Origin of the sequence: Mycobacterium asiaticum, from assembly GCF_001673635.1 — a bacterium.
GTDB lineage: Bacteria > Actinomycetota > Actinomycetes > Mycobacteriales > Mycobacteriaceae > Mycobacterium > Mycobacterium asiaticum_C.
Genome location: NZ_LZMH01000007.1, coordinates 1 through 46,607, shown reverse-complemented (window position 1 = coordinate 46,607; position 46,607 = coordinate 1). Strand labels below are relative to the sequence as shown.

The 46,607-nt window shown below is 67.4% G+C and carries 45 protein-coding genes and 3 pseudogenes; 32 read left to right on the top strand and 16 right to left on the bottom strand.

The window, feature by feature from the left end; translation table 11 throughout:
- Together A5645_RS01895 and A5645_RS01890 are read right to left on the bottom strand one after the other, a co-directional pair.
- The coding region (locus tag A5645_RS01895; protein WP_081288107.1) for a TetR/AcrR family transcriptional regulator at positions 1 to 668 on the bottom strand (668 nt) is incomplete at its 3' end.
- A gap of 70 nt (positions 669 to 738) precedes the next feature.
- A complete protein-coding gene (locus A5645_RS01890; RefSeq protein ID WP_081288105.1) occupies positions 739 to 1,512 on the bottom strand; it encodes a YoaK family protein in 774 nt (257 codons plus the stop codon).
- 290 nt (positions 1,513 to 1,802) lie between these two features.
- Here A5645_RS01890 and dnaK point away from each other — a divergent pair, with 290 nt between their 5' ends.
- From dnaK to A5645_RS01865, 5 genes and pseudogenes are all read left to right on the top strand, one after another.
- On the top strand, positions 1,803 to 3,674 hold the full coding sequence (gene dnaK / locus A5645_RS01885; RefSeq protein WP_065036097.1) for a molecular chaperone DnaK: 1,872 nt from the start codon (positions 1,803 to 1,805) through the stop codon (positions 3,672 to 3,674).
- Positions 3,671 to 4,321: a nucleotide exchange factor GrpE gene (gene grpE / locus A5645_RS01880; protein ID WP_065128310.1), complete on the top strand. Its 651-nt coding sequence runs from the start codon at positions 3,671 to 3,673 to the stop codon at positions 4,319 to 4,321. The genes dnaK and grpE overlap by 4 nt, the downstream gene beginning before the upstream one ends.
- A gap of 38 nt (positions 4,322 to 4,359) precedes the next feature.
- The gene (gene dnaJ / locus A5645_RS01875; RefSeq protein ID WP_065128309.1) at positions 4,360 to 5,532 is read left to right on the top strand and encodes a molecular chaperone DnaJ; all 1,173 of its coding nucleotides are present in this window, start codon (positions 4,360 to 4,362) and stop codon (positions 5,530 to 5,532) included.
- A gap of 5 nt (positions 5,533 to 5,537) precedes the next feature.
- Positions 5,538 to 5,921: a heat shock protein transcriptional repressor HspR gene (locus A5645_RS01870; protein WP_155767807.1), complete on the top strand. Its 384-nt coding sequence runs from the start codon at positions 5,538 to 5,540 to the stop codon at positions 5,919 to 5,921.
- Positions 5,922 to 6,014: 93 nt separating this feature from the next.
- Positions 6,015 to 7,163, top strand: a pseudogene (locus A5645_RS01865) (PE family protein); the annotation flags it as partial.
- 11 nt (positions 7,164 to 7,174) lie between these two features.
- Here A5645_RS01865 and A5645_RS01860 read toward each other — a convergent pair.
- Positions 7,175 to 8,065 (bottom strand): aldose 1-epimerase, encoded by an 891-nt coding sequence (locus A5645_RS01860; RefSeq protein ID WP_065128307.1) that lies wholly within the window; start codon positions 8,063 to 8,065, stop codon positions 7,175 to 7,177.
- A 9-nt stretch (positions 8,066 to 8,074) separates the two neighbouring features.
- Positions 8,075 to 9,247, bottom strand: coding sequence for an FAD-binding oxidoreductase (locus A5645_RS01855; RefSeq protein ID WP_065128306.1), 1,173 nt, complete (start codon positions 9,245 to 9,247; stop codon positions 8,075 to 8,077).
- Positions 9,248 to 9,433: 186 nt separating this feature from the next.
- Between A5645_RS01855 and clpB the strand changes: the two genes are divergently transcribed.
- Positions 9,434 to 11,980: an ATP-dependent chaperone ClpB gene (gene clpB, locus A5645_RS01850; protein WP_065035906.1), complete on the top strand. Its 2,547-nt coding sequence runs from the start codon at positions 9,434 to 9,436 to the stop codon at positions 11,978 to 11,980.
- 68 nt (positions 11,981 to 12,048) lie between these two features.
- Here clpB and A5645_RS01845 read toward each other — a convergent pair whose 3' ends face one another.
- Positions 12,049 to 12,852, bottom strand: coding sequence for an enoyl-CoA hydratase/isomerase family protein (locus A5645_RS01845; protein ID WP_065128305.1), 804 nt, complete (start codon positions 12,850 to 12,852; stop codon positions 12,049 to 12,051).
- A 106-nt stretch (positions 12,853 to 12,958) separates the two neighbouring features.
- Between A5645_RS01845 and ttfA the strand changes: the two genes are divergently transcribed.
- From ttfA to A5645_RS01820, 5 genes are read left to right on the top strand one after another with little or no spacing between them, the layout of a single operon-like run.
- The gene (gene ttfA / locus A5645_RS01840) at positions 12,959 to 13,789 is read left to right on the top strand and encodes a trehalose monomycolate transport factor TtfA (RefSeq protein WP_065035904.1); all 831 of its coding nucleotides are present in this window, start codon (positions 12,959 to 12,961) and stop codon (positions 13,787 to 13,789) included.
- Between the two features lie 6 nt (positions 13,790 to 13,795).
- A complete protein-coding gene (locus A5645_RS01835; RefSeq protein WP_065035903.1) occupies positions 13,796 to 14,569 on the top strand; it encodes an SDR family NAD(P)-dependent oxidoreductase in 774 nt (257 codons plus the stop codon).
- Positions 14,556 to 15,104 (top strand): orotate phosphoribosyltransferase, encoded by a 549-nt coding sequence (gene pyrE, locus A5645_RS01830; RefSeq protein WP_065128304.1) that lies wholly within the window; start codon positions 14,556 to 14,558, stop codon positions 15,102 to 15,104. The genes A5645_RS01835 and pyrE overlap by 14 nt, the downstream gene beginning before the upstream one ends.
- A 10-nt stretch (positions 15,105 to 15,114) precedes the next feature.
- Entirely contained in the window at positions 15,115 to 16,011 is an 897-nt protein-coding gene (locus tag A5645_RS01825) for a hypothetical protein (protein WP_065035901.1), read from the top strand.
- A complete protein-coding gene (locus tag A5645_RS01820; protein WP_065035900.1) occupies positions 16,008 to 16,652 on the top strand; it encodes a TrmH family RNA methyltransferase in 645 nt (214 codons plus the stop codon). Before A5645_RS01825 ends, A5645_RS01820 begins: the two co-directional genes overlap by 4 nt.
- 3 nt (positions 16,653 to 16,655) lie before the next feature.
- On the opposite strand, the gene A5645_RS01815 is transcribed toward A5645_RS01820, so the two are convergent.
- Positions 16,656 to 17,621, bottom strand: coding sequence for a LysR family transcriptional regulator (locus A5645_RS01815; protein ID WP_065035899.1), 966 nt, complete (start codon positions 17,619 to 17,621; stop codon positions 16,656 to 16,658).
- 50 nt (positions 17,622 to 17,671) lie between these two features.
- On the opposite strand from A5645_RS01815, the gene A5645_RS01810 reads away from it, so the two are divergent.
- From A5645_RS01810 to A5645_RS01770, 9 genes and pseudogenes are all read left to right on the top strand, one after another.
- The gene (locus A5645_RS01810) at positions 17,672 to 18,826 is read left to right on the top strand and encodes an XdhC family protein (protein ID WP_172830441.1); all 1,155 of its coding nucleotides are present in this window, start codon (positions 17,672 to 17,674) and stop codon (positions 18,824 to 18,826) included.
- A 58-nt stretch (positions 18,827 to 18,884) separates the two neighbouring features.
- On the top strand, positions 18,885 to 19,775 hold the full coding sequence (locus A5645_RS01805) for an FAD binding domain-containing protein (RefSeq protein ID WP_065035898.1): 891 nt from the start codon (positions 18,885 to 18,887) through the stop codon (positions 19,773 to 19,775).
- 2 nt (positions 19,776 to 19,777) lie between these two features.
- Positions 19,778 to 20,260 (top strand): (2Fe-2S)-binding protein, encoded by a 483-nt coding sequence (locus A5645_RS01800; RefSeq protein WP_065128303.1) that lies wholly within the window; start codon positions 19,778 to 19,780, stop codon positions 20,258 to 20,260.
- The gene (locus tag A5645_RS01795) at positions 20,257 to 22,665 is read left to right on the top strand and encodes an aerobic carbon-monoxide dehydrogenase large subunit (RefSeq protein WP_065128302.1); all 2,409 of its coding nucleotides are present in this window, start codon (positions 20,257 to 20,259) and stop codon (positions 22,663 to 22,665) included. The genes A5645_RS01800 and A5645_RS01795 overlap by 4 nt, the downstream gene beginning before the upstream one ends.
- 11 nt (positions 22,666 to 22,676) lie before the next feature.
- Positions 22,677 to 23,384: pseudogene (locus tag A5645_RS01790) on the top strand (XdhC family protein); the annotation flags it as partial.
- Between the two features lie 170 nt (positions 23,385 to 23,554).
- Complete coding sequence (locus tag A5645_RS01785) at positions 23,555 to 24,148, top strand: nucleotidyltransferase family protein (protein WP_065128301.1); 594 nt, start codon at positions 23,555 to 23,557, stop codon at positions 24,146 to 24,148.
- Complete coding sequence (locus A5645_RS01780) at positions 24,145 to 25,014, top strand: AAA family ATPase (RefSeq protein ID WP_065128300.1); 870 nt, start codon at positions 24,145 to 24,147, stop codon at positions 25,012 to 25,014. The genes A5645_RS01785 and A5645_RS01780 overlap by 4 nt, the downstream gene beginning before the upstream one ends.
- A 10-nt stretch (positions 25,015 to 25,024) precedes the next feature.
- Positions 25,025 to 25,666 (top strand): SRPBCC family protein, encoded by a 642-nt coding sequence (locus A5645_RS01775; RefSeq protein ID WP_065128299.1) that lies wholly within the window; start codon positions 25,025 to 25,027, stop codon positions 25,664 to 25,666.
- 5 nt (positions 25,667 to 25,671) lie between these two features.
- Positions 25,672 to 26,946, top strand: a complete 1,275-nt coding sequence (locus A5645_RS01770; protein WP_081288106.1) for a vWA domain-containing protein — start codon at positions 25,672 to 25,674, stop codon at positions 26,944 to 26,946.
- Here the strand turns inward: A5645_RS01770 and eat are convergent.
- Positions 26,859 to 28,265 carry an ethanolamine permease gene (eat, locus tag A5645_RS01765; protein ID WP_065128297.1) on the bottom strand — a complete coding sequence of 469 codons (1,407 nt, stop codon included), beginning with the start codon at positions 28,263 to 28,265 and terminating at the stop codon, positions 26,859 to 26,861. The two genes, A5645_RS01770 and eat, sit on opposite strands and share 88 nt — an antisense overlap.
- 32 nt (positions 28,266 to 28,297) lie before the next feature.
- Here eat and A5645_RS01760 point away from each other — a divergent pair, with 32 nt between their 5' ends.
- Complete coding sequence (locus A5645_RS01760) at positions 28,298 to 29,416, top strand: glycoside hydrolase family 76 protein (protein WP_065128296.1); 1,119 nt, start codon at positions 28,298 to 28,300, stop codon at positions 29,414 to 29,416.
- On the opposite strand, the gene A5645_RS01755 is transcribed toward A5645_RS01760, so the two are convergent.
- Positions 29,413 to 30,090: a DedA family protein gene (locus A5645_RS01755; RefSeq protein WP_065035889.1), complete on the bottom strand. Its 678-nt coding sequence runs from the start codon at positions 30,088 to 30,090 to the stop codon at positions 29,413 to 29,415. The genes A5645_RS01760 and A5645_RS01755 overlap by 4 nt on opposite strands.
- Positions 30,091 to 30,152: 62 nt before the next feature.
- Between A5645_RS01755 and fbaA the strand changes: the two genes are divergently transcribed.
- Positions 30,153 to 31,187, top strand: coding sequence for a class II fructose-bisphosphate aldolase (gene fbaA, locus A5645_RS01750; RefSeq protein WP_065035888.1), 1,035 nt, complete (start codon positions 30,153 to 30,155; stop codon positions 31,185 to 31,187).
- Between the two features lie 77 nt (positions 31,188 to 31,264).
- On the opposite strand, the gene A5645_RS01745 is transcribed toward fbaA, so the two are convergent.
- Complete coding sequence (locus A5645_RS01745) at positions 31,265 to 32,110, bottom strand: Rv0361 family membrane protein (protein ID WP_065035887.1); 846 nt, start codon at positions 32,108 to 32,110, stop codon at positions 31,265 to 31,267.
- 37 nt (positions 32,111 to 32,147) lie between these two features.
- On the opposite strand from A5645_RS01745, the gene A5645_RS01740 reads away from it, so the two are divergent.
- Positions 32,148 to 32,561 (top strand): DUF3151 domain-containing protein, encoded by a 414-nt coding sequence (locus A5645_RS01740; protein ID WP_065035886.1) that lies wholly within the window; start codon positions 32,148 to 32,150, stop codon positions 32,559 to 32,561.
- Positions 32,562 to 32,567: 6 nt separating this feature from the next.
- On the opposite strand, the gene A5645_RS01735 is transcribed toward A5645_RS01740, so the two are convergent.
- From A5645_RS01735 to A5645_RS01725, 3 genes are read right to left on the bottom strand one after another with little or no spacing between them, the layout of a single operon-like run.
- A complete protein-coding gene (locus A5645_RS01735; protein WP_065128295.1) occupies positions 32,568 to 33,461 on the bottom strand; it encodes a cation diffusion facilitator family transporter in 894 nt (297 codons plus the stop codon).
- 40 nt (positions 33,462 to 33,501) lie between these two features.
- On the bottom strand, positions 33,502 to 34,254 hold the full coding sequence (locus tag A5645_RS01730) for a site-2 protease family protein (RefSeq protein ID WP_065035884.1): 753 nt from the start codon (positions 34,252 to 34,254) through the stop codon (positions 33,502 to 33,504).
- 9 nt (positions 34,255 to 34,263) lie between these two features.
- Positions 34,264 to 34,917: a peptidase M50 gene (locus A5645_RS01725; RefSeq protein WP_065128294.1), complete on the bottom strand. Its 654-nt coding sequence runs from the start codon at positions 34,915 to 34,917 to the stop codon at positions 34,264 to 34,266.
- 88 nt (positions 34,918 to 35,005) lie between these two features.
- On the opposite strand from A5645_RS01725, the gene A5645_RS01720 reads away from it, so the two are divergent.
- A complete protein-coding gene (locus A5645_RS01720; protein WP_065035882.1) occupies positions 35,006 to 36,304 on the top strand; it encodes an adenylosuccinate synthase in 1,299 nt (432 codons plus the stop codon).
- The gene (locus A5645_RS01715; protein ID WP_065128293.1) at positions 36,301 to 36,939 is read left to right on the top strand and encodes a PaaI family thioesterase; all 639 of its coding nucleotides are present in this window, start codon (positions 36,301 to 36,303) and stop codon (positions 36,937 to 36,939) included. The genes A5645_RS01720 and A5645_RS01715 overlap by 4 nt, the downstream gene beginning before the upstream one ends.
- On the opposite strand, the gene A5645_RS01710 is transcribed toward A5645_RS01715, so the two are convergent.
- Positions 36,940 to 38,190 (bottom strand): PPE family protein, encoded by a 1,251-nt coding sequence (locus A5645_RS01710; RefSeq protein WP_065035880.1) that lies wholly within the window; start codon positions 38,188 to 38,190, stop codon positions 36,940 to 36,942.
- Positions 38,191 to 38,357: 167 nt separating this feature from the next.
- Here A5645_RS01710 and purT point away from each other — a divergent pair, with 167 nt between their 5' ends.
- From purT to A5645_RS01695, 3 genes are read left to right on the top strand one after another with little or no spacing between them, the layout of a single operon-like run.
- Positions 38,358 to 39,596 (top strand): formate-dependent phosphoribosylglycinamide formyltransferase, encoded by a 1,239-nt coding sequence (gene purT / locus A5645_RS01705; protein ID WP_065035879.1) that lies wholly within the window; start codon positions 38,358 to 38,360, stop codon positions 39,594 to 39,596.
- Positions 39,593 to 40,009 carry a rhodanese-like domain-containing protein gene (locus tag A5645_RS01700; protein WP_036351897.1) on the top strand — a complete coding sequence of 139 codons (417 nt, stop codon included), beginning with the start codon at positions 39,593 to 39,595 and terminating at the stop codon, positions 40,007 to 40,009. The genes purT and A5645_RS01700 overlap by 4 nt, the downstream gene beginning before the upstream one ends.
- 43 nt (positions 40,010 to 40,052) lie before the next feature.
- Positions 40,053 to 41,273, top strand: coding sequence for an O-succinylhomoserine sulfhydrylase (locus tag A5645_RS01695; RefSeq protein WP_065128292.1), 1,221 nt, complete (start codon positions 40,053 to 40,055; stop codon positions 41,271 to 41,273).
- Positions 41,274 to 41,279: 6 nt separating this feature from the next.
- Here the strand turns inward: A5645_RS01695 and A5645_RS01690 are convergent, their stop codons facing one another.
- Positions 41,280 to 42,710 carry an NAD(P)/FAD-dependent oxidoreductase gene (locus A5645_RS01690; protein WP_065035877.1) on the bottom strand — a complete coding sequence of 477 codons (1,431 nt, stop codon included), beginning with the start codon at positions 42,708 to 42,710 and terminating at the stop codon, positions 41,280 to 41,282.
- 124 nt (positions 42,711 to 42,834) lie between these two features.
- The gene (locus A5645_RS28285) at positions 42,835 to 43,533 is read right to left on the bottom strand and encodes an Mtp family mycobacterial-type pilin (RefSeq protein ID WP_155767805.1); all 699 of its coding nucleotides are present in this window, start codon (positions 43,531 to 43,533) and stop codon (positions 42,835 to 42,837) included.
- A 136-nt stretch (positions 43,534 to 43,669) separates the two neighbouring features.
- Here A5645_RS28285 and lpqS point away from each other — a divergent pair, with 136 nt between their 5' ends.
- The 3 genes from lpqS to A5645_RS01675 all read left to right on the top strand — a co-directional run bounded on the left by lpqS (position 43,670) and on the right by A5645_RS01675 (position 46,056).
- Positions 43,670 to 44,068 carry a putative copper homeostasis (lipo)protein LpqS gene (gene lpqS / locus A5645_RS29525; protein WP_065128291.1) on the top strand — a complete coding sequence of 133 codons (399 nt, stop codon included), beginning with the start codon at positions 43,670 to 43,672 and terminating at the stop codon, positions 44,066 to 44,068.
- Positions 44,069 to 44,178: 110 nt separating this feature from the next.
- Positions 44,179 to 45,213 (top strand): PPE family protein, encoded by a 1,035-nt coding sequence (locus tag A5645_RS01680; RefSeq protein ID WP_065128290.1) that lies wholly within the window; start codon positions 44,179 to 44,181, stop codon positions 45,211 to 45,213.
- A 57-nt stretch (positions 45,214 to 45,270) separates the two neighbouring features.
- Complete coding sequence (locus A5645_RS01675) at positions 45,271 to 46,056, top strand: alpha/beta hydrolase (protein ID WP_065128289.1); 786 nt, start codon at positions 45,271 to 45,273, stop codon at positions 46,054 to 46,056.
- A gap of 19 nt (positions 46,057 to 46,075) precedes the next feature.
- On the opposite strand, the gene A5645_RS29355 is transcribed toward A5645_RS01675, so the two are convergent.
- Positions 46,076 to 46,267 carry a DUF3024 domain-containing protein gene (locus A5645_RS29355; RefSeq protein ID WP_436405456.1) on the bottom strand — a complete coding sequence of 64 codons (192 nt, stop codon included), beginning with the start codon at positions 46,265 to 46,267 and terminating at the stop codon, positions 46,076 to 46,078.
- Between the two features lie 138 nt (positions 46,268 to 46,405).
- Here A5645_RS29355 and A5645_RS01670 point away from each other — a divergent pair.
- Positions 46,406 to 46,607 (top strand): annotated as a pseudogene (locus tag A5645_RS01670) (hypothetical protein); the annotation flags it as partial.

Genomic DNA, 46,607 nt, shown 5'->3' with positions numbered 1-46,607 from the left:
GACGTGAAAGCACCCGACACGCCGGGCGTGCGGGTGCTTTCACGTCTGCTCGCGCAACCTAACTGGGGCTCGATCTCCAGGACGGCGCGCACTGCGGCGCGGAGTTGCTGGCGGGCCGTGTTGCTGCGCAGGCGGTTGCGTCGCAGCAGGATCGCGGTCGGCAGATCGACGATGCACACGGTGATGGCGTCCACCGCGGCCGCGTCCTTGCGGTTCCACACCCGCTGCGCGAGGCGGATCATCAGCTCGATCAACATCGACTCGAGTTTTCTGATCTCCGTATGAAGGTCATCGGGTAGTCCGGGGTCGAGCAGCTCGTCGCGAGGCACTGTCAACAGCAGCCGGCACGAATCCGGGTGCCCCTCGGCGAACGCGGCGGGGATGTCGGCCGCGGCCGCCACGGCCTCGATCGCCGCCGGTCGGCCCGGCGCGGCCAGCGCGGCGTCGACCACCGCCGTCTGCGCCTCCAAGAACCGCCGGCCCGCCCGCAGCCAGGCGTGAGCGAGCACGCCCGCTCGCGAACCGAAGCTGTGGTAGAGCGCGCCGTTGGACACGCCAACTTCCGCACTGATCGCCCGGATGGTCACGGCGGCCGGGCCAGACCTTACCGCCAGCGATTCCACAACATCCAGTACCCGGTCGGTGTCGTGGACGCGGGGGCGAGGCACACGTAGCAGAGTAACAGAGCATCTGCTCTATTACATGGACCGCTGGTGACCGGATTTGATCGGGACGAATTCAGGCGGTGGCCGGGACTACTGGGACTACTTCAGCGGTGGCGATCGCGCCCTCGATACGGCGTTTGCGGCTCCGGACTACGCCGGCAGCGGCCAGGGCCAGGCAGATCGAGGCCGGCACGATCAGGGCATGCCCACCGATGCGGGCCCCGGCCATCAGGCCGGCCACCGCACCGGTCAGGAACAGCAGCAGCGTCGCGCTGAGGATCGCCGCCTTCCATTTGTCGATGCCCTCTTGGCGGCTGCGGCCTAGCATCAACCCGAGGTCGGTGACGGTTCCGGTGAAGTGCGTGGTGCGGACCGGCATGCCGCGGAAACTCGAGGTCAGGCCGTTCTGCAGGCCCAGCGCCGAGGCGGCCAGCAGCGCTTGGACCGCGGTCTCCTCGATGCCCGAGCCCAGGATCAGGGATTTGATGTCCGATTCTTCGATGCCTGCGGCTGCGAGTAGGAGCAACGACGCTTGGATGGCTAACACGGCGGCGTGCCGGGAGCCGATATGAACACGTTTGGAAGCGAGCAGCGCCCCGGCGGTGGCCGCCCCGATCAAAAAGCCCAGGAGAATGGCGAACAACACGTGGCTCTCGTAGCGCCAGGGATGTGCCCGGTCCATGCCGATCTGGGTGGTGATGCCGGTGAGATTGCCGACGGGAACGGCCATGATGAGGATTGCGACCGCGTTTACCCAGCCCGCGTTCAGTGCCAGCAGCGAGCTGTAGCCGAGCATGCGGCCCTGCGAGGACATACCCCGCCTGGGTTCCGAACGCCGCAGCACCATGGCCTCGTCTACTCGCTTCCCCCGCTGAAACTTTCGGCAAGCCTAACAACAACATCACGAATTAAATTTCGGATTTTGGACTTCATAGAAGGCCCATATACGGAGGCTGTCCACATATGAATCCACCCCGGGAACAAAGTGTTGGCCGGCGCCGTTAGGATGATCAGCAAGTTGAGTGATTAACGCTCAAGTCTGGGTTGACAGCAATTGGTTGGCCGGAGCAGTCTTGAGCGGGGTTCACTCAGCATAGTGCAGTAAACAGAAGCTCTAGATATTCAGGAGGCATCACTATGGCTCGTGCGGTCGGCATCGACCTCGGGACCACCAACTCCGTCGTCGCAGTTCTGGAGGGTGGCGACCCCGTCGTCGTCGCCAACTCCGAGGGCTCGAGGACGACTCCATCCGTCGTGGCGTTCGCGCGCAACGGCGAAGTGCTCGTTGGCCAACCAGCTAAGAACCAGGCGGTGACGAACGTCGACCGCACCATCCGATCGGTGAAGCGCCACATGGGCACCGACTGGTCGGTGGACATCGACGACAAGAAGTACACCGCCCCGGAGATCAGCGCCCGGGTCCTGCAGAAGCTCAAGCGGGACGCCGAGGCTTACCTGGGTGAGGACATCACCGACGCGGTGATCACCGTTCCCGCCTACTTCAACGACGCCCAGCGTCAGGCCACCAAGGACGCCGGCCAGATCGCCGGTCTCAACGTCCTGCGCATCGTCAACGAGCCGACCGCGGCCGCGTTGGCCTACGGCCTGGACAAGGGTGAGAAGGAACAGACCATCCTGGTCTTCGACCTCGGCGGCGGTACCTTCGACGTCTCGCTGCTCGAGATCGGTGAGGGCGTGGTCGAGGTGCGTGCCACCAGCGGTGACAACCACCTCGGTGGCGACGACTGGGACGAGCGCGTGGTGCAGTGGCTGGTCGATAAGTTCAAGGGCACCAGCGGCATTGACCTGACCAAGGACAAGATGGCCATGCAGCGGCTGCGCGAGGCGGCCGAGAAGGCCAAGATCGAGTTGTCCTCCTCGGGCAGCACGTCGATCAACCTGCCCTACATCACCGTTGACGCGGACAAGAACCCCCTGTTCCTGGACGAGCAACTCACGCGGGCCGAGTTCCAGAAGATCACGCAGGATCTGCTCGACCGCACCCGTCAGCCGTTCCAGTCGGTGATCAAGGACGCCGGAATCTCGGTGTCCGACATCGACCACGTCGTGCTGGTGGGTGGCTCGACCCGGATGCCCGCGGTGACCGACCTGGTCAAGGAACTCACCGGCGGCAAGGAGCCCAACAAGGGCGTCAACCCCGACGAGGTGGTGGCGGTCGGTGCGGCTCTGCAGGCCGGCGTCCTGAAGGGCGAGGTGAAAGACGTTCTGCTGCTTGACGTTACGCCGCTGAGCCTGGGTATCGAGACCAAGGGTGGCGTGATGACCAAGCTCATCGAGCGCAACACCACCATCCCGACCAAGCGGTCGGAGACCTTCACCACGGCCGACGACAACCAGCCGTCGGTGCAGATCCAGGTCTATCAGGGTGAGCGCGAGATCGCCTCGGCCAACAAGCTGCTGGGCAGCTTCGAGTTGACCGGTATCGCTCCGGCGCCGCGTGGTGTCCCGCAGATCGAGGTCACCTTCGACATCGACGCCAACGGCATCGTGCACGTCACGGCCAAGGACAAGGGCACCGGCAAGGAGAACACGATCCGCATCCAGGAGGGCTCCGGCATCTCCAAGGAAGAGATCGACCGGATGATCAAGGAAGCCGAGGCGCACGCGGACGAAGACCGCAAGCGTCGCGAGGAGGCCGACGTTCGCAACCAAGCCGAGACGCTGGTCTACCAGACGGAGAAGTTCGTCAAAGAACAGCGTGAGGCCGAGGGCGGTTCCAAGGTGCCCGAAGAAACGCTGAGCAAGGTGGAAGCCGCTGTGGCAGAAGCAAAGTCGGCGTTGGGCGGCCAGGACATCGGCGCGATCAAGTCGGCGATGGAGAAGCTCGGCCAGGAGTCGCAGGCGCTGGGGCAGGCGATCTACGAGGCGGCTCAGGCTGATGGCGCCGCCGCCGGCGGTCAGCCCGGTGGGGCCGGTTTCGACCAGGCCGGTTCGGCTGACGACGTCGTGGACGCGGAGGTGGTCGACGACGACCGGGAGTCCAAGTGACCAACGGGAATCAGCAACCAGAAGGCAACCAGCAGGAACCGGTGACCGTCACCGACAAGCGGCGCATCGATCCCGAAACTGGTGAACCCCGTCAGGCTTCTCCCGGCGCTCCGGCGCCGGGAGAGCCGGCCGGGGCCGCGTCGTCGGAAAAGGTCGCAGAGCTGACCGCCGATCTGCAGCGGGTGCAGGCGGATTTCGCCAACTACCGCAAGCGGGCCATGCGTGACCAACAGGCGGCGGCCGACCGGGCCAAGGCCACGGTGGTCAGTCAGTTGCTGGGCGTGCTCGACGATCTGGAACGGGCGCGCAAGCACGGCGACCTGGAGTCGGGGCCGATGAAGGCCGTGGCGGACAAGCTGACCAACACGCTGACCGGGTTGGGGCTCACCGCGTTCGGCGCCGAGGGCGAGGACTTCGACCCGGCGCTACACGAAGCAGTGCAGCACGAGGGTGACGGTGGGCCGGGATCCAAGCCGGTGATCGGAACCGTCATGCGGCAGGGCTACCAGCTCGGTGAACAGGTCCTTCGGCACGCGATGGTCGGCGTCGTGGACACGGTCGCCGACGAGCAGGCGGCAACCGACGCCGCCGGTTCGTCGACCGAACACCCCGACACGAGCGATAACGCCGACGGCTCCGGTGATTAAGGCACAGAATCTACGAGAGGGTGAGGAGGTGACGCGACATGGCTCAGCGTGAATGGGTCGAGAAGGACTTCTATAAGGAGCTGGGCGTCTCCTCTGACGCCAGTGCCAAGGACATCAAGACCGCGTACCGCAAATTGGCGTCCGATCTGCATCCGGACAAGAACCCCAGCGGAGCCGAACGATTCAAAGCGGTCTCCGAGGCCTACAGCGTCCTGTCCGATGAGGCCAAGCGCAAGGAGTACGACGAGACCCGCCGGCTGTTCGCCGGCGGGGGCTTCGGTGGCGGCCGGCGGTTCAACACGGGCGGTTTCGGTGGTTTCGCCGGCGGCGGTGACGGTGCCGAGTTCAATCTGAACGACCTGTTCGACGCCGCCGGGCGATCCGGTGGAGCCAACATCGGCGACCTGTTCGGCGGCTTGTTCGGCCGCGGGAGCACCGCTCGTCCCACCCGGCCCCGGCGCGGCAACGACCTCGAGACCGAGACCGAACTGGATTTCATCGAGGCCGCCAAGGGCGTCGCCATGCCTCTGCGGCTGACCAGCCCGGCGCCGTGCACCAATTGCCACGGCAGCGGTGCACGTCCGGGCACCAGCCCGAAGGTATGTCCGAACTGCAACGGCGCCGGCGTCATCAGCCGCAACCAGGGCGCGTTCGGTTTCTCCGAGCCTTGCACCGAATGCCGGGGCAGTGGCTCGATCATCGAGCACCCATGTGAGGAGTGCGGCGGCAACGGCGCGATTACCCGGACCCGCACCATCAACGTGCGGATTCCCCCGGGTGTGGAGGACGGGCAGCGGATCAGGCTGGCCGGGCAGGGTGAGGCCGGATTGCGCGGTGCCCCATCGGGTGATCTGTATGTGACCGTGCACGTGCGTCCGGACAAGGTATTCGGCCGCGACGGTGACGACCTTACCGTGACCGTGCCGGTCAGCTTCACTGAATTAGCATTGGGCTCAACGCTTTCGGTGCCCACGCTGGACGGCAAGGTGGGTGTGCGGGTGCCGAAGGGCACCGCGGACGGCCGGATCCTGCGGGTGCGTGGACGCGGGGTGCCCAAGCGCAGTGGTGGTAGCGGCGACCTACTCGTCACCGTCAAGGTGGCGGTGCCGCCGAACCTGGAGGGTGCCGCCCAGGAGGCGCTGGAGGCCTACGCGGCGGCCGAGCGGGCCAGCGGGTTCGACCCGCGAGCGGGATGGGCAGGTAATCGCTGATGGCTATGCACTCGAAGAAGAAAGAGGAGTCGCGGACGTTCCTGATCTCGGTGGCCGCCGAGCTGGCCGGCATGCACGCGCAGACGTTGCGCACCTACGACCGGCTCGGCCTCGTCAGTCCACAACGCACGCCCGGAGGCGGGCGTCGCTACTCCGAGCACGATGTGGACCTGTTGCGCGAGGTGCAGCGTCTCTCTCAGGACGAAGGCGTCAACCTCGCCGGCATCAAGCGCATCATCGAGTTGACCAATCAGGTTGAAGCGTTGCAGTCCAGGCTCAAGGAGATGGCGGAAGAGATTGCGGTGCTGCGTGCCAACCAGCGCCGCGAGATCGCGGTGGTGCCCAAGAGCCGGGCGCTGGTCGTGTGGCAGCCGCGCAACCCGCGTTAACCTGCCGGCGCGAAAACCTCGTATTAGTGCGTTAATATCCGAATCCTGCTCGTCCCGGCATTCCGCAGCATCACTCACCCGAAGAGGTGTTCCTTGGAGTTCCTTGTTGCTGCACCGGAGTTCGTTACCGCTGCCGCCAACGACCTGGCGCACCTCGGTTCCAATCTGACCGCGGCCAACGCGGCGGCTTTGGCTCCCACTTCACAAGTTCTGGCCGCAGGTGCGGACGAGGTGTCGGAAGCGATTGCCGCGTTGTTCGGCGCGCACGGGCAGGCCTACCAGGCGCTCAGCGACCAGGCGCAACGCTTTCAACAGCAGTTCGTGCAGTTGATGAACGCGGGCGCGGACGCGTACGCCCACGCCGAGGCCGCGAACGCATCGCCGTTGGAAGCTGTTCAGCAACAGGTGTTGCGCGCGATCAATGCGCCGACCCAGTTGCTCTTGGGCCGCCCGTTGATCGGCGACGGAGCGGCCGGTGGAACGGTCAACGGGGTAGGTCAGGCAGGCGGCGCGGGCGGGATCCTGTACGGCAACGGCGGCGCCGGTGGCGCAAGCACGCTCACTGGGGTGGCGGGTGGCAACGGTGGCGTCGGAGGCCTGATCGGGAACGGTGGCGCGGGCGGCAGAGGCGGTTTCGGCGGAGCCGGCGGTGCAGGCGGGAACGCCGGGCTCTTCGGTATCGGCGGCTCAGGGGGTGCTGGTGGTGATCCGGTGGCGTCCGTTGCCGGTGGCGAGGGCGGTGCCGGGGGTATGGGTGGATACATCTTCGGCGCCGGCGGCGCGGGTGGAGCAGGCGGTAGCAGCGGCAGTTTCACCAGCACCAATGGAGGTGCCGGCGGTCGCGGCGGCAGTGCGGGACTGATCGGCAGCGGCGGTATCGGGGGAACCGGGGGCGCGGGCTATGTCCCCAGCGGCGTCCATAGCGGCGGTGCCGGGGGCGGCGGCGGTAACGGCGGTCTGCTGTTCGGTGACGGCGGGAGTGGCGGCGGGGGTGGCGACGCCGGACACAACGGCTCCGGTGGAGACGGTGGTGCGGGCGGGAAAGCCGCGCTGATCGGCGCCGGGGGTGCCGGGGGCGCCGGCGGTGTTGGCAGCTCGAATCGGCCGGGGGGAGCGGGTGGCCACGGCGGGGATGCGTGGCTGATCGGTAACGGCGGGCACGGCGGCAGTGGTGGTGGCGGCGTGTTGCCCGGTCCTGCCGGTGCAGGAGGCGCTGCCGGGATACTGTTCGGCGTGGCGGGTTGATCGAGCGGTCAGACGCGGATCGAGAACTGCGCGAAGGCAGGCTCACCCGGCTGTGCTGAGCGGAAGCCGCCGCGGCGCAGCGCATCGGTAGGGGCGGCCATCGGCTCGAAGCACACCAAATCCTCGCCCGGCGGTGCGAAGATTTGCGCGGCGCTGTAGCCGCGTTCGAAATGCACTTCCAGCCGGCGGTCGCCGCCGGACACGGCGAACACCGCGCCCTGGTCAACCTGGTCGTATGCATCGTCAAAGCTTTTGTCGCCCAACGCTTCCCGGGTAGCCGGCCACGGGCTCGTCGCACCGGTCGGCAGACCCTTGTCGTCGAGCGCCAGGTGCCGCAGCGGCGGCGTCTCGATGATCCACTCGCCGCGGGCCACACCCGGCAACTGCAGATAGGGATGAAAGCCGAAGCACAGCGGCACGGCCCGATCGCCGGTGGGGGTCACCGTGGTCCGTACCGTCAGCGTCCGGTCGGCCAATCGGACGGTGACGTGCAGGACGTGCGGATACGGGAAGCTGGCCAGCAGTCGCGGGTCGGCACCGAAGTCCACCTCGGCGCTCAATTCGTTGGCCGACTCGATGGTCACCTGCCAGTCGGGATAGGCGGCCAGGGTGCCGTGGATCGGCAATCCATTCGGGTCGGCGCGCACCCTGTTCTCGCCCGGTGTCACCATGACGGTGACGTTCTCGGCGGTATAGGTGTTGTCTCCCAAGCGATTTGCCCATGGGTACAGGATGGGAATGCCCATGGTCTTGCCGGCCGAGAGGTAGGCGTCCAGTCCGCGTCGTTGGCCGAGCAACTCCACACCGTCGTCGCTGAGCGACGTGCCGATCATGCCCGCGTCGGGCACGAATTGCGTCGTCACCGGGGACGCGGGGTCGCGCAGCGTGACGACGTGCACCGGCTCAGCCTAACGTGACAGCGGGTCGTGCTGAATGCGTTCGGGCGGCGCGCCTTTGGCCACCAGCGCTGCCTTGGTCGCGCGGATCATGTCTGGCCCGCCGGCGATCAGGATCTGCCGGTCGCCCCAGCCGCCGTACCGGGTCACCACCTCCAGGAGCCGGCCGGTCTGGCGCACGTGCAGCCCGCGCGGTGGCGACGGGTCGGGATACTCGGCGGCCCAGGGCGGATCGCCGTTGTACTCCGAGACCGGCGTCACCGACAGCCAAGGATTGTGCGCGGCGACCTGCCACAGCGTGCGCAGGTCATACAGTTCGCAGCGATAGCGCGCGCCGAAGAACAAGTGCACCCGCGGGTTCTCGGCGAAGCGGCTCAGGTCCATGATCAGCGCGCGCAATGGAGCCAGCCCGGTGCTCCCGGCGACCATCAGCACGTCACTGCCGTTGCGGTCGACCCGCAGGCCGCCGTGCGGACCGGACAGCCGCCACCGATCGCCCGGCCGGGTCTCGCCGACGATCGCGTTGCTGACCAGCCCGCCGGGCACCACCCGGACGTGGAACTCGATGCCGCCGGCGGGGTCGGCGGGGATGGCGGGGCTGAGGTATCGCCAGCGACGCGGGCACTGCGGGATCTGCACGTTGAGGTATTGGCCGGGGTGGTGGTGCAGCGGCCGATCCAGATGCAACCGGACGACCGCGAGATCCCGTGACACTCGAGAGTGTTCGATGACGGTGCCGTCCCACCACGCCGGTTCGTCCTCGGAGTCCGCCGCGCCGCTCATAACCCCGGCGAACAGATTGAGCGACTGGTCGGCCGCTTGTTGCACGGGAGCAGTCCAGGCGCCGCCCAGGTGTGAGCCCAGCGCCGAGTAGAGCGCGTCGCGCAGTGTCTGGTAGTGGCCGGGCGCCACGCCGTACTTGCGGTGGTCGCGGCCGAGCTGGGCAAGGAAGGCCACTGGGGCGTCGGCGCGCTGGGCGACCAATTCGCCGTAGAGCCAATGCATCGCATGCGCGAAAGCGGCCCGCTGGCTGTCCATCTCGGGTGGAAACAGGTCACGCACCGACGTGTCGAGGGCGAACCAGTGTGTGTAGAAGCGCCGGACGAGTTCGTTGGAGCCGGTCGACGGGTCGGGGGCAAAGGCGTCCCGCAACACCTGCAGTGCGTCTCGGTCGTCCAGGCCCACGTACGCCGATTCTAGGGGTGCGGCCAACCGGCGCGAGCAGACGCGAATGCCCCTTTTTTCGCGGCGTGTCGGGGACTTTTACGTCTGCTCGCCGAATTGGTTAGACTTGAGCGGAACAGACTCAACCTTGACTGCGTTGTAATACGCGACAAGCATTTTTCTAGACGTACCCCGAACGGAGGTGTCGTGGACTCTTTCAACCCGACCACCAAGACGCAGGCGGCCCTGACGTCGGCGCTACAGGCTGCCTCGGCGGCCGGTAACCCCGAGATCAGGCCCGCTCATCTGCTGTTGGCGCTGCTGACGCAGAACGACGGGATCGCTGCACCGCTGCTGGAGGCTGTCGGTGTCGAGCCCGCCACCGTTCGCGCCGAGGCGCAGCGCGTGCTGGACCGTTTGCCGCAGATCAGCGGTTCCAGCTCACAACCCCAACTGTCCCGCGAATCGCTGGCGGCCATCACGACCGCGCAGCAGCTGGCCACCGAGATGGACGACGAGTACGTCTCGACCGAGCACCTGATGGTCGGGTTGGCCACCGGCGACTCCGACGTCGCCAAGCTGCTGACCGGCCACGGCGCCTCACCGCAGGCGTTGCGGGAAGCGTTCGTCAAGGTGCGCGGCAGCGCGCGTGTGACCAGCGCCGACCCCGAAGCCACCTACCAGGCGCTGGAGAAGTACTCCACCGACCTGACCGCCCGCGCCCGCGACGGCAAACTCGACCCGGTTATCGGACGGGACAACGAGATTCGCCGCGTGGTGCAGGTGCTGTCTCGTCGTACCAAGAACAACCCGGTATTGATCGGTGAACCCGGCGTCGGCAAGACCGCCATCGTCGAGGGCCTGGCGCAACGCATCGTGGCCGGCGACGTCCCCGAGAGTCTGCGCGACAAGACCGTCGTTGCCCTGGACCTCGGATCCATGGTGGCCGGCGCGAAGTACCGCGGCGAGTTCGAGGAACGGCTCAAGGCGGTGCTCGACGACATCAAAAACTCGGCGGGCCAGATAATCACGTTCATCGATGAGTTGCACACCATCGTGGGCGCCGGCGCGACCGGCGAGGGCGCGATGGACGCCGGCAACATGATCAAGCCGATGCTGGCCCGCGGCGAGCTCCGCCTGGTCGGTGCCACCACGCTCGACGAGTACCGCAAGTACATCGAGAAGGACGCGGCGCTGGAGCGTCGCTTCCAGCAGGTGTTCGTCGGTGAGCCGTCGGTGGAGGACACCGTCGGCATCCTGCGCGGGCTCAAGGACCGCTATGAGGTGCACCACGGGGTACGGATCACCGACTCCGCGCTGGTCGCCGCGGCGACGCTGTCCGACCGCTACATCACCGCACGCTTCCTGCCGGACAAGGCCATCGACCTGGTCGACGAGGCCGCCAGCCGGTTGAAGATGGAGATCGACTCCCGCCCCGTCGAGATCGACGAGGTCGAGCGGCTGGTGCGGCGGCTCGAGATCGAAGAGATGGCGCTGGCCAAAGAGGAGGACGCGGCCTCGAAGGAACGCCTCGAGAAGCTGCGCGCCGAGTTGGCCGACCAGAAGGAGAAGCTGGCGGAACTGACGACACGCTGGCAGAACGAGAAGAACGCCATCGACATCGTCCGCGAGCTCAAGGAACAGCTCGAGGTGCTGCGCGGGGAGTCCGACCGCGCCGAACGCGACGGCGACCTGGCCAAGGCCGCAGAACTGCGCTACGGCCGCATCCCGGAAGTCGAGAAGAAACTTGACGCCGCGCTCCCCCAAGCCGAGGCCCGCGAGAACGTCATGCTCAAGGAAGAGGTCGGCCCCGACGACATCGCCGATGTGGTGTCGGCCTGGACCGGCATCCCCGCCGGTCGGCTACTGGAAGGCGAGACCGCCAAGCTGCTGCGCATGGAGGACGAGCTGGGCAAGCGCGTCATCGGCCAGAAGAAGGCGGTGGCCGCGGTGTCCGATGCCGTGCGGCGCGCGCGGGCCGGGGTGGCCGACCCGAACCGGCCGACTGGTTCGTTCATGTTCCTCGGTCCCACCGGCGTGGGTAAGACGGAGTTGGCGAAGGCGTTGGCGGACTTCCTGTTCGACGACGAGCGCGCCATGGTCCGGATCGACATGAGCGAATACGGCGAGAAGCACTCGGTGGCCCGGCTCGTCGGTGCCCCGCCCGGCTACATCGGTTACGACCAGGGCGGCCAGCTCACCGAGGCGGTGCGGCGCAGGCCGTACACCGTGATCCTGTTCGACGAGGTCGAGAAGGCGCACCCGGACGTGTTCGACGTGCTGCTGCAGGTGCTCGACGAGGGCCGGTTGACCGATGGCCAGGGCCGCACGGTCGACTTCCGCAATACCATCCTGATCCTGACGTCCAACCTTGGGTCGGGCGGCGACGAGGACATGGTGATGGCGGCGGTGCGCGCGGCGTTCAAGCCGGAGTTCATCAACCGGCTCGACGACGTGATCATCTTCGCCGGCCTCGAACCCGGCGAGCTGGTGCAGATCGTCGACATCCAGCTTGCGCAACTGCAGAAGCGGCTCGCGCAGCGTCGCCTCACGCTTGAGGTGTCGCTGCCCGCCAAGCAGTGGCTGGCCCAGCGCGGCTTCGACCCGATCTACGGTGCTCGTCCGCTGCGCCGGTTGGTGCAGCAGGCAATCGGCGACCAGCTGGCCAAGATGCTGCTGGCCGGTGACGTGCACGACGGCGACATCGTGCCGGTCAATGTCAGCGCCGACGGCGACTCGCTGGTGCTCGGCTAACCCCCGCGAAAAGACGCAAAAGCGCCCCAAAACAACCGTTTTGGGGCGCTTTTGCGTCTGCTCGCCACCTAACCGAGCTCGAATTCCCGGGTCTGGGCACCGGCGTCGATGATGGCCTGGAGCCGTTCTCGGGCCACCGGCTGGGCGAGCGCCTCGCGAAACAGCTGATCCTCGATGCGCAGGCCGGTCGGCAAATCGTTGGACAACGCGGCGTCGACCGCGCGCTTGGCTGCCGCGATGGCGCTCTGCGGGGCCGAAGCGATGCGCGCGGCCAGTTTGTCGACGAACCGCCGCAACTTGTCGGGCGGCAGCGCGCGGTCGACGTACCCCCAGGCCTCGGCGGTGGCAGCGTCGATATCCCGGCAGCCCAGAATCACCTCCAAAGCACGCCCGCGGCCGACCAGCCGCGGCAGCCGCTGGGTGCCGCCCCCGCCGGGGATGATCCCCATCGCCACCTCGGGCTGGCCGAAGACCGCCTTCCCCAGAGCCGCGTAGCGCATGTCGAACGCCATCGCCCACTCGCTGCCGCCGCCCCGGCAAATCCCTTCGATGACCGCGATCGTCGCCTTCGGCAGGGCCCGGAACTCCTCCATTACGGCGTGGAAGTAGCTGAGCTCGTCGTGCAGCCCGGAGTCGTCGGTGGGTAGGTCGAGGATCATGCCGACGTCCGCGTGCGCAATGAAGAACTCCGGGTCGGCCGAGTCGACGACCAGCACGCGGACGTCGTCGTCGGCCGCCACCTCCCGGGTAAGGCGCACGATCTCGTCCGCGAACCGCAGATCGAGCAGGTTGAGCGGCGGATTGTCGATCGTCGCGCGGCAGATACCGCTGCTTACCGAGACGCGCATCAGTCGGTAGCTGTCGAAACTCATGACCGAAAACCCTACGCGGACGTTCGTGCGGGTATTCGGTCCTGTGATTCGGTTGTGACCTGCTCGGATTCTTCGTTCGGTACCGACTACAGATACTCTGTTGGGGATGGTCCCGCTCTGGTTCACGCTCTCCGCACTGTGCTTCGTCGGTGCGGCGGTGTTGCTGTACGTCGACATCGATCGGCGGCGCGGGCGCAGCAGGCGCCGCAGGTCCTGGGCCAGGTCGCACGGCTTCGATTACGAGCGCGAATCGACCGACATCCTGCACCGCTGGAAGCGTGGCGTGATGTCCACCGTCGGGGATGTGCCGGCCCACAACGTCGTGCTGGGCCAGATCCGCGGCGAGGCCGTGTACATCTTCGACCTCGAGGAAGTCGCCACGGTGATCGCCCTGCACCGCAAGGTCGGCACCAACGTGGTGGTGGACCTGCGGCTCAAGGGCCTCAAAGAGCCGCGCGAGAGCGACATCTGGCTGCTGGGGGCGATCGGGCCCCGCATGGTGTACTCCACCAACCTCGACGCGGCCCGCCGTGCCTGCGACCGGCGGATGGTCACCTTCGCGCACACCGCACCGGACTGCGCCGAGATCATGTGGAACGAGCAGAACTGGACGCTGGTCGCGATGCCGATCGCCAGCACCCGGGCGCAATGGGACGAGGGGCTGCGCACGGTGCGCCAGTTCAACGATCTGCTGCGGGTGTTGCCGCCGCTGCCGGCGGAGACCCCGGAGGACGAGAGTGAGGGCGAGAGCCGCCGCAGTGCTGCCCCCGGTCGTCCGTTGGCGTCGGCCGCACGTGCGGAGTTGCCGCAGCGCCGCACTCAAGCTGACCCGGCCGCCGGCGTCATGCCGGATCCGGCCCGCCGTGCCGCCGAGCCGATCCGCCGGGAGCCGCGAGCGGGCCGCAACGGCCATCAGGCCAGCAACTACCAGCACTGAGAGCACATGCCCCGACCCGTTGCGCTGATCACTGGGCCGACGTCCGGCATTGGTGCCGGATATGCACGCCGTTATGCCCGCGACGGCTACGACCTCGTTCTGGTCGCCCGCGACGTCGGACGCCTCGAGCAGCTGGCCGGTGAACTACAGTCCGAGGCCGGCGACATCGAGCTGCTGCCTGCGGACCTGGCCGAGGCCGCCGGCCGCGACAAAGTGTCGGAACGACTCGCCGACGGGGTGCGGGTCCTGGTCAACAACGCCGGCTTCGGCACCTCCGGCGACTTCTGGGAAGCCGACCCCGCGCAGCTGCAGAAGCAACTCGACGTCAACGTCACCGCCGTCATGCATCTGACCCGTGCCGCGCTGCCGGCCATGCTCGATGCCCGCGCGGGCACCGTCATCAACATCGCCAGTGTTGCCGGGTTGCTGCCCGGCCGCGGCTCGACATATTCGGCCTCCAAAGCGTGGGTCATCTCGTTCAGCGAGGGCCTGGCCAACGGGTTGCAGGGCACCGGTGTCGGCGTGCACGCGGTGTGCCCCGGGTACGTTCGCACCGAGTTCCACAGCCGCGCCGGGCTCGACATGGCCCAGGTGCCGTCGTTCATGTGGCTGGAAGTGGACGACGTGGTCAGCGAGAGCCTGTCCGATATCGCGGACGGCAAGGTGATCAGCATCCCGAGCGCGCAGTACAAGTTCCTCGTCGCCACGGGTCGGGCGATGCCGCGCCGCCTGACCCGGTTGGCCACCAAGCGATTCGGCAGCGGTCGTGGCCGAACCTGATCGGCAGGCCCGCACCGAACTGGCCGAGCTGGTGCGGCGGCTTTCCGTGGTGCACGGGCGGGTCACGTTGTCGTCGGGCAAGGAGGCCGACTACTACGTCGACCTGCGCCGCGCCACCCTCCACCATCGGGCCTCGGCCCTGATCGGTCGGCTGATGCGGGAGATCACCGCCGACTGGGATTACGCGCTCGTCGGCGGCCTGACACTGGGCGCTGACCCGGTGGCGACCGCGATCATGCATGCGCCCGGTCGGCCGATCGACGCCTTCGTCGTCCGCAAATCGGTGAAAACCCATGGACTGCAGCGGCTTATCGAAGGTTCCGACGTTGCCGGTCAGCGGGTGCTGGTGGTCGAGGACACCAGCACCACCGGCGGTTCCGCGCTGACGGCGGTGCGCGCCGTGCGCGACGCCGGGGGCGAGGTCATCGGCGTGGCCACCGTCGTGGACCGGGCCACCGGCGCCGCCGAGGCAATCGAAGGCGAGGGCGTTCCGTACCGCAGCGTGCTGGGCCTGGCCGATCTGGGGTTGGGCTAGGCCGCCGACGGTGCGATCCCTCGTTGCGCTCGTCCTGGCTCTCGCCTGCCTGGTGGGCTGCTCGGGCTCCAACGGTCCCGCCCGGATCTTCGGCGCGTCCAGCGCGCGCGTCGGCGAATCCCAGGCGGTGCTCGGCTGGAACATCTCGGTGACGAACTTCCGGTGGACGGAAGACTACGTACTGGTCGACGTCGACGCTGCCCCGACCGATCCTGCCAAGCCGCACGCCAAGCCCGAAGACATCCGGTTCGGGCTGTACGGCGCGCTGTCGCACCCGATGGAGTTCAACGGGCTGAACAGCTGCAACGACGCGGTGACCAAGACCCCGCAAGTGCGCACACCGCTGACCGCACCGCCCAACCGGCTCACCGGCACGGTCTGTCTCGGCCCGCTCAAGGAGCGCAGCGTGGTCCGGGGCATCTACGCGTACTCGCCCAACGAGCGGATCCCTGACACCGCGGCCGCCTACGCGGCGGCCTTCCCAGTGGGCCTGTTGCCGACCAACGTCAACGACACCGGCCTGGTCGTCAAGAGCACCAGCGTGTCGGCCTGGCGCGCCGACGGCAAGCCGATCACCAACGCTCAGTTGGGCGATCCGGCGGCCTTCAACGGCAACGGCTACATGCTGCTGGCCTTGGAGGCCGGCGCGGTGGGGGCGCGCTATCGCGAGGACTCCGCCCGCCGGGGCGGGCCCATGATGTTGCTGGCCGCCCCGACGCTGCCCGGGCGCGGGCTCAATCCGGCGTGCGCGGCCTATGGCGCCTCGGTATTGATCCTGCCCGACGAATCGCGGGACTCGGTTCAGGTCAACGCGTCGCTGTGCACACAGGGCGAGGTCAATCAGGCGGTGTTGTACGCGACGATCGCGATCGTCGGCACCCATGCCGCGGTCTGGCTCTCCCGGTGAGTGAACCCGGGCCCACCGAATGGGGCGCCCCGGTCACGGGTGTCGGGCCCTGGCCCGGTGACCCGCCCGACGATCCGCGCTATGACCCAAATCTGCTGCGCGACGGGGATACTCGCAACGTCGTCGACGCCTACCGGTACTGGACCCGCGAGGCAATCGTGGCCGACATCGACCGGCGCCGGCACCCCCTGCACATCGCGATCGAGAACTTCGGGCACGACGCCAATATCGGCTCGGTGGTGCGCACCGCCAACGCCTTCGCCGTGGACACCGTCCATATCGTCGGCCGGCGCCGGTGGAATCGCCGCGGCGCCATGGTCACCGACCGCTATCAACGACTGCGGCACCACGCCGGCGCCGACGAACTGATGATCTTCGCCGCCGCCGCCGGACTGACGGTGGTTGCGGTCGACAACGTCCCCGGTGCCGTTCGGCTGGAACAGGTTTCGTTGCCCCGGAACTGCCTGTTGGTGTTCGGGCAGGAGGGACCCGGCATCACCGTCGAAACGCGCACCGGCGCGGCGATGACGGTGTCGATCGCCCAATTCGGATCGACGCGCAGCATCAACGCCGGTGTGGCAGCGGGGATTGCGATGCACGCCTGGATACGGCAGCACGCCGATCTCGACCAGGCCTGGTGATGGCTAACTCCACAACGTGACGTGAATCTTGGGCCGAAACCGGGTCACCCCAACGCCACTGCCCCGAATCATCGCCTGGATGCACCTCGGTGTGGTGATGAAACGGACCAGCTCCGATACCGCGGGCTGACGGGCCGAGGGCGCCAGCGTCGCCGCGCACCACTCGCCGGACTTGTCCAGTCCCGGCCCGACGACGTGCGACAACCGGCCCGCGGCAAGGTCTTTGGCGACGGCGAAGCCGATGGTCAGGGTCGCGCCGCCGACGCGCTGCACCTCCTCCAAAGCTGCGGCGTCGCTCTGAAAGATCCGTTGCTGTGACTCCGGAATCGCCAAATCGCGCAGCATGTTCGCGATCTCGCCGTCCACGCTGCCCGCCGACGGTCCCAGCATCCACTGCTGGCTGCGGATCAGCGCAGGCGTCGGACTACCCGTCGCCAGTGGGCTGTTCGGCGCGACCACGGTGATCAACTGGTACTTCAGGAACGGTCGCACAAAGATCGATCCGTCTGAGCCGAAAGAACTTTCACTGGCCGGCCCGATCGCGATGTCGACCGCACGCGAACAGATCAGGTCACGGAATTGGCTCGTCGGGTGAACGCTCAACTCCACCGAAAGGTCGTCGGCCCGGGAGGAGAAGAGTTCGATCAGTCCCGGCGCCGCGTGTTCGGCGAAGGTGCTCGACGCGGCGATGCGTAACAGCCGGCGGCCGTGGGCGGCCTCGGTGACCTCGATTGCCGTTTGCTGTTGCAGGCCCAGGATTTCCACCGCCCGGCTCGCCAGCCGCAAGCCGCCCGGGGTGAACGCCAGCCCGGCGCCGGTCCGGGTGAACAACGGATCGTCCAGTTCCTTGCGCAGCGCGGCGACGTGCATGGAGATGCCGGCATCGGAGACGCCCAGCTCCGCGGCGGCCGCTCGTACCGAGCCCAGACGTACCACGGCCGCGTAGGCCCGAAGCTGAGCCGGGGTCATGGGGCCAGCCTACTTTCAGCCGTGGTGTGCCGAGGCATACCGTTACACACGTGCGTGATGTGCTCGGCGAGTTGATGTCGATCTGGCGCGCCGGCGAAACCGCCGGGCTCGGCACCGTGGTCCGCACGATGCATTCGGCGCCACGGCCGCCCGGCGCCGTGATGGTGGTGGCGCCGGACGGGTCGGTGAGCGGTTCGGTCTCCGGTGGCTGCGTGGAAGGCGCCGTGTACGAGCTCGCCACCGACGTGATACGGACTGGCGTGCCGCGCCTGGAGCGCTACGGCGTCAGTGATGGCGCCGAACTAGACGGCAGCTTCGAGGTGGGTCTCACCTGTGGCGGCATCATCGACGTCTTCGTCGAGGCCGTGTCGCAAACCTCTTATCCCGAACTCGCCTCGGTAGCCGAGGACATCGCCGCGCACCGGCCGGTAGCCGTCGCCACCGTGGTCGCTCATCGTGATGCGGGCCGGGTCGGACGCCGACTGGTGGTGCGCGCGGACAGCCATGCCGGCACGTTGGGTTCGGCGCGCGCGGACGCGGCGGTCGTCGACGACGCCCGGGGGCTGCTGGCGCTGGGCCGCAGCGAAATCCTGGATTACGGGCCCGACGGGCAGCGCCGCGGCGAGGGCATGGAGATCTTCGTGTCCAGCTACGCGCCGCGCGCCCGGATGCTGGTGTTCGGCGCCATCGACTTCGCCGCCGCGCTGGCTCGCCAGGGATCCTTCCTCGGTTATCGCGTCACCGTCTGCGACGCCCGGGCGGTGTTCGCCACGCCGGCGCGCTTCCCGACCGCCGACGAGGTGGTCGTCGATTGGCCGCACCGCTATCTGGCCACACAGGCGAGCGCGGGTGCCGTCGACCGGCGCACCGTGGTCTGCGTGCTCACCCACGACCCCAAGTTCGACGTGCCCCTGTTGGAGGTCGCGCTGCGCCTCGATCTCGGCTACGTCGGCGCCATGGGATCCCGCCGAACACACCTCGACCGGCTGGACCGCCTGCGAGCGGCGGGCCTGACCGACGTCGAGCTGGCCCGGCTGTCCAGTCCGATCGGGCTCGATTTGGGCGCGCGGACTCCGGAGGAGACGGCGGTGTCGATCGCCGCAGACATCATCGCGCGCCGGTGGGGCGGCGGGGGGCGGCCGCTGGCCGAGGTCACCGGCCGCATCCACCGTGACATGCGGGGTGACATGCAAGTCAGCCCTTAGTTAAAGGATCGCTTAACTCGTCATTGACGCGCCTGGGGCGGGGGCTGACACTTTCGGCATGCAAGTACCTGGCCCCTTCGAATACGAGCGTGCCACCAGCGTGGACCACGCCATCGGACTACTGGACCGGTTGGGAGAGGGGGCGCGCGTCGTCGCCGGCGGACACAGCCTGCTGCCGATGATGAAGCTGCGTATCGCCAACCCCGAATACCTGGTCGACATCAATGACCTGGCGCCCGAACTGGGGTATGTGATCACCGACCCGACGTTGGTGCGCATCGGTGCGATGACCCGTCATCGGGAGATCCTCGAGTCCGACACGCTGGCGGCGGTGTGCCCGATCTTCCGCGACGCCGAACGGGTGATCGCCGACCCGGTGGTGCGCAACCGCGGCACCCTGGGCGGGTCGCTGTGCCAGGCCGATCCGGCCGAGGACCTGTCCACCGTGTGCGAGGTGCTGGATGCGACCTGCCTGGTGCGCGGACCGTCGGGGGAACGGGAGATCCCGATCGATGACTTCCTGGTGGGGCCGTACGAGACAGCCACCGCACCCAACGAGATCCTGATCGAAGCGCGGATCCCGCTGCGGCACAACACATCGAGTGCCTATGCCAAGGTGGAGCGCCGGGTGGGTGACTGGGCCGTCGCTGCGGCCGGAGCATGCGTCACGCTCGACGGAGACTCGATCGTCGCCGTCCGGATCGGGTTGACGGCGGTCAACGCCGACCGGAACGGCTTGTCTGAGTTGTCCGACTCGATCGCCGGCCGGCCGGCCACCGAGGAGACCTTCGCCGAGGCCGGCCGGCTGGCCGGGCAGGCCTGCGAGCCGGTGTCCGACATCCGCGGTACGGCCGAGTACAAGCGGCACCTCGCCTCGGAACTGACCATCCGAACCATGCGCAAGTCCGTCGAGCGGGTGCGCAACATTCCTGCGCCGGAGGGGAACTGACCATGCAGGTAACCATGACCGTCAACGGCGAACCCGTCACCGCCGACGTCGAGCCCCGGATGCTGCTGGTGCACTTCCTGCGGGATCAGTTGCGGCTCACCGGCACCCACTGGGGATGCGACACCAGCAACTGCGGAACCTGCGTCGTTGACGTCGACGGCGTCCCAGTGAAGTCCTGCACGATGCTGGCGGTGATGGCGTCCGGGCACAGCGTGCGGACCGTCGAGGGACTGGCTTCGGCGGACGGATCGCTCGACCCCGTGCAGGAAGGGTTCATGCGCTGCCACGGCCTGCAATGTGGCTTCTGCACACCGGGAATGATGATCACCGCCCGCGCCCTGCTGGACCGCGACCCCGACCCCGACGAGGAGACCATCCGGGAAGCGATCTCCGGGCAGATCTGCCGCTGCACCGGTTACACGACCATCGTGCGTTCCATTCAATGGGCCGCAAAGAACTCTCAAGCGGAGGCCCCGACGTCATGACCACCTTCAAAGACGAGGCGTCCCGTCCCCCGTCACCGGAAGACACCGCGGACAACGACCAGAAGCCCTGCGGTTACGGGCGGATGCTGCGCAAGGAGGACCCGCGGTTCATCCGGGGCCGCGGCCGTTACGTCGACGACATCGCGCTGCCGGGCATGCTGCACCTGGCGATCCTGCGTTCGCCCTACGCGCACGCGAACATCGTCAGCGTCGATGTCACTGCAGCGCAAGCGCATCCGAAGGTCAAGCTGGTGGTGACCGGCGCCGCGCTGGCCGAGAAGGGCCTGGCCTGGATGCCGACATTGTCCAACGACGTGCAGGCCGTGCTGGCTACGGACCGGGTGCGCTTCCAGGGACAGGAAGTGGCCTTCGTCGTCGCCGAGGACCGCTACTCGGCTCGCGACGCGCTGGAGCTGATCGACGTCGAGTACGACCCGCTGGATCCGGTCGTCGATGCTCGCAAGGCGTTGGACCCGTCCGCGCCGGTGATCCGCACCGACCTCGACGGCAAGACCGACAACCACTGCTTCGACTGGGAGACCGGTGACGCGGCCGCCACCGACGCGGTGTTCGCCAAGGCCGACGTGGTGGTCAAACAGGAGATCGTCTACCCGCGGGTGCACCCGGCCCCGATGGAAACCTGCGGCGCGGTAGCCGATTTGGACCCGGTCACCGGAAAGCTGACGTTGTGGTCCACCACCCAGGCGCCGCACGCGCACCGCACGCTCTACGCCCTGGTCGCCGGCCTGCCCGAGCACAAGATCCAGGTGATCTCGCCCGACATCGGCGGCGGCTTCGGCAACAAGGTGCCCATCTATCCCGGCTACGTCTGCGCCATCGTGGGCTCACTGCTGCTGGGCAAGCCGGTGAAGTGGATGGAGGACCGCAGCGAGAACCTGACCTCCACCGGCTTCGCGCGTGACTACATCATGGTGGGCGAGATCGCCGCGACCGCCGAGGGAAAGATCCTGGCAATCCGGTCCAATGTGCTGGCCGACCACGGCGCGTTCAACGGCACCGCCGCTCCGGTGAAGTACCCGGCCGGTTTCTTCGGCGTGTTCACCGGCAGCTACGACCTCGAGGCGGCCTACTGCCATATGACCGCGGTGTACACCAACAAGGCGCCCGGTGGGGTGGCCTACGCGTGCTCCTTCCGGATCACCGAGGCGGTCTACTTCGTGGAGCGACTCGTGGACTGCCTGGCCCACGAGCTGAAGCTGGACCCCGCCGAGCTGAGGCTGCGAAACCTGTTGAAGCCGGACCAGTTCCCGTACCGGAGCAAGACCGGCTGGACGTATGACTCCGGCGACTACGAGACCACCATGCGCAAGGCGATGGACATGATCGGCTACGAGGCTCTGCGCGCCGAACAGGCCGCAAAACGAGAGCGCGGCGAGCTGATGGGCATCGGTATGGCCTTCTTCACCGAGGCGGTGGGCGCAGGGCCGCGCAAGGACATGGACATCCTCGGTCTGGGCATGGCCGACGGCTGTGAGCTTCGTGTGCACCCCACCGGCAAAGCCGTTGTGCGGCTGTCGGTTCAAACGCAAGGCCAGGGCCACGAGACGACATTCGCCCAGATCGTCGCCGAGGAACTGGGCATCCCGCCCGACGACATCGACGTCGTGCACGGTGACACCGATCAGACGCCGTTCGGGCTGGGCACCTACGGTAGCCGGTCCACCCCGGTCTCTGGCGCCGCCGCGGCTCTGGTGGCGCGCAAGGTGCGGGACAAGGCCAAGATCATCGCGTCCGGCATGCTCGAGGTGTCGGTGGCCGACTTGGATTGGGAGAAGGGCAAATTCCATGTCAAGGGCGACCCGTCGGCGGCCGTCACCATCCAGGACATCGCGATGCGTGCGCACGGCGCCGGGGATCTCCCCGAGGGTCTCGAGGGCGGTCTCGATGCCCAGGTCTGCTACAACCCGGAGAATTTGACCTACCCGTACGGCGCGTATTTCTGTGTGGTGGACGTCGATCCGGGGACTGGCGTGGTGAAGGTGCGGCGATTCCTGGCCGTCGACGACTGCGGCACCCGCATCAACCCGATGATCATCGAGGGCCAGGTGCACGGCGGCATCGTCGACGGAATCGGGATGGCGCTGATGGAAATGATCGCCTTCGACGAGGACGGCAACTGCCTGGGCGGTTCGCTGATGGACTACCTGATCCCCACCGCGCAGGAGGTGCCGCATCTGGAGACCGGTTTCACCGTAACGCCGTCGCCGCATCATCCGATCGGCGCCAAGGGAATCGGCGAATCGGCGACGGTGGGTTCCCCGCCGGCTGTGGTCAACGCGGTGATCGATGCGCTGGCACCGTACGGTGTGCGGCACGCCGACATGCCGCTGACACCGTCGCGGGTATGGGAGGCCATGCAGGGCCGGGCCAGGCCGCCGATCTGAGCAACCTCATCATGACCATCAGCGAACGGGCTCAACAACTCCACGCCGCGCGCACACCTTTCGTCCGCGCGACGGTGGTGCGCGCCGAGCAGCCCACCTCGGCGTCACCGGGTGACGAGGCGATCCTGTTGGCAGACGGCACGATTGAGGGCTTCGTCGGCGGCCAGTGCGCCCAGAACTCCGTTCGCAAAGCGGCGCTGGGTGTCCTGCAGGCCGGGGAAAGCGTGCTGTTACGGGTGCTGCCCGACGGAGACGTACATTTCCCGGAGGCGCCCGGCGCCTGTGTGGTGGTCAATCCATGCCTGTCCGGTGGATCACTGGAGATCTTTTTGACCCCGCAACTGCCGGCCCCGCTGGTCCGCATTTACGGCGCCACACCGATCGCCGACGCACTGATCCAGATCTGTGGCGTGCTCGGCTATGACGGGCGCCGGGACGACGGCGGCGACATCACCCGGGATGACACCAGCGCGGTCGTCATCGCCAGCCACGGTGGCCCGGAGGCCGAAATCATCCGCGCCGCACTGGATAACGACGTCCCCTACATTGGACTGGTGGCCAGCAGGGTGCGCGGTGCTTCCATCCTGTCCTCGCTGGACCTCTCCGAATCCGAACGTGCCCGCGTGCACTGTCCGGTCGGCCTGGCCATCGGCGCCAAGACACCGACGGAGATCGCGGTGGCGATCGCCGCGGAGCTCATCGCCTCCCTCCGCGACGGCACCCTCGCCGGGCCCGCCCGGGCCGCCGGCGCCACCCGGGAAGCGGTCGACCCGGTGTGTGGCATGACCGTGGTCGTCGGACCCGGCACCGAACATTTGCAGCTGGCCGGCACGGATTACTGGTTCTGTTGCTCGGGATGCCTCGGCGCGTTCGCCGACCGGAACGGCGCATGACCGTCCCGCGTGTCACCGGTATCGTCCTGGCCGCTGGCGGCTCCCGTCGGCTGGGCAGCCCGAAACAACTACTGCCGTACCGGAATACCACGCTGCTCGGTGCGACGCTGGATGTCGCGCGAGCGGTGGGATTCGACCAGCTGATCGTCACCCTGGGCGGCGCCGCGCAGCAGGTGCGCGATCGGGTGCCGCTGGACGGTGCCGAGGTGGCGACCGTGGCGGACTTCGGCAGCGGGTGCTCGGCATCGCTGCGAGTAGCGCTGCAGCGGGTCAACCCGCAAGCGGCCGGCATCGTGTTGATGCTGGGTGATCAGCCCCGGGTGGACCCGGTGACGGTGCGGGAGGTGATCGGCCGGGGGCCGGACGCCGACGTGCTGGTGTGCCGGTACTCCGACGGCATCGGACACCCATTCTGGTTCAGCCGCAACGTGTTCAACGAGTTATCCCGGTTGCACGGCGACAAGGGAGTCTGGAAGCTGATCGAGTCGGGCCGGTACCCGGTCGGGGAACTGGCGGCGGCCGGGCCCGTCCCGCTGGACGTGGACACCTGGGACGACTACCGGCGACTGCTGGCGGCGGTGCCGTCATGACCCTCACCGGCCCCGACGAGGTGATCCGGCTCTTCGACGCCCAGGACTATCTGCTGGACACCGGGACCGCGTCGGCGATCTTCCTGGCTGTGACGCTCGGCAGGCCGCTGCTGCTGGAGGGTGAACCCGGCGTCGGCAAGACTACCGCGGCCAAAGCGCTTGCCGCCGTGCTTAATACCAGCCTGGTGCGGCTGCAGTGCTACGAGGGACTGACCGCCAGCGAGGCGCTCTACGACTGGAACTATCAACGTCAGCTGCTCTCCATCCGGCTTGCCGAGGCGCGCGGCACCGGGATCGCCGAAGGCGACCTGTACACCGAGGCTTACCTGCTGGATCGGCCCATCCTGCAGTGTGTTCGGCACCGTGGATCCAGACCGCCGGTACTGTTGATCGACGAAATCGACCGTGCCGATGACGAATTCGAGGCGCTGCTGCTGGAGTTCCTCGGCGAAGCCACGGTCACCGTCCCCGAGTTGGGCACCTTCGTCGCCGAGCGGCCGCCGATCGCGGTGCTCACCTCGAATCGCAGCCGCGACCTGCACGACGCACTGCGACGGCGCTGCCTGTATCACTGGATCGACTACCCGGAGCCGGCGCGGGCGGCCGCGATCGTGCGGCGCACCGTGCCCGGGGCCACCGCACCGCTGATCGAACACGCCACCCAATTCGTCAGTGCCGCCAGAGAACTCGATCTGGACAAGCCGCCAGGAGTGGCCGAGACCATCGACTGGGTCGCCGCCCTGGTGACGCTCGGCGTGGCTGACCTGGTGGATCCGGCCGCACTGGCCAGCCTCGGCGCGCTCGCCAAGACCCCCGACGACCGTACTCTGATCAGCGACGCACTGGTCGAATACAGCCCCACCTGAGAGGACAAGGATGAAGATCGCCAACCAGTTCACCGTCAGCGCACCGATCGAGCAAGCCTGGGACGTGCTGTGCGACCTGGAAAGGGTGATTCCGCTGATGCCCGGCGCCCAGTTCACCGGTCACGAGGGTGAGGAGTACCTGGGCAAGGTCAAGGTGAAGGTCGGCCCGGTCACCAGCGAGTTCAGCGGCAAGGTGCATTTCGTCGAGCAGGACCAGAGCCAGTACCGCGCGGTCTTCGATGCCAAGGGCAAGGAGGCCCGCGGCACCGGCAACGCGGCGGCCACCGTCACCGCCCAACTGCAGGAGGCCGGGGAGCACACCAACGTCACCGTCGACACCGATCTGAAGATCGTGGGCAAGCTCGCCCAGTTCGGCAGCGGCATGTTGCAGCAGGTCTCCGAGAAGTTGTTGGGCCAGTTCGTCGAGTCACTCGAAGCCGAACTGGCAGCCCAGAATTCACCGGCCACGCCCACCGAAGAACCCGCAGCCGCAGCGCCTTCGGTGCAGACACCGACCGCTCCTCCCAAGGAGCCTGAGGCGATCGATTTGCTGGAACTCGCCGGCGGCGACCAGATCAAAAAGTACGGCGCCGCGGCGCTGGCCGTGCTGACCGTGCTCGCCTTGCTGTGGGTGTTGCGCCGACGCCGCTGAGCGCGATGACCACCCCTGCCCTGTTACGGGGCGTCGATCTGGCGGCCTTTGCGGCCGGCTTGGTGGCGCGCTTGCGTCGCGCCGGGGTGACGGTCTCGGCCAGCGGCCAGGCGGGCTTTGTGCATGCGTTGCGAGAACTGCCGCCGCACAGCCGATCCGCGCTGTACTGGTCGGCGCGGTTGACCCTGGTCAACCGGGTCGATGAATTGGCATCGTTCGACGCGGTGTTCGCCGAGATCTTCGGAGGCGTCGAGATGGACGGCCCTGAGCACCACCCGATTCCGCTGCCGGGTCCGCGCACACCGGCCGCCGGAACCGTACACCGCGGCGCCGGGCAATCCAGTGTGCCGCAAGCCCAGACATTGCCGTGGGTCACCCGCGGCGGTGCCGACCCCGACAGCGCCGCCGGTCTCCGACTTCCCGATGTGGCGCCCAGCCGCATCGCCGCCCTGGCCGACGAATCCTTCGAGCGGTTCGACCCCGACGATCTGCGCTTGCTCGGCTCCTGGCTGGAGGCTTCGGTGCGGCACTGGCCGCAGCGGCGCAGCATGCGGACCGAACTCAACCCGCATGGCAAGCGGATCGATCTGCGGGCGACCATCGACGCCTCACGGTTGTCAGGGTGGGAAGTGTTGACGCTGGCCAGAACTCGGCCGCGCCGCCGGCCCAGGCGGGTGGTCCTGGCCTGTGACGTGAGCCGATCGATGCAGCCCTACGCCACCATCTATCTGCACCTGATGCGAGCGACGGCATTGCGTCAGGCGGGCCTGCGGCCAGAGGTGTTCGCCTTCTCGACGTCGTTGACGCGGCTCACCGCGGTGTTGTCGCACCGCTCGCCGGAGGTGGCGCTGCAGCGGGCCAACGCCAAAGTGGTCGATCGCTACGGCGGCACGTTCATCGGCCGCAATATCGAGGCGCTGCTGGGGCCGCCGCACGGCAACGCCTTGCGTGGCGCGGTCGTGATCATCGCCTCCGACGGCTGGGACAGCGACCCGCCCGATACGCTTCGGCACGCCATGGCCAGACTGCGGCGCCGCGCCGACCTGGTGGTGTGGCTCAATCCGCGCGCCGCTCAGCATCGATTCCAGCCCGCGGCGGGCGCCATGGCGGCGGCCTTGCCGTACTGCGACCTGTTCATGCCCGCACACTCGCTGAGCGCGTTGCAGGAGGTACTGCAGGCTATCGCAGGCCGTCAGTCGCAGCCTTGGCTACCCGCAATTGAACCGAGCCCGGCCAGTTCCTCATCGGGCGAATTGGCTACCAGGCGGTGCCGGCTGTAGCAGGCGAAGTAGAGCATGAACGCGCCGAACACCGCCAAACAACACACGGTGGCCACGCCGTCGACCAGGAACGTGGCGATCAGCGCCAGTGCGGCGACCACCAATGCGAAACCGGTGGTTGCCACGCCGCCCGGAGTCCGGTAGGGACGCTCCATCTCGGGTGCCCGCCTGCGCAACACGATGTGGCTGACCATGATCAACACATACGAGAGGGTGGCGCCGAAAACCGCCATGTTCAGCAACAGGTCACCCTTGCCGGTCAACGACAACCCGAACCCGATGACCCCGGGCACGATCAGCGCCAGCGTCGGTGCCTTCCGCGAGTTGGTGACGGACAGGACCGTCGGCAGATAACCCGCCCGGGACAGCGCGAACAGTTGCCGCGAATAGGCGTAGATGATCGAGAAGAAGCTGGCAATCAGGCCGGCCAATCCGATGTAGTTGACTGCTTCGGCCGCGCCACTTGGCCCCAACGCCGCCACCAAAGGATTGCCTGAGGTTGACATCGATTGCGCCCCACCGGAACCGGTGGTCAACAGCAGTACCAGCACGCACGTCGCGAGCAGCACGGCAAAGGCCGCGGTGATGCCGCGCGGAACGTTGCGGGCCGGGTCGGCCGTCTCCTCGGCGGCCAGCGGCACTCCCTCGATAGCCAGGAAGAACCAGATCGCGAACGGCAACGCCGACCACACCCCCAGATACCCGTGCGGCAGGAACGCCGATGCGCCAAGCGAATCCGAGGGCGCGATGTTCGTCAGATTGGCCGCATGGAAGCGCCCGACGGCCGCGACGCAGAAAATCACGATCCCCACCAGCGCTATGACGGTGATCGCAAACATCACCTTCAGCGCCTCGCCGACACCGGCCAGATGGATGCCGATGAACAGGGCGTAGATCGCCAGATACACATACCAGCCGTCGCGAATGCCGAACAGGCCCAGCGACTCCACATAGGCGCCGATGAAGGTCGCGATGGCCGCGGGCGCGATCGAGTACTCGATCAACACGGCGGTGCCCGTCGCGAACCCGCCCCAGGTCCCCAGCGCACGCCGCGCGAACGTGTATCCGCCGCCGGCGGTGGGCAGCGCGGCGGACAACTCGGCCATCCCCAGCACCAATGCCAAGTACATGGCGGCGATGACGCCGGTGGCGAGCACCAACCCGCCGAAGCCGCCCTGGGACAATCCGAAATTCCAGCCCGAGTAGTCCCCGGAAACCACGTAGCTGACACCGAGTCCCGCCAGTAGCAACCAGCCGGCGCTACCGGTTTTCAGTTGCCGCTTCTCCAGGTAGGTCCGCGGCTCCGGGTGGCTTTCCACAGCGCTCTCACGTTAGGGCAGGATCGGCAGGTATGGATCAGGTATGGGCGAACCGGGCGGGAAGCTCTGAAACCGCCGTCACGCAACGGCACCTGAGAAGACTGTGGGGGTTGCCGGGAACGCAGCTGGGCGTGGTGGCCTGGCCGTCCGAGCGCCGGGACCGGTTGTTCGGCACCTGGCATTACTGGTGGCAGGCACATTTGCTGGACTGCCTGGTCGACGCCCAGCTACGCGATCCGCAGCCGGAGCGGAACACCCGGATCAAGCGGCAGATGCGCTCGCACCGGCTACGCAACAACTTCTTCTGGACCAACAATTACTACGACGACATGGCGTGGCTCGCGTTGGCGCTGGAACGTGCCACCAAGGTGACCGGTGTGCAGCGCGACCGGGCGCTGCGCAAGCTCGCTTCGCAATTCGTCGACTCCTGGGCGCCCGAGCAAGGCGGCGGCATCCCGTGGCGCAAGGGCGGCGAGCGATTCTTCAACGCCCCCTCCAACGGCCCGGCGGGAATTTTTTTGGCCCGGTACGGGAACCACGTGCAGCGGGCCGACCAGATGAGCGACTGGATCGACCGCATCCTCATCGACCCCGAGACGCACCTGGTGTTCGACGGCATCAAGGACGGCTCGCTGGTGCGCGCGCAATACACCTACTGCCAGGGGGTGGTGCTCGGTCTCGAGACTGAGCTTGCCAAGCGCACCGGCGCCGAGGCCCGGGAACGGCATCAGCTGCGTGCGCGCCGGCTGGTTGCCGCCGTCAAGGAACAGATGGCGCCGTCGGGTGTGCTCAAAGGCGCCGGCGGCGGTGACGGCGGCCTGTTCGCCGGCATTACCGCGCGCTATCTGGCGCTGGTGGCCACCGACCTGCCCGGTGATTCCGCCGAGGACGCCGTGGCCCGGGACACCGCCCGCAACATCGTGCTGGCCAGCGCGAAGTCGGCGTGGGACTACCGCCAGACGGTGGACGGCCTGCCGGTGTTCGGCGCGTTCTGGGATCGCGACGCCGAACTGCCGAGCGCCGGTGGGCAGCAGGCGCAGTTCGTAGCGGGCGCGGTGAACAGTTCGGAGATCCCCGAGCGGGACCTGTCGGTGCAGCTGTCAGGCTGGATGCTGATGGAAGCCGCGCACGCCGTCACGGCGGCCGACTAATCGACGCTGGCGTCGGATGACTCTTCCTTTTTCGTGCCCCTGCGCCGTGAGCGGTAGGTCTTCCACGCGGCGATGAACGCGGGCATCAGCGACACGAAGAGGATGCCCAGGATGATCTTTTCCAGGTTCTGGTGCACGAACGGCACGTTGCCCAGGAAATAGCCCAGTGTCGTGACGCCGCCGCCCCATAGCGTGCCGCCCACGATGTCGAACCCCAGGAACACCGGGTAGCGCATGTAGGAGATGCCAGCGACCACCGGCGTGAACGTCCGGAGGAAGGGCGCGAACCTGGCCAGAATGATCGCCCAGGGCCCGTACTTCTCGAAGAAGGCGTGCGATTCGGTCACGTAGTGCTTCTTGAAGAACCGCGAATCTTCCTTTTTGAACAGCGCCGGACCGATGCGTCGGCCGATGAAGTACCCGGTCTGGTCGCCCAGTACCGCTACGACGGCGACGGCGGGGGCCAGCACCCAGATGTCGATGGTCCCCTTCGATGCCAGCAAGCCACCGGTGAACAGCAGTGACTCGCCTGGCAGGAGCGGAAACAGCAGACCGGTTTCGATGAAGACGATGATCAGGATCCCCGGTAGCACCGCAGACCCGAAGACGCCGCCGGGGCCCAACCAATACCACGGGTCGAGGAAGTCGCCCAACGCGACAACCGAGGTGCTCATGATGCTTCAACATACCGGCGTTGCAATACTGGTTGGACCAAAGTCTTCGAGGAGGAAGTCTCATGCCCATCGCAACGCCCGAGGTCTACGCCGAGATGTTGGGCCGTGCCAAGAAGAATTCGTACGCTTTTCCGGCCATCAACTGCACTTCTTCGGAGACCATCAACGCGGCCATCAAGGGCTTCGCCGATGCCGGCAGCGACGGCATCATTCAGTTCTCCACCGGGGGCGCGGAGTTCGGCTCCGGCCTCGGCGTCAAGGACATGGTGACCGGCGCCGTCGCGTTGGCCGAGTTCGCCCACGTCATCGCCGCGAAGTACCCGATCAACGTCGCGCTGCACACCGACCACTGCCCCAAGGACAAGCTCGACACCTACGTGCGCCCGTTGCTGGCAATCTCGTCCGAGCGCGTCTCGTCGGGCAAGAACCCGCTGTTCCAGTCGCACATGTGGGACGGCTCGGCGGTGCCGATCGACGAGAACCTGGAGATCGCGCAGGAACTGCTCAAGCAGGCCGCGGCCGCCAAGATCATCCTGGAGATCGAGATCGGCGTGGTCGGCGGCGAAGAGGACGGCGTCGCCAACGAGATCAACGACAAGCTGTACACCACTCCGGAGGACTTCGAGAAGACGATCGAGGCGCTGGGCCACGGCGAGCACGGCCATTACCTACTGGCCGCGACGTTCGGCAACGTGCACGGCGTGTACAAGCCGGGCAACGTCAAGCTGCGTCCCGACATCCTGGCCCAGGGGCAGAAGGTCGCCGCGGCCAAGCTCGGGCTCGGCGACGACGCGCAGCCGTTCGACTTCGTGTTCCACGGCGGTTCGGGCTCGGAGAAGTCAGAGATCGAGGAGGCGCTGCGCTACGGCGTGGTGAAGATGAACGTCGACACCGACACCCAGTACGCGTTCACCCGCCCGATCGTCACGCACATGTTCACCAACTACGACGGCGTGCTGAAGGTCGACGGCGACGTGGGGTCGAAGAAGGTCTATGACCCGCGCAGCTACCTCAAGAAGGCCGAGGCGGGCATGACCGAGCGCGTCATCGAGGCCTGCAACGACCTGCACTGCGCCGGCAAGTCCCTCGCCGGTTAGGCCGAGCAGACGCGAAAGCCCCCGACACGCCGAGCGTGCGGGGGCTTTCGCGTCTGTTCGCGGGGGTAACTCGCGCCCTAACTGGGGGACTGGCAGATCTTCCACTGCTCGTCGCGGTACTGCAGATCCAGGCTGCGCGTCGACCGCGTTTGCGGGTCATAGGCCATGAACGAGGTGATGTTGGCCTCGGCATGCTGGCCGTTGACCACTACCTGATCGATGCTGGCGATCACCGGATACTGCTTGGCCGCCGACACCCGGCGGTAGGTCTCCGTCCAGGCCTTCTCGTCGTAATCCACGTAGCCGTCGCGGGTGGTGCCGCAAGTGATGCCGCGCAGCGCGGTCAGGTCGCCACGCTGTATTGCCACGTCGAAGCTCTGGATGGTCTGCCGCACCTGCTCCTCCTGCGAGGGCTTGGCGTGCTTGGTGCGGGTGAGCAGGACCGTGCCGAAGATGGCGATCGCCGCCAGCGCCAGCACGATCACCACGATCGCCAGCACCCAGCCCCAATTGCGGTGCTTCGGTGCGGTTTTTGTCGCGCCACGCGGCGGAATCGACTGCGGCACTGCGGCTTTGGGCGGCGGCTGGGAACCGGGTGGCGGCGGCTGGGTACCTGGCGGCACCGAGCCCTGTGGTGCCGGGCGGGTTTCGAAGGCCTCGGTGGCAGCTTCCGGGGCGGTGGCGATGACCTGGGTTTCTTTCTCGTCGAAGCCGGGCGCAGTGAATCGGCGCTCGGGTTCGTCCGGGACGGTCGGTTCGGACGTCTCGTCCGGTTGCTTCTTGGCGATCCTCAGCGCCTCGGTTTCGGCATCACCTGTGGCCAGGGGGTAGGCCTCGGTGGCCTCGTTGCTGTTGTCGCGCTCGCGCTCCGGGTTGCCGCCGAAGGATTTGCCGTCGCGGTCCGACTCAGGTGCGTTGGGCATGAGTGGAGCTTAGCGACAGGCTTGGCAAGATGTAGGCATGACGCCGACCGGTGATCTTCTGGGACCTGATCCGATCCTGCTGCCGGGCGACAGCGAGGCCGAGGCTGCGCTGCTCGCCGGCGAGAAGCCCGGCATCGTGGCCGCCGCGCACCCGTCCGCGTCGGTGGCCTGGGCGACGCTCGCCGAGGAGGCACTTGCCGAAGACCGTGCGATCACGGCCTACGCGTACGCCCGCACCGGCTACCACCGGGGGCTGGACCAACTGCGCCGCAACGGCTGGCGGGGCTTCGGCCCGGTGCCGTTTTCGCACGAGCCCAACCGGGGATTCCTGCGGTGTGTGGCGGCGCTGGCGCGCGCCGCGGATGCCATCGGCGAAACCGACGAGTACCGGCGGTGCCTGGACCTACTCGATGACTGTGATCCCGAAGGCCGCAAGGCCCTGGGTCTTTAGCTCGAGTTAGAACGTCTCTTCGCAGTGCCCGTCCGGGCAATCGATCTGCACAGTGGCGTGGTCCAGCCCGCGGGCGGAAAACACCGCACGTGCCGCGTTGAGCACCTGCGCGGAGTCTCGGTCGCTGGTCAGGTGGGCGGTGACCATGTCTTTGCCCGGTGACAGCGTCCACACGTGCAGATCGTGGACGTCGGTCACGCCGTCGAGCTCGCCCAGCGCCGAGCGCAGTTCGGCCACGTCGATGTGGGCCGGCGACGACTCGGACAGGATGCGCAGCGCGGCGCGGGCCAGCGCGATCGCCCGCGGCAATACCCACAGCGCGACCAGCACCGCCACCACCACGTCGGCGTAGGGCCAGCGCGTCGTGACGGTCACGATGCCCGCGATCAGGACCCCGATGCTGCCGACGGTGTCGGCCACCACTTCCATGTAGGCGCCCTTGACCGCCAGGCTCTCGTCCGAATGAGACCGCAGCAGCATCGCCACCAGAAAGTTGGCGGCCACGCCGGCCAGGGCCACCACGATCATCGGCACGCCGGGCACTGACGGCGCTCCGCCGAGCCGGTCGATCGCCTCGTACAGGATGAACAGCGCCACCCCGACCAGCAGCACCGCGTTCGCCACCGCGGTGAACACCTCGGCGCGATGCCAGCCGTAGGTGCGGTCGGGTGACGAGCTGCCCCGACGGGCCAGCAGGACGGCGGTCAGCCCCATGAACACCGCTACCACATCGGTGAGCATGTGCCCCGCATCGGCCAGCAGCGCTATCGAGTTGATCAGCAGCGCGGTCGTCAGCTCGATGACGAAGAACGTGGCCAGAATGGCCGCGGCGCCGATCATCCGGGGGATCATCCGCGACCCATCCGCCTCCGCGGGAGTGTGACTGTGTCCGGCACCCATGCGCAGTAATATATGCGTGAAATTGCATATATCGCAATACTCAGAACCAGGCGCCCCAGAATCGGGTCAGGCCCGCCCCTGCCATCGACAGTCTTGGCGGCACCCCGGACAGGTTGAAAAGCCAGTACACGGCCTCGAAGAAATAGCGGTTCAACCCCGGCGCCAGCAGCACCAAGAGCAGCACGAAGAGGCCGAATTGTTTCGCCGGTGCCAGGGCACGCTGCGTCTGCGGGCTCAAATGGGGCTCGACGGCGTCGTAGCCATCCAGGCCGGGGACCGGCAGCAGATTCAGCACCACCGCGGTCAGTTGCAGGAATCCCAGAAACGCCGTCCCGGCCGCGAACACCAGATGCGCCGGGTTGTACCAGAGGCGCACCGCGGTCAGCAGCAACACCGCCAGCACCAGGTTGGCCGCCGGACCGGCCAGACTGACCAGGGTTCGGCGGGCGGGCGTCATGAACCCGGTCTGCAGATACACCGCCGCGCCCGGCAGCCCGATGCCGCCCAGCGCGATGAACACCATCGGGAACACCAGCGACAGTGCGAGGTGGCTGTAGCGCCGCGGATCCAGGCTGAGGTAGCCGCGCACGGCGGCGTCACGGTCGCCGAATCGCCATGCCGTGTACGCATGCCCGAACTCGTGCAGGCACAACGACACCAGCCAGCCCGCGATCACGAAGATGAATACCCCGGCGTAGGCCAGCGGCCGCGCGACCGATCCGGCGGCCCAGGCCAGCGCCCCACCGATGACCGTCAGGCCGACCAGGCCAAGGAAAATCGGGCTGGGCCGCACCGGTCGAAACTACCGAACCAGCTGCCACCCTTCGACATTGCGGTAGAACGACGATCTGCGGATCGGTCGGGGCGCGGCGACACCGTCGCGCACCACCACCGCGCCGGTGGTGCCCAGCTGCGCGGCGCGCCCGCTGAACCAGCGCACCCACCGGCCCGCCACGGCGGCGCGCAGGCCCGGCAGCGCCGACGTGGGCTCGATCCAGATCGCCGTGACGTCGCCGTCGAACAGCACGGTGTCGTCCACGACGGCCTCACCGCGCATCGACGCGGCGCCCTGGGTCGGCAACCACGCGCCGCGCCCGACGATCACCGTGCCGGTCTCGTCCCGAATCAGCGGTACCCGGCGGGCGGTTCCGCGGCGCGCGCGGCGGGCGGCGCGCAAGCCCGACGGCAGGCGGTAGGCGCGGGTCGCGCGGGTGCGCCGGCGCGGCACGTAGCCCACCTCGACGTCCAGCCGGTCGGTGCGCAGCAGTCGGGTCAGCACGGCGGCCAGGTCGGCGTCCCGGCCGACCACCACCAACCGCCCAGAGGTGTCGAGCGGAGCGTCGAGGTCAGCGGGATCAGCTATGCGGTGGGTGGGCAGGTCGCGCAGGGACCGAGGCGGGCGAGCTTCGCCGAACACCAATACCGCCACGCCGGACGCCTTCTGCGCCGCATTCATGCCACTCCTTGCAAACCGCTGGGTAGGGTAGGTCACCGGCTGGACCACAATAAGCGGCCCAACCTGCCAGACGAGTTGGGAGCACGTCATGCCGGCAATCGTCCTGATCGGCGCCCAGTGGGGCGACGAGGGCAAAGGTAAGGCCACCGATCTGCTCGGTGGCCGGGTCCAGTGGGTGGTGCGCTACCAGGGCGGCAACAACGCCGGGCACACCGTCGTACTGCCCACCGGCGAGAACTTCGCGTTGCACCTGATCCCGTCAGGTGTCCTGACGCCCGGGGTCACCAACGTCATCGGCAACGGCGTGGTCATCGATCCCGGCGTGCTTCTCGACGAGCTCAAAGGCCTGGAAGACCGCGGCGTCGACACCTCCAAGCTGCTGATATCGGCGGATGCTCACCTGTTGATGCCCTACCACGTGGCGATCGACAAGGTCACCGAGCGCTACATGGGCAGCAAGAAGATCGGCACCACCGGCCGCGGCATCGGCCCGTGCTACCAGGACAAGATCGCCCGGATGGGCATCCGGGCGGCCGACGTGCTCGATCCGACGCAGCTGGCGCACAAGATCGAGGCCGCGTTGGAGCTCAAGAACCAGATTCTGGTCAAGATCTACAACCGCAAGGCGCTCGAGCCCGAGCAGGTCGTCGAGTCGCTGCTGCAGCAGGCCGAGGGCTTCAAGCACCGCATCGCCGACACGCGACTACTGCTCAACACCGCGTTGGAGGCCGGCGAGACGGTGTTGCTGGAGGGATCGCAGGGCACGCTGCTCGACGTCGACCACGGCACGTATCCCTATGTCACATCGTCGAATCCGACTGCGGGCGGCGCCGCGGTCGGCTCGGGCATCGGCCCGACCAGGATCACCACGGTGCTGGGCATCCTGAAGGCCTACACCACGCGGGTGGGTTCCGGCCCGTTCCCGACGGAGCTGTTCGACGAGAACGGCGAGTATCTGTCCAAGACCGGCGGCGAGTTCGGGGTCACCACCGGCCGCCGGCGCCGGTGCGGCTGGTTCGACGCCGTGATCGCGCGCTACGCCACCCGGGTCAACGGCATCACCGACTACTTCCTCACCAAACTCGACGTGCTCTCCAGCCTGGAGACGGTGCCGGTCTGCGTGGGCTACAAGATCGACGGCAAGCAGACCTCCGAGATGCCGATGACCCAGAGCCTGCTGTGCCGCGCGGAGCCGGTGTACGAGGAGCTACCCGGCTGGTGGGAAGACATCTCCGCCGCGCGCGAATTCGACGACCTGCCCGCCAAGGCGCGCGACTACGTGCTTCGGCTCGAAGAGCTTGCCGGGGCGCATGTTTCGTGCATCGGCGTAGGGCCGGGCCGGGATCAGACCATCGTGCGGCGCGACGTGCTGGCGGCGCGTCCGTGACAGATCCGGACCCCAAGGAACTCGACCCCGAATACGAACACCACGGCGGCTTCCCGGAATACGGGGCGGCCGATCCGGGAGCGGGCTTCCGCCGCTTTGTCACGTCCATGCGCAAGGTTCAGGACCTGGCCCTGTCGGCCGATCCAAGCGACGACGTCTGGGACAAGGCGGCCGAGCACGCCGCCGCGCTGGTGGAGTTGCTGGGGCCGTTCCAGGCCGCAGAGGGCAGGTCCCCGGCGGGACGGACGCCGGATCTGCCCGGCATGGGCAGCCTGCTGATGCCGCCTTGGGACCTGACGCGCTACGGGCCCGACGGTGTCGAAATGACCGGCTACTTCAGCCGATTCCACGTCGGAGGCAACATGGCGGTGCACGGCGGCGTGCTGCCGCTGCTGTTCGACCACATGTTCGGCATGATCTCGCACGCGGCCGGCCGGCCGATCAGCCGAACCGCCTTCCTGCACGTCGATTACCGCAAGATCACCCCGATCGATACGCCACTGGCGATCCGCGGACGCGTCACCGGGATCGAGGGCCGCAAGGCGTTCGTGTCCGCGGAACTGGTGGACACCGACGAGACGGTACTGGCCGAGGGGAACGGCCTGATGGTGCGACTGCTGCCCGGGCAGCCCTGATCACTGCTGATTCGGATTCGGCGGCACCACGATGATGGTCGCGCCAGGGATTGCCGCCAGCGTCGCGGCGAGATTAGCGACCACTCCGGGCGGCAGCCCTTGCGGCAGACCTGGGAACTGAGCTGCGGTCGCAGCCGCCGGGATGGCCGGCGCGTTGGCGGCGGGCCTAGTCGCCGCGGCGGCGGCGCTGGCCGCCGGGGCTGCCTGCGTCGGGGTCGACGATGAACCGCCCCGGGCTGCCAGGCTAGCGAGGCCGGTGCCCGCCATCCCCGCCACCGCCAGCCCGGCGTAGCCACCCTCCTCCCCGCCGAATACGACTGGCGTGGTGCCGGGGTACATCGCAGCGACCTGGCGCACCGCGGGAGGCATGAACCAGCTCTGCGGCACCGTCAACCCACCGAGGCCGGCGCCGGCACCGGAAACCGCGGCGGCTTCGGCGCCGACGGACCGCAGTCCGATCCGGCCCGGGCCGACCATGGGCCGCTCGGGCGGAACCGGTGCGCCACCGCCGAGTTCTTCTTCTTCCAGTTCGTTGCCCTGCTCGAGCTGTTCCTCCTGAACTTCGTCGCTGCGCACTTCCTCGCTGAACTGCCCCAAGGCCACGATCAGGCTCGCACCCGCAAGACCGGCGGTGGTGAGCACCAGCAGGTCGAGATCCTCGAACGGACTTGGCAAGGGAATCACCGGCGCCGCAGGCGCGACGGCGGCGGCCAAAGGGGCGCCCTCGTCGGTGGTGGCCGGCGGCGGGACGAACGGCGTCAGCTGCGACGCCGCTTCGGAATCGCCGGCGTAGCCCGCCATGGCGACGACGTCCTGCGCCCACATTTCCCCGTAATCCGCCTCGCCCGTTGCGATCGCGGGCGTGTTCTGGCCGAAGATGTTGGTCTGTGCCAATGAGATGACGGTGTTGCGGTTGGCCGCGATTGCCGCCGGTGGCACGGTCGCGGCGTATGCGGCTTCGTAAGCGTTTGCTGCGGCCACCGCCTGGGCGGCGGCCTGTTCCGCCTGGGCGGCAGTAACCCGCATCCAGGTCACGTACGGAGCTACCGCAGCCGCCATCGAGATGGACGACGACCCCAGCCACTCGTGACCAGCGAGTCCCGCGATCACCGCTGTATAGGACTCCGCCGTCGCATTCAACTCGTTGGCCAGCCCCTCCCAGGCCGTGGCCGCTTCGACCAGCGGAGCCGATCCAGGACCGGAATAAATTCGGGCAGAATTGATTTCTGGTGGCAGCGCCCCGTACTCCATGCCAAGCATGCCTATGCCCCCCATCGGCTCGGAACTCACGACAGCCATGCACCTCCCCGCGGCAACCCGGTACCGCGCCATTCAGCAAATTTTCACAAGACTTTCACAAATATTCCCAAAGAAGACTCCAGCGGCGTTGCTCGGGGGATCGCCCCTATCCTTGAGCGGTGACCGACGGCGTTACCGAAGGACCAGAGGGAGCCGGCCACCAGCAGCTTCCAGCAGACGTTGACCAGGGCACGACGGTGCTGTCCATCGAGGCCGAACCCGATATCGGCCCGCGCGTGTTGGTGCTCGGATCCGACCCGGTGGGTGAGGAGTTGACCGTCGCCCTGCAGCGGCTGGGCGCCGAGGTCATCACCGCGGACGCCGAGACGATCGCCGACGCCGAAGAGCTGACGGCGGTGGCGCAGGGGTTGCAACCGGACTTCGTGGTCACCCTCGCCGGGGCGGTCGACGTAGTCGCCATCGATGGTGTGGAAGACCAGGACAGCGAGCTGGTGCCCAGTGCCCGCGGCGTGCGGCTCACCGCGGATCGAGAAGGTCTGCGCCGGCTGGCGGCCGACGAACTGGGCTTGCCCACCGCGCCGTTCTGGTTCGTCGAGTCGCTTGCCGAACTCGAGGCGGTGGCCGCCCACGCCGGCTACCCGCTGCTGGTCAAGCCGGTAACCGCTGACGACGGCCGCAACCGGTCGGTGGTTCGCGAGCCCTCCGAGGTCGCCGGTGCCTGGGAGCGTGCGACCGCAGGCGGGGGCAGCCGGGTCTGGGCCGAGACGGTGGTCGACGTCGAGTTTCTGGTCACCCTGATCGTGGTGCGCAACGAGGGTCCATCCGGCCCGTCCATCGGGTTCTGTTCACCGATCGGGCATTCCAGTGAGGACACCGAGGCGCTGGAATTCTGGCAACCGCAGGAGCTGACGCCCGCCGCGCTGGATGCCGCGAAGTCGATAGCCGCGCGCATCGTCAAGGCGCTGGGCGGGCGCGGGGTCTACAGCGTCGAGTTGATGATCAACGGCGACGAGGTGTATTTCGCGGAGGTGGTGGCGGGCTTGTCGGACGCAGCCTGGGTAACCCTGCGTAGCCAGCGGCTTTCGGCGTTCGAACTGCAGGCCAGGACCGTGCTGGGAGTAGCGGCCGACACCCTGATGGTCTCGCCAGGCGCCGCCCGGGTGATCGATCAGGGCGCGACGGCACCCGGCGTTGCCCCCGGTGGTGACGTGCTCGCCGAAGCCCTCGCGGTGCCGGAAAGTGACCTGCGGGTGTTCGTTCCGGCGCCCGTGGACCAACCCGCGCGCTCGCCGGACAGATGGGGGGTGGCGCTGGCGACCGCACCCGACGTGACCACCGCGCGCGACCGCGCCCGGCAGGTCGCGGCCGAGCTGAATGTGCGAGACTCACGCGGGTGAGCTACGCAGGAGACATCACGCCTCTCGAGGCGTGGAAAATGCTGACGGACAACCCCGACGCCGTACTTGTGGACGTGCGCACCGACGCCGAGTGGCGCTTCGTGGGGGTTCCCGACCTCTCGAGCCTGGGACGCGACGTGCTTTACATCGAGTGGAACAGGTCCAACGGGCAGCACAACGACAGGTTCCTCGCCGAACTGCAGGACAAGCTGCCGGCCGCCGAGAGCGAGCGCCCGGTGGTGTTTCTGTGTCGTTCCGGAAACCGCTCCATCGGCGCCGCCGAAGTGGCGACGGAGGCCGGAATCGGGCCGTCGTACAACGTGCTGGACGGCTTCGAAGGCCAACTCGATGCGCAGGGCCACCGTGGCGACACGGGGTGGCGCGCAGTAGGGCTGCCTTGGAAACAAGGCTAGTAACACGGTTAGTGGCAGGGACAGCAACAGGGCCAGCGCACTGATGACCGACCCGAAATCCATTCGCACTCCCAAGCCGCTGCCGGACGGCGTCGGACAGGCCACCATCGGTGTGCGCGGGGGACTGACGCGCTCGGGATTCGAAGAGACCGCCGAGGCGATGTTCATGTCGTCCGGCTACGTCTACCCGTCCGCGGCCGTTGCCGAGCAGTCGTTCACCGGCGAGGTGGACCACTACGTCTACTCGCGGTACGGCAACCCCACCGTCAACATGTTCCAGGAGCGGCTGCGCCTGATCGAGGGCGCTCAGGCGGCGTTTGCGACGGCCAGCGGCATGGCCGCCGTGTTCGTCTCGCTGGGTGCCCTGCTGGGTGCCGGCGATCGCCTGGTGGCAGCGCGCAGCCTGTTCGGTTCTTGTTTCGTGGTGTGCAACGAGATCCTGCCGCGCTGGGGAGTGGAAACCGTGTTCGTTGACGGCGACGACCTATCGCAGTGGGAACAGGCCCTGTCGGTCCCCACCCAGGCGGTGTTCTTCGAGACGCCGTCGAACCCGATGCAATCGCTGGTCGACATCGCCGCGGTCACGGAGCTGGCCCACGCTGCGGGCGCAAAGGTGGTGTTGGACAACGTCTTTGCGACGCCGTTGCTGCAACAGGGGTTTCCGCTCGGCGTCGACGTGGTGGTGTACTCCGGAACCAAGCACATCGACGGCCAGGGCCGGGTGCTGGGTGGTGCCATCCTGGGCGACCAGGAGTACATCGACGGCCCGGTGCAGAAGCTGATGCGCCACACCGGCCCCGCGCTGAGCGCCTTCAACGCCTGGGTGTTGCTCAAAGGCCTTGAGACGCTGGCGGTTCGGGTCGACTACAGCAACTCTTCGGCGCAACGCATCGCCGAGTTCCTGCAGGAGCACCCCGCAGTGCGCTGGGTCCGCTACCCGTTCCTGCCGTCACACCCGCAATACGACCTGGCCAAGCGCCAAATGACCGGCGGCGGAACGGTTATCACCTTCGAGCTGGATGCCGCCGAGGGTGCGTCCAAGCAGCGGGCCTTCGAAGTGCTCGACAAGTTGCGGCTGATCGACATCTCCAACAACCTCGGTGACGCCAAATCCCTTGTCACACACCCAGCGACCACGACGCACCGGGCGATGGGCCCGGAGGGCCGAGCCGCAATCGGGCTGGGCGACGGCGTGGTCCGTATTTCCGTTGGACTGGAAGGCACCGACGATCTGATCGCCGATATCGACCAGGCGTTGACCTAACCCGGGCTAACCGGCCTTCTGTTCGGCTTTTTCGGCTTGTTCGGCGGCCGCTAACGCGCCCTGGCTTTCGGCGGGTCCGATACCTTGGCTCTCTTCCATCCACTTGGTCACGACTCTCGCGTAGATCATCTGGCTGGTGATGGCCATCTGACCGCGGGTGCGGCCCAAGAAAGAGATCACCCAGGAGAACAACGCCGCGATCCGGTTGCGGTGGCCGACCAAGTAGTAGAGATGCAGGACCAGCCACGCCAGCCAAGCGATGAAGCCGCCGAACTCCAACTTGCCGACCTGAGCGACTGCGTTGTACCGCGAGATCGTCGCCATACTGCCCTTGTTGAAGTAATCAAACTTCTCTCGGTTGGCCGGGTCGTCTTTGCCTTTGACGGTGTTCTTGATGATCTTGGTGGCATAGTGCGCGCCCTGGATCGCGCCCTGCGCCATACCCGGCACGTCGGGCACCATCGCCAGGTCACCGATCACAAAGACGTGCGGGTGGCCCTTGACGGTGAGGTCGGGCTCGACGATGACCCGTCCGGCTTTGTCGGTCTCAGTGCCGTCGGATTGCTCGGCGATCATCTTGCCCAGTGGACTGGCTTGGACACCGGCAGCCCATACCTTGACCGCGCATTCGATGCGGCGTTCGCCGGTCTCCTTCTCTTTGATCGTGATGCCCTTGTAGTCGACTGCGGTGACCATGGCGTTGAGCTGAACCTCGACGTCCATCTTTTCCAGACGTCGTTGTGCTTTGCCACCCAACTTCTCGCCCATTGGTGGCAACACCAGCGGGGCGGCATCGACCAAGACCACTCGGCACTCGTCGGGTCTGATGGTGCGAAACGCGCCGGCCAGCGTGCGTTCGGCGAGTTCGACGATCTGACCGGCCACCTCGACGCCGGTTGGGCCGGCGCCGACCACCACGAACGTCAAGCGACGTTCGCGCTCAGCCTGGTCGGTGCTGACCTCCGCTGCCTCGAATGCGCCGAGGATGCGGCCGCGTAATTCGAGTGCGTCATCGATGGTCTTCATGCCGGGCGCGAATGTGGCGAAGTGATCGTTGCCGAAGTAGGACTGCTGAGAACCGGACGCGACGATCAGGCTGTCGTACTCGGTCACCGTCTCCATGTCCAACAGTTTTGATGTGACCGTCTTGGCCTTCAGGTCGATGGCGTTGACCTCGCCCAGCAACACCCGCACATTTTTCTGCTTGCGGAGGACCAGGCGCGTGGTCGGAGCGATGTCGCCCTCGGACAGGATTCCCGTGGCCACTTGATAGAGCAGCGGCTGGAACAGGTGGGTCGTTGTCTTGGAAATGAGCGTGATGTCGACATCGGCCCGCTTGAGCTTCCTGGCTGCGTTCAGGCCCCCGAAGCCACTTCCGATGATGACTACGTGATGGCGCTTGGTCGCGGGTTGTTGCTCGTTGGATGGGTGCGACATGCTCTCCCCTTCTGGGTCCGACTGATCTCACTCTCTCAGCGCGCATACCCACCCTATGACTCGATTAGCCCGACGTCTCCTGGTCTTGCCCAGATGTCGCCCAATCCAGCAAAGCGGCGGCCGGTCAGCGGCCGTGTCCGCCGCCCCCGCCGCCAGTGCTTCCGCCACCGGTACTGCCACCACCGGTGCTGCCGCCTCCGGTGCTCCCACCACCGGTGCTGCCGCCTCCGGTACTGCCACCACCGGTGCTGCCGCCGCCTCCGGTGCTCCCACCTCCGGTGCTCTCGCCACCGGTGCTCCCACCAGGCGCCCCGCCGCTCGGCGCTCCGCCACCGGGCGCGCCTTCGCTTGGCCCCGTTCCGCCGGGCGCCCCACCCGGAGTTCCGCCGGGCGCCCCACCGGGAGTCCCGCCGGGCGCCCCACCCGGAGTTCCGTCAGGCGCCCCGCCGGGGGCTCCACCCGGAGTTCCGCCGGGCGCCCCACCCGGAGTTCCGTCAGTCGCCCCACCGGGAGTCCCGCCGGGGGCTCCACCCGGAGTTCCGTCAGGCGCCCCACCCGGGTGCCCAGGCCCGCCCGAGCCATACGGCCTTCCGGGCTGGCCGGTGTGGTGGTGCTCCGGCACCGCCGGGCCCGGCACCAGTGGATTCGGGTCGTTGGGAAAGAGGTTGGGGTCAAGAGCCTCTGGGTTGTCGTGGCAGCCGAACGGGTTCGGGTTCGCTCCCCACCCCGGGTCCCAGACATCGCCTGGACACCAGTGCGGGGGAGGTCCCGGCTGGGCATGAGCTTCACTGGCCACGCTCGTGCCGATCAGTCCGATACCCATAACGAGCGCCGTTGTACTTACAACTGCATATGTAAATTTCGACATGCCTTTTTCTTACCTAGGCTAACTGTGTGAAAAGCGCACATCAGCCGTCAGAGGGCTGTGCACATACCCCTGTGGGGTATATGATTGCGCAGTGAGCAGCCGGCACGCGGGCCCGTGGATCGCGATCCTTATCGCGTCGTTGTTGCTCGGTATTGGGGCCCATTGCGGTCTGCCGCAGCGCGAACCTGAGGCGAACAGTGTCGGCCACACCGCTTTCGCCGTCGCTCCCCTCAGCCAGCTCGTTGGCGCCGGCGACCACATCGCACGTCCCGAAGCTTCGAAATTGCCCTGCCCCATCAAGCTCACCGCGGCGGTCCCGCCCTCGCCGGATATCGCGGCGCCGGCCGGAGTCAGCATCGTCGCGGCGATCGGCGCCCTTGTGTGGTTTACCGGGTTCGCGGTGAGGGGTGGGCGGAGTCCGCCCAGGCGTCCGCGCCTTGTCATCGTCGGTCGCGATCTTTTGACGCGACTCTGTCTAGCCCGTCGCTGAGTGGTCAGCCTCAGACCGTTCCCCCTGGGCGCGGTCGGTGATCGCTGTTGCTGCAACGAGTCCCGTTCGCGGCCGTTCGCGCGCGGGCTGGCGCACCTGGAGACAAGGACATGGACTTTGGCGCACTACCACCTGAAATCAACTCGGCCAGAATGTATTCGGGGCCCGGCGCAGCATCGATGCTGGCTGCCGCGGCGGCTTGGGAGGCGACGGCCGAGAACCTCTATGCCGCAGCGGCCTCCTGCAACGACACCCTCTCCGCCCTGACCGATCAGGCTTGGCGCAGCGACGCAACGCAGGCCATGACGGCCGCGGCCGGTACGTATCTGGCCTGGATGACTAAAACCGCGGCGCGGGCGCAGCATTCAGCTGCTCAATTGCGCATGGCGGCAATGGTATTCGAAACGGCCCGATCGGCTACCGTGCCGCCGCCCGTGGTTGCGGCCAATCGTGCGCTACTGATGCTGCTCACCGCCACCAATGTGCTGGGCGTCAACACCCTCGCCATTGCGGCGGCCGAGGCGGACTACGGCGAGATGTGGGCGCAAGATGCCGCGGCCATGTACGGCTATGCGAGCGGCTCGGCGGCCGCGTCGACGTTGACGGCGTTCGTTGCGCCCAACGAAGTCGCCGATGCTGCTGGGCTCGCGGAGTTGTCCGCGGTGATCTGGACGGTTCCGCAGACCCTGCAACAACTTGCGCAACCGTTGCAGTCCGGGACGTCAACTTTCAGCTCCTCCGTGTCGGCGATGTCTTCGCTGAGTTCGGTCGCCAAGACGCTCGGCTCCTCCACCGCCGCCCTGTCCAGCGAGGTGTCAGGGCTTGCCGGTGCGGCCGGAACGGTTCCGCTGCCGGCGGGACTGATCGCGGGGTGGGCCCCGTCGGGCGTGTCCGCACAGCTGGGTAGGGCAGCGCACCTCGGACCGCTGTCCGTGCCGCAGAGCTGGACCTCGGTCCCCGCGACGCACCGCCCGGTGGAGTTAGCCGACGCTGTCGCTGCAGCGACTCCGGACGACAGGGCAAACGCGTTAGGCGGGTTGCCTTTTGCCGGCATGGCACCACGCGCCGAGAACACCTCGAGCGGCACCGCACCACGGGCCGGCACGCGACTTACGGTGATGCCCCGGCCCGAATTCATCGGTTAGGTATGAGGAGTTGTTGAGGGTGTCGGTCGGAACGTTCCCGTGCCACTATGAGCTGTCATGCCCGCGACGCAGCACGTCGTTCTGATCCACGGCAATTGGAGCCGTGGGGAACAGTTGGCTGCCGTCCGCAGTGTCTTTGAGGAGCGAGGCTACCGGGCGCACACTCCCACACTGCGTCATCATGAGCTGCCGATTGACGAGGGCGCATTGAAGATCGCGGCACTCAGCCTTCGGGACTACGCCGCCGATCTGGTGACTTTCGTTGCGTCCCTTGATTCGCCGCCACTTCTCGTCGGTCACTCGATGGGCGGGCTACTGGCACAGCTGGTCGCGGCCCGCACCGAACACACCGGGTTGGTGGTCCTGTGTCCCGCGCCCGCATCTGGCATCACCGGCGCGTCGACTCCGGCAAACCGCCGATTGGCTATGCCGTATTTCTTGCGGCTACGTCCATGGGCCAAGGCGGTACGCCCGCCGACGTTCGATCAATTCCGCCGGTGGATCGCCAACAGTCAGACCGAGGAGACCGCGCGCGAGATCTATTCCGGCTTGGTGTGCGAATCCGGACGGGTGCAGTGGGAGATATTGCTTGCAATGCTGAAGCTCTCGCCGGAGACGGTGGTCGATGCCGCGGTGGTAGCGAGTCCGGTGTTGGCGATAGGGGGTGAATACGACCGCATCGTGCCAGCCGAGGTCGTCCGGCAGACGGCTGCCCGGTATCGGCACGCGACCGTTGTCGAGATTCCCGGAGCCGACCACATGGTGCTATCCGGAGCTTCGCTGCCTGTTGTGTTGCGGGTTATCGACGAGTGGATCGCGAGCAACGGTCTCGGTCCGGGTTAGGAACTTCTCGAGCAACTCCTCAAAGGTGTTGGTATATAACCTGACTTGAGCCCTGGTCCTTGCGGAAAGGCGAACGTCCGGCTGTAGGATCCCGTCCCGTCGTTCCCGCCAGCGGCGGTCGACATTCAACGATCGTTAGATGACGCTCTCCGACCTCTGCCTCGACTCGAACCTTGTCACGAACATGCTCGGGCACTCTGTCCCGGCACATGATTAGTTTGCAGCCCCGCAGCTTCCGCCGTTCACTCGCGTCAGCGTGTCACCGCCGTGTGGCATAATCGAACAGATGTTCGATGGTGGGCGGTCTGCGGTGGAGGGGCCGACGGGGCGGGTGCCGTCGCCGGAGGCGATGGCGGCTGAGGAGGAGTATTGGGAGCGCCGTCATCCCTCGAGCACTGCGGAGTCCGCGGGCTGGCTTGAGCAGCTCGGCGCGGGGTGGCGGGCGGAGAATCGGGCGGCGGCGGCGCAGTTGGTGGCGATTGGGAAGTTGTTCGCTTACCGGTTGTCGCGGTGCTCTGATACCGAGGAGTGGTGTGTGGACACCATGGAGG

Coding starts and splice junctions, on each gene's coding strand:
- A5645_RS01785 (WP_065128301.1), top strand. CDS start 23,555: ATGACCGTCCCGCGTGTCACCGGTATCGTCCTGGCCGCTGGCGGCTCC.
- ttfA (WP_065035904.1), top strand. CDS start 12,959: ATGGTCCCGCTCTGGTTCACGCTCTCCGCACTGTGCTTCGTCGGTGCG.
- A5645_RS01735 (WP_065128295.1), bottom strand. CDS start 33,461: ATGGGTGCCGGACACAGTCACACTCCCGCGGAGGCGGATGGGTCGCGG.
- A5645_RS01805 (WP_065035898.1), top strand. CDS start 18,885: ATGCAAGTACCTGGCCCCTTCGAATACGAGCGTGCCACCAGCGTGGAC.
- A5645_RS01770 (WP_081288106.1), top strand. CDS start 25,672: ATGACCACCCCTGCCCTGTTACGGGGCGTCGATCTGGCGGCCTTTGCG.
- A5645_RS01890 (WP_081288105.1), bottom strand. CDS start 1,512: ATGGTGCTGCGGCGTTCGGAACCCAGGCGGGGTATGTCCTCGCAGGGC.
- A5645_RS01800 (WP_065128303.1), top strand. CDS start 19,778: ATGCAGGTAACCATGACCGTCAACGGCGAACCCGTCACCGCCGACGTC.
- A5645_RS01870 (WP_155767807.1), top strand. CDS start 5,538: ATGCACTCGAAGAAGAAAGAGGAGTCGCGGACGTTCCTGATCTCGGTG.
- A5645_RS01695 (WP_065128292.1), top strand. CDS start 40,053: ATGACCGACCCGAAATCCATTCGCACTCCCAAGCCGCTGCCGGACGGC.
- A5645_RS01760 (WP_065128296.1), top strand. CDS start 28,298: ATGGATCAGGTATGGGCGAACCGGGCGGGAAGCTCTGAAACCGCCGTC.
- A5645_RS01845 (WP_065128305.1), bottom strand. CDS start 12,852: ATGAGTTTCGACAGCTACCGACTGATGCGCGTCTCGGTAAGCAGCGGT.
- A5645_RS28285 (WP_155767805.1), bottom strand. CDS start 43,533: ATGGGTATCGGACTGATCGGCACGAGCGTGGCCAGTGAAGCTCATGCC.
- A5645_RS01755 (WP_065035889.1), bottom strand. CDS start 30,090: ATGAGCACCTCGGTTGTCGCGTTGGGCGACTTCCTCGACCCGTGGTAT.
- A5645_RS01675 (WP_065128289.1), top strand. CDS start 45,271: ATGCCCGCGACGCAGCACGTCGTTCTGATCCACGGCAATTGGAGCCGT.
- A5645_RS01720 (WP_065035882.1), top strand. CDS start 35,006: ATGCCGGCAATCGTCCTGATCGGCGCCCAGTGGGGCGACGAGGGCAAA.
- A5645_RS01835 (WP_065035903.1), top strand. CDS start 13,796: ATGCCCCGACCCGTTGCGCTGATCACTGGGCCGACGTCCGGCATTGGT.
- A5645_RS01775 (WP_065128299.1), top strand. CDS start 25,025: ATGAAGATCGCCAACCAGTTCACCGTCAGCGCACCGATCGAGCAAGCC.
- dnaJ (WP_065128309.1), top strand. CDS start 4,360: ATGGCTCAGCGTGAATGGGTCGAGAAGGACTTCTATAAGGAGCTGGGC.
- A5645_RS29355 (WP_436405456.1), bottom strand. CDS start 46,267: ATGTGCCGGGACAGAGTGCCCGAGCATGTTCGTGACAAGGTTCGAGTC.
- dnaK (WP_065036097.1), top strand. CDS start 1,803: ATGGCTCGTGCGGTCGGCATCGACCTCGGGACCACCAACTCCGTCGTC.
- A5645_RS01815 (WP_065035899.1), bottom strand. CDS start 17,621: ATGACCCCGGCTCAGCTTCGGGCCTACGCGGCCGTGGTACGTCTGGGC.
- A5645_RS01725 (WP_065128294.1), bottom strand. CDS start 34,917: ATGAATGCGGCGCAGAAGGCGTCCGGCGTGGCGGTATTGGTGTTCGGC.
- A5645_RS01745 (WP_065035887.1), bottom strand. CDS start 32,110: ATGCCCAACGCACCTGAGTCGGACCGCGACGGCAAATCCTTCGGCGGC.
- A5645_RS01710 (WP_065035880.1), bottom strand. CDS start 38,190: ATGGAGTACGGGGCGCTGCCACCAGAAATCAATTCTGCCCGAATTTAT.
- A5645_RS01780 (WP_065128300.1), top strand. CDS start 24,145: ATGACCCTCACCGGCCCCGACGAGGTGATCCGGCTCTTCGACGCCCAG.
- A5645_RS01740 (WP_065035886.1), top strand. CDS start 32,148: ATGACGCCGACCGGTGATCTTCTGGGACCTGATCCGATCCTGCTGCCG.
- A5645_RS01690 (WP_065035877.1), bottom strand. CDS start 42,710: ATGTCGCACCCATCCAACGAGCAACAACCCGCGACCAAGCGCCATCAC.
- fbaA (WP_065035888.1), top strand. CDS start 30,153: ATGCCCATCGCAACGCCCGAGGTCTACGCCGAGATGTTGGGCCGTGCC.
- A5645_RS01795 (WP_065128302.1), top strand. CDS start 20,257: ATGACCACCTTCAAAGACGAGGCGTCCCGTCCCCCGTCACCGGAAGAC.
- A5645_RS01680 (WP_065128290.1), top strand. CDS start 44,179: ATGGACTTTGGCGCACTACCACCTGAAATCAACTCGGCCAGAATGTAT.